Origin of the sequence: Pseudoxanthomonas gei (assembly GCF_010119615.1) — a bacterium.
Classification (GTDB): Bacteria; Pseudomonadota; Gammaproteobacteria; order Xanthomonadales; family Xanthomonadaceae; genus Pseudoxanthomonas_A; species Pseudoxanthomonas_A gei.
On the sequence record NZ_QOVG01000001.1, the window covers coordinates 57,672 to 114,846 of the forward strand.

Genomic DNA, 57,175 nt, shown 5'->3' on the forward strand with positions numbered 1-57,175 from the left:
AATTGCCCACGCTGCAGCCTGGCAGCTCCATCATGCCCGGCAAGGTCAACCCGGTGATTCCCGAAGCCACGGTAATGGTCTGCGCGCAGGTCATCGGCCACCACACGGCGATCACCGTGGCCGGGCAAACCGGCAACTTCCAGTTGAACGTGACCTTGCCGTTGATTGCAGCCAACTTGCTGGAATCGATCCACCTGCTGGCCAATGTGTCGCGCCTGCTGGCCGATTCGGCGATCGCGGGCCTCAGTGTCCGCCATGCGCATATACGCGAGGCGCTAGACCGCAATCCCATCCTGGTGACTGCCCTGAATCCAGTGATTGGCTACGAAAAGGGCGCGGCCATCGCCAAACAGGCCTACAAACAGGACCGGCCGGTGCTGGAAGTGGCAATGGAAGTCACCGGGCTACCGGAAAAGACCCTGAAGGCATTGCTGGACCCGGCGCTGCTGGCCAAGGGCGGGATCCACGGCAAGCCGGGTGGGGGCGCGGGCTAGGGTGCGCTCCGCCCGGTCTCTTTCCGCGCCGGCCATTCGCCGGGGAGTGCCGCGCCGGCCATCATCCCGAGCGCGCCTTCGCACATGCCCAGCTTCTCCTTGCGGGTTCCGGTTTCCAGGCGTGACAGGCGGGAAGCGATAACGTTTTCCCGATACGCCTTTACGGTTTGTCCTGGGGGAAACTCCGCCAGCGTCAGCAGCCGACCGCGTTCGATCTGGTCCTGGTGTGTGTTGACGTAGCGGAAATAGAGCGGGGCAGCTTTTTGCAGGTAGCCAGCATCAAGGCCCGCGCATTTCTCTATGAGCAGGGGAAGCGCGAAGGTCGCGACGTAGGCAATGTGGTCCTGGTAGGCAAGGTTGAGCTGAGGATCGTCGCCTGCCGACGCATGGCTGGAACCCATCACGAGTGCAATCGCAAGCAAGGCTGGTGCGGATTTCATGGTGGGCTCCGGTGCGGAAGATTGACTCTCCACCTCTGCGTGCAGGTGGAACTGGCTTTTTGCGAGGGCGACTGTCAGCGGTTGCTGGCGTCGCTCTTGGCGGCGGCATCGGCCTGGGCGGCAGCATCGCCTGACTCTGCGGCCTCGTTCCTGTCTGCCTTGACGGCCTTTGCCAGGGAACCACCGACCTCCTTGCCGGCGGCGTAGCTGTCGCTCTGGCTGGATCCGCAATCATCCACGTCGGAAGTCTCTATGGTGGCGTAGGGCTTGAAGGCGGGAAGCTGCGTCGCCAGCGCATCCTGCGATGCCTTGATCGTCACCAGGCGTTTGCACAGTTGCATGGCCTGCTGTTCGATTTTCTTGGCCTCGGCTTCTATCTTTGCATCGACCTGGTCGCCGTCGCCTTTCATTGCGCCCTTGATGGCTTCCTTGATCGCGGTACCAGCCAGCGCCGCTCCCTGCTTGCCGATCTCGATGCCGTCGCTCGTCATTGCATTCAACTGCGTGTGGTAGCTCTGCAACAAGACGCGTTGTGCAGCGCTCACTGGTACCGCCTTGCCGTCTATGGTCAGCTCGCCAGCCGTGGAGATCTTCGCGTCGGGGTGGCCGTCTGCATGCAGCACGATGTTCTTGCCGTCGCTGGAGACGTTGCCCTTGTCAGTAGAGACATGCGTGCCGGGATTGCAGCCTGCGAGCAAGGCGGAACAGGCGATTGCCAGCAGGGGATAGTGCAGGCTTTTCATTGGGAACCTCGGTAGCTGCAGCGGTATGGGGTCAATGGCCGGGCGGCAAACAGGCGCGGCGGTGGATGCAGTTGGGGTGATCACTGGGCGACGTGGGCCTCAATGGGTGAAACGGAGGCCGGTCGACAACCGGCCTCCCACCCTCTACTCAGTCGGCCAGCTCGCGCCAGCGGCGCAGGTAGATGGCCAGTGCTATGAAGGCCGCGCCGATGGCGGCGCCAATCCACAAGTCTGCCGATCCCAGCACGTCCAGGTTGCTGACGTTCATCAGGCGCATCAGGTCGGCCGGGCCCTGGATGTCCGAGTTCTGCGCATGTTGCATGTTGTTCTCGAAGGCACTGCTTGCTGGCGCCCAGCTGCCTGGCACTACGCTCATCAGACCGCGGTAGACCAGGGTGTACCAGATCCTGCCGTAGTTGATATCGGTGCCGGGCAGGATACCCACCATGCTGACCATCACACATGCCAGCACCGGGAGCAGTACGGCCCACAGGAACGGCTTGCTCCGCGCCCAGGCGGAACACAGCATCAGCCAGCCTACGGCGGGCAGGGCCCAGAGCAGGTAAACCGGCACGATGGTCAGCGTGTTGCCGATGACGCTGAAGGGATTGGCATGGGTGAAGATGGCCGATGCATTCGGCATCCCGGCCAACGCCGCGGCTGCGCCGATGATCACCCAGAGGACGATTCCGATCGCCACGCCCACCACGATCGAGATGATGGGTGCCAGCAGCAGCGCCCAGCTCGCCTTCGAAAGCACCATCTGCAGGTCCGATGCCGGCAGCGATTTCCAGAACAGCACACTGCGGTCGCGGCGGTCGTCGTACAGGCAGCCAAGCGCGTAGAAGAACACGACGAACGCCAGCACCAGGGTGGTCAGGCTGATGCCCACCAGCAAGGCGGTGTCGCCAATGCCACCAATCTGGCGGGCATGCTCGGCCAGGCTGCCCTCAAACCGCATGCTGTCGCCGGCGTGACTCTGGTTGAAGCGCACCAGTCCGATAACAGCCAGCACCAGGGTCAGCAGGCTGACGATAGCGCCGGTGATCACTGGCGCCCACAGGAACCCACCGCGGTTCTCCCAGAATTCCCGTTTCAGCAGCCACTTGAAGGTGTTGGTCTTGTGGTTGTGGGTGGTGACGGCATTCATGCGTAGGTTCCTTTCATGATGGCAACGAACAGATCAGCCAGGCCGGGATTGCGGGTTTCGCCAAAGGCGGCAAGCTGCTCGCGTGGGGCGCCGTCGAACAGCATCACCGTCTTGCCGAACGGAAGGGAGCGCTCATCGATGGGCTTGAGTGCGCGCGCGGCTTCGACGCTGTCGGCCGAAGCCAGTACTTCGGTATAGCGGTCGGCGACTTCGTCCATGGCGGCGGTCAGCACGATCTTGCCGTCGCGGATGAACATCACGTCGGTGAGGATGTGCTCGATCTCCTCGACCTGGTGGGTGGTGATGATGATGGTCTTCTGCTCGTCGAAGTAGTCCTCGAGCAGGCGCTGGTAGAACTGCTTGCGGTACAGGATGTCCAGGCCCAGGGTCGGCTCGTCCAGCACCAGCAGCTTGGCGTCGATGGCCATTACCAGTGCCAGGTGCAGCTGCACGATCATGCCCTTGGACATTTCACGCACGCGCAGGTTGGGGTTGAGCTGGGTATTGGCGATGAAGCGCTCGCACTTGGCGCGATCGAAGCGCGGATGGATGCCGTCGACGAAATCGATGGCCTCCTTGACCTTTATCCAGCGGGGCAAAACCGCCACGTCGGCGATGAAGCAGACATCGTTCATCAGCTCGTCGCGCTGCTTGCGCGGGTCCATGCCCAGCACTTTCAGGTCTCCCTCGAAAGGCACCAGCCCCAGGATCGCCTTCAGTGCGGTCGTCTTGCCCGCGCCGTTGGGGCCGATCAGGCCGATGATCCTGCCGGCTTCGATATCGAAGCTGGTGTCGTTCAGGGCCAGCTTGCTGCGGTAGGCCTTGCGCAGGTTTCGCGCGGTAATAACGGTATTGCTTGCGACAGCGCTCACTTTGCACCCCCTTGGCGCAACAGTTCTTCGGTGGACAGGCCCAGGCGATTGATGCGCTCGGCGACTGCCGGCCATTCGTCCTGGAGAAATCTTTCACGCTCGCTGGTGAGCAGTTTTTTTGCCGCTTCCTCGGTCACGAACATCCCCAGGCCCCGGCGTTTCTCGACGAGTGCCTCGTCCGCAAGTTCCTGGTAGGCGCGCGAGACGGTGATCGGGTTCAGCTGGTACTCGGCCGCCACCTGGCGCACCGAGGGCAGTGCATCGCCCGGCTTGAGTACACCGTCCAGCATCATCGCGATGACGCGATCCTTCAGCTGGCGGTAGATGGGAGCGCCATCGCTCCACTGGATTGAGGTCAGAGTCATCATGGTTCAGCCCTGCGGGCGCAGTGATTGCGCGAAGGAGAAGTAAGGCATCGACAACGACGCGCGGCCGCGGCGATGTCTGCGCGGGGCAGGGGCCATGTCGTCGGCTGCCTCAAGGGCCCCGGCTTCGATGGTTTCGACCACGCCACCTTGTGGACCGGCCGCCTGGCCGGCTGCATGACCACCTGGCATCAGGCCGACGACCAGCAGCGCGCTGCTGATGGAGAGGCTGGACAAGGTGGTGAACAGTTTGTGGTTCATGAGGTTCCCCGCTGCGTTGGGTGAGTGGTGTTGTATTGAACTATAACACCTAATCAAAACCCGTCAAGCGTTGATGGCAAATTTGTTACCCAACTAAAGGCATACTGCCCGCCGATACCCCACCAGAGCCCTGCCTGTCATGAGTAAATCATTGAAAATAATGGCGTTTGTAATGTTGGTCGCCCTTTCAGGCGCGGCTTTGGCAGGCGGCTTGCTGGATCATTCGTATAGACCGTTGGCAGGCAAGGCCCCGATCAACCTGAATAAAACCTATGCCGGGCAGGTCGTGCTGGTGGTCAACACGGCGAGTAAGTGCGGTTTCACTCCGCAATACGAAGGCCTGGAAAGTCTGCAGAAGAAGTACGCGTCACGGGGTTTGGTGGTGCTGGGATTCCCCTCCAACGACTTCATGGGCCAGGAACCGGGCAGCGAAGCGCAGATCAAGGAGTTCTGCACGCTGACCTACGGGGTGAAGTTCCCGATGTTCGAGAAGGTGCACGTCAAGGGCCCAAACGCCACGCCGCTCTATCGTGAACTCGCCAAGGAAACGGGCGTGGAACCGGGCTGGAATTTCCATAAGTACCTGATCGGGCGCGATGGGCGCGTGGTCGCCAATTTTTCCAGCAAGGTCAAGCCCGGTGATCCCGCACTGGTGACGGCGATCGAACGCGAACTGAAGGCGGCCCGTCCTGCCAGGTAGCAGTAGGCAGCGTACGCGGGGCGCGTGCGACAATGTCGACCTCGCGCCAAGCCGGTGCGGATTGATCAATCCAATTTTCCCCGGGAGTTTCTGATGAAGCGGGCAATGCGCGGCGTAGCCGCATTGATGGCGGCCAGCCTGGCCATGATGGGAAGCAATGTGTCTGCACAGACGACGCAAGGCGACAAGACGGCGCTGGTTTCGGAGAAGGAAAAAATCAGCTACGCCATTGGCATGGACGTGGGCCGCTCGTTCCAGCCGGTGGCCGAGTACATCGATCTGGGCGCGTTCGAGCGCGCGGTGAAGAATGCATTCGCCGGTGCCCAGCCTTTGCAGTCGGAAGAGGAAGCCAAGGCCACCGACCAGGCATTGCGCCTGAACATGGCCGTCAAGCAGGGCGCGCCTGTGCCGGGCATGCCGCCGGGTTCGGCTCCGCCGGCGGTGGCGAAGGACAAGGTGGGTCTGATGCTGGGCGATCGTGCGGTAGGCCCGTCGTTGGCGCCTTTGAAGGACGAACTGGACCTGCCGGTGCTCATGCAGGCGATTCGAACCTCGTTCGCGAAGGCTCCGCTGCTGCTTACCGAGCAGGACGCCACGGCGACCCTGCAGGCCTACATGACCAAGAAGCAGAGCATGGCCGGCCAGAAAAACCGCGAGGAAGGCGCCGCCTTTCTCAGCAAGAACAAGGCAGTTCCGGGAGTCATCACCACGCCGTCCGGCTTGCAATACATGGTATTGCGGGCCGCCAACGGCCAGCGTCCGACGCCTTCCAGCCGCGTCCGTGTCAACTACGAAGGCAAGTTGCTCAACGGCAAGGTATTCGACAGTTCCTACGTGCGCGGGCAGCCGGCGGAGTTTGGCCTCAACCAGGTCATCGCAGGCTGGACAGAGGGTGTCTCGCTGATGCCCAGTGGTGCCAAGTACCGTTTCTGGATTCCGTCCAGCCTGGCCTACGGTCCGGCTGGCAGCCAGAACGGACCGGTCGCCATCGGCCCGGATTCCACGCTGGTGTTCGATGTCGAACTGATGAGCATCCTGCAATAACTGCAAGGCGGGACGAGTCCAATGCGGGTAGCAATCTTTGGAACCGGTTATGTCGGTCTGGTGACCGGCACATGCCTGGCTGAAGTGGGCCATGACGTGGTCTGCGTCGACATTGACGAGGGCAAGGTCGAAGGGCTCAAGCAGGGCGTGATACCTATTTACGAGCCTGGGCTGGCGCCCATGGTCAAGCACAATTTCGCCGCGGGCCGCCTTGCATTCACTACCGACGCCGCCCAGGCTGTTGCGCATGGGGAACTGGTATTCATCGCCGTCGGCACGCCGCCTGATGAAGACGGCAGCGCTGACCTGCAGTATGTGCTGGCCGTGGCCCGGACCATTGGCCAACATGCGAGCCAACCGATCGTGGTGGTCAACAAATCAACGGTGCCGGTGGGTACCGCCGACAAGGTCAACGCCACGATTGCCGCTGAACTTGCAAGCCGCGGCGTGCAGGTTGCCTACGACGTGGTGTCCAATCCGGAATTCCTCAAGGAAGGCGATGCGGTAGCCGACTGCATGCGTCCCGATCGCATCATCATCGGCGCCGACAGCAACGCCGCGATCGACAAGGTCAAGCGCCTGTACGCGCCCTTCAACCGCAACCATGAACGCTTCGTGGTGATGGACGTGCGTTCCGCGGAACTGACCAAATACGCTGCCAACGCGATGCTGGCCACGAAGATCAGCTTCATGAACGAGATCGCGAACATCGCCGAGCGCGTCGGTGCCGACATCGAGCAGGTTCGCCAAGGCATTGGCTCGGATCCGCGCATCGGCTGGCACTTCATCTACCCGGGCGCAGGCTACGGCGGCTCGTGCTTTCCCAAGGACGTGCAGGCGCTGGCCCACACGGCCCGGCAGCACGATTACCAGGCGCGCCTGCTCGACGCGGTCGAGGCGGTGAACGAGTCGCAGAAGGGCCATCTGTTCGAGCTCATCCAGCGTCACTACGGCGTGGGCAGGGACGAAGGCGTGCGCGGCAAGACCTTTGCGATATGGGGGCTTGCCTTCAAACCCAACACCGACGACATGCGTGCAGCCTCCAGCCGCCGCCTGCTGGAACAGTTGTGGGAAGCCGGCGCCAAGGTTCGCGCCTACGACCCCGAAGCCTCCCACGAAGCGGCCCGCATCTTTGGACAGCGCGACGACCTGGTGCTGTGCGATTCGGCGGCCTCTGCGTTGCAGGGCGCCCATGCGCTGGCCGTGGTGACGGAGTGGAAGCAGTTCCGCAGCCCCGATTTCGCCCGGCTCAAGTCGGCCCTGGGCGATGCGGTGGTGTTCGATGGTCGCAATCTCTACGAGCCGCGGGAGGTCGAAGCCGCCGGCATTGCGTACTACGGGATCGGACGCGGGAGATCGTTGCATGCAGACTGATCCAGGCAAAATGGATCCCGTGCTCGAAGAGCGCCTGATCGAGCTGGAGACGCGGCTGGCTTTCCAGGAACACGCATTGATGGAATTGAGCGAAGCCCTGGCCGATGCACGGGCCGAAGGCAACCGCACTGCCGAATTGATGCGCGGCATGCTGTCGGACCTGCGCAAGGTGCGCACCGAGTTGTACCCCGACGCGGCCGACGAGCCGCCTCCACCGCACTATTGATACGCTGAGTGCTCCCGGGAGTGGCGACACGCCCGCATCCATTTCCTACCGCAAACGACCATGACCGATTCCTTACGCGACCAACTCCTGGGGCTGGGCTTCAAGCCGGCGCCGAAGCCTGAGCGCAAGCCCGAGGCCAGGCCGGAACGCCGGCCCGATCCGCGCCCGGGTGCGCGGCATGCCGAGGGCAGGCCCACGGGCAAACCCGGTGGCAGGCCAGGGCAGGGTGGCCGACCGGGCAACAGCGCGCCGCGTCCCTCCCAACCCAAGCCTGCGCAAGCCGGACCCGCACAGGCCAGGCCCGCTCGCTCTCGCGAGGAGATGGACCTGGGCAAGGCCTACGCGATCAGGGCCCAGAAGGAGAAGGAAGAACGCATCGAGGCCGAACGCGTCAAGCAGGAAGAAGCGCGCCTGCGTCGCGAGGCCAAGGCCAAGGTCGATGAATTGCTGAAGGACAAGTCGCTCAACGACCCGGCGGCGGACATCGCGCGTCATTTTCCCTATGGCGGCAAGATCAAGCGCATCCACGTCAATGCCCAGCAACTGAAGGCCCTCAATGCCGGCGAGCTGGGCGTTCTGCAGCAGAATGGCCGCTACCTGCTGGTGACTGCCGCGTTGCTGGCCGAAGCCGAGGCGCTGTTCCCGGCTTGCGTTGCGTTGAAGGTCGACCCTGACGCACCCGCGGGCGAAGATCCTTACGCCGACCCGCAGTACCAGGTACCGGACGACCTGGTCTGGTAAGACACCAGTCCTGTGTGAGCGACGCCCCCCAAGGGGACTTCCTTCGGGGCGCAAGTCGCGAAGCAGTGGAATCCTGATCGCCCGCGAGCTTCGCGACTTGCGTCGCTCCTACAGCGATGGCGCGCCACTGACGGAAGGCTGCCTGACCAGCCAGTACCAGGCGATTGCCGCTGCGAGCAGCGCGACGCAACCCGAGGCCAAAAACGCCACATTGCCGCCGAAGTGCCAAAGCTGTCCGGCGGCCAATGCTCCGATCACGCCACCGACCCCTGAAGACAGGCCGTAGAAGACGCCCTGGCCATGGCCGTTCATGCGGCCGGGGAAGAACCGCACCAGCAATTGCATGACCGCCGCGAAGAACGCGCCGAAGTTCAATGCATGGGTCAGCTGGGCCAGCAGCATCAGCGGAATGCTGTCTGGCCACAGGGCCGTGGCCCACCAGCGCAACGCGGCGCTCAGCAGGGCGAACACCAGCACCTTGCCTGCGTCCCAGCGCCGGAATATGCGGCTGGACAGGAAGAACACGCCGATTTCCGCCAGCACGCCGACCGTCCAGAACACACCCAGCATGGTGGCCGAGTAATGATGCTCGGTCAGGTAGATCGAGAAGAACGTGTAGTACGGCCCGAACGAGACCTGGGCCAGGAATGCCGCCACGAAGAAGGCAATGACCCGGGGTTGTTTCAGTCGCGCGCGGAATCCCACGTGGTTCTCGTCGCGCAGCTCGTCTACCGGATGCGCGTAGGCATTGGCGAACGACGAGGCAAGCAGGCCCGCCAGTAACGGCAGCATCAGCCAGGGCAGCGTCTGCACGCCGAAACGGTCAAGCAGCACGCCAAACGACGACACCACGGCGATGAAGCCGATCGAGCCCCATACCCGGATGCGCCCGTAGAGGTCGCTGCGCGTGCCCAGGTGCGACATGGTGATCGATTCGAACTGCGGCATCACCGCGTTGTAGGCGAAGCAGAAGGCGCACATCACCGCGAACAGTCCGGCGAATCGCAGCGGCAGCAGGAAGGCGGCGAAACTCGCCAGTGTCAGCAGGCAACCCAGCTGCAACCAGCGGATCGGGTGTGGCGAACGGGCCGCCAGCGTGGTCCAGGTGCTGGGCGCCACGATGCGCGTGGCATACCAGAGGCTCATCAGTATGCTGATCGCGGCCACGTCCATGCCACGCGATTTCAGGTACAGGCTCCAGTACGGGGTGAACGCGCCCAGCGCCGCGTAGTAGGCGAAGTAGAAGCTTGAAAGCCGTGCTCCCGGGATGCGGGCCACCGTGCCAGCGCGATCGGCATTGCGGCCCGTCCTATCCATGGCGTTTCACGATCAGAACAACTCCCCGATGGGGGTATTCAGCAGTTCGCCGGCGTCGTGGGCTAAAACGCGCAGGCTGGAAATGCCGAGGTCGCGTATCAGCGAGTGGGTCTTGTGTGGCAGCGCCGAGTCGTAAAGGTCCTGCGGCGCGATGTTCTTTCCATGCACGCCCGGCGTGAACTCCACGCCTGCGGCGGCATAGCAATGCTGGACCATGGCCGAGCAGTACAGCGCGCCCTCTTTGGCCAGCAGGTTGTCGCGCTTGCGCAGGCGGGTGCTGTGCATGGCAAACAGGGTGCCAACCAGCTCACTCAATGAATAGCTGGACAGTCCCGCCAGCAGGTCCAGGCCGGCGACCTGCACCTGGCGCGTCGTGGTGTCATCCAGCCCGAAGTCCAGGATGGCCAGGTTGGGAAACGCCTCGTCATTGAAATAGCGGTCGGCACGGTTTTCCTGCACGCCGAGGCGGATCTGCCGGTAGCGCAGGTCCAGGTCCGATTCCAGCACCCACCAATGCCCGTCGAGGCGCTGTTCGCTGAAGAGGAACGCATGCGACCAGAGGCTGCGATGGCCGTCGTTGGTCAGCGGTGCCTGCGCCTTGCGGATGACCTTGTTGATCCAGTCGGTCCCGCCGCACAGGCCGATACGGCCGGGGCCGGCGTGCTTGCGGATGAAAGCTGCATTGGCGGAGTGGGGAGGGTCAGCGATCACATCCATGTGCAAATTCCTGGTTCTCGGGATCGGGTAAGCGCCCCATGCAGGCAGGCGTCGATTGAACGAGCACCCCGCCATGAACCCGGGTGTGGCCGCATGCGGACAACTACATCATTCGGGATCGTAGTCGAGGTTCGAAGCCAGCCATCGCTCTGCCTGCACAAGCGTCGCTCCTTTGCGCCTGCCGTAATCCTCAGCCTGTTCCTTCGAGACCCGCCCAACCACGAAGTACTGGCTTTGCGGGTGGCTGAAATAGTATCCGGACACCGCCGCGGTCGGCAGCATGGCAAAACTCTCGGTGAGTGTCATGCCGGCATTGCTCCCCGCGTCGAGCAACTCGAACAGCGTGCCTTTCTCGCTGTGTTCGGGACAGGCCGGGTAGCCCGGGGCAGGGCGGATGCCGACGTATTTCTCGGCGATGAGTGCCTCGTTGTCCAGCGCCTCGTCGACCTGGTAGCCCCAGAACTCCTTGCGCACCCGCTGGTGCAGGCGCTCGGCCAGGGCTTCGGCGAGGCGATCGGCGAGTGCCTTGAGCAGGATCGAGTTGTAATCGTCATGGTCGGCCTCGAAGCGGGCCACGTGTCCGTCGATGCCGATCCCGGCGGTCACGGCGAACGCGCCAATCCAGTCCGGCTTGCCACTGTCGCGTGGCGCGATGAAGTCGGCGAGGCAGAAGTCGGGGCGGTCTACCGGCTTGTCGACCTGCTGGCGAAGGAAGTGCAACGTGCGCGCTTCACCGTCAACGTCCAGGACCACGTCATCGCCCACGCTGTTCGCTGGCCACAGGCCGAAGACCGCCCTTGCGGTCAGCCACTTCTCCGCGACGATCTTCTTAAGCATCGTGCGGGCATCGGCGAACAGTTCGGTGGCCTGCTTGCCCACCACTTCGTCAGTGAGGATGGCCGGGTACCGGCCCGCCAGTTCCCAGGCCTGGAAAAAGGGAGTCCAGTCGATCAGCTCCACCAGCTCGGCCAGCGGGTAGTCCTCGAACGCGGTGATGCCGGGCTTGTTCGGGGCCGGTGGCGTGTAGGCATCCCAACCCCCGTCGAACTTCTGTCCCCGCGCCTTGGCCAGTGAGACCAGCCGCTTGGCATCGCCGCGGTTCCGGTGGCGCGCGCGGATCTCGGCGTAGTCCGCATCGTTGGCGGCCATGAACGGCCCGCGCAGGTCTTTCGATATCAGCGACTGGGCCACGCCGACCGCACGCGAGGCATCCTTCACCCAGACCGTTGGCGATTTGTAATGCGGGTCGATCTTCAGGGCGGTATGAGCGCGAGACGTCGTGGCGCCGCCGATCAGCAGCGGCAAGGTCATGCCCTGGCGCTGCATCTCGCGCGCCACGTGGGTCATCTCTTCAAGCGAAGGTGTAATCAGTCCCGAAAGGCCGATCAGGTCGGCATTGTGTTCGCGGGCGCTGTCCAGGATCTTCTGGGTGGGCACCATCACGCCCAGATCGACCACATCGAAGTTGTTGCAGGCCAGGACCACGCCGACGATATTCTTGCCGATGTCATGGACGTCGCCCTTGACCGTGGCCATGATGATCTTGCCGTTGGACTTGCCGACTTCGCCGGTGCGCAGCTTCTCGGCCTCGATGAAGGGCAGCAGGTAGGCCACCGCCTTCTTCATCACCCGTGCGGACTTCACCACTTGCGGCAGGAACATCTTGCCGGCGCCGAACAGGTCGCCCACCACGTTCATGCCATCCATCAGCGGCCCTTCGATCACATCCAGCGGACGGGTCGACATCTGCCGGGCTTCCTCGGTGTCGGTTTCGACATACTGGTCGATGCCATGCACGAGTGCGTGGCTCAGGCGTTCGCGCACCGGCTTGTCGCGCCAGGCCAGGTCGGCGACCTGGACCTCGCCTTTCCTGCCGCGGTATTTTTCGGCGATTTCCAGCAGGCGTTCGGTGGAATCCTTTCGCCGGTTGAGGATCACGTCCTCGACGCGCTCGCGCAGGTCGGGGTCCAGGTCATCGTAGATGGGCATGCCGCCGGCATTGACGATGCCCATGTCCATGCCGGCGCGGATGGCGTGGTACAGGAACACCGAATGGATGGCCTGGCGCACCGGCTCGTTGCCGCGGAACGAGAACGACACGTTGGAGACACCGCCGGACACGTGCACGCCCGGCAGCGTCTGCCTGATGATGCGCGTGGCCTCGATGAAGTCGACCGCGTAGTTGTCGTGCTCCTCGATGCCGGTCGCCACGGCGAAGATGTTGGGGTCGAAGATGATGTCTTCCGGCGGGAAGCCGACCTGTTCGGTCAACACCTTGTAGGCGCGGGTGCAGATTTCGACCTTGCGCGCGCAGGTGTCGGCCTGCCCGTCCTCGTCGAAGGCCATGACCACCGCGGCGGCGCCATAGCGCATTACCTTGCGGGCGTGATCGATGAAGGCCGCTTCGCCTTCCTTGAGCGAGATCGAGTTGACCACGCTCTTGCCCTGCAGGCACTTCAGGCCCGCCTCGATGACGCTCCATTTGGATGAATCCACCATCACCGGGATGCGGGCGATGTCGGGCTCGGACATGATCAGGTTGAGGAAACGCACCATTGCCGCTTCCGAATCGATCAGGCCTTCGTCCATGTTGACGTCGAGGATCTGTGCGCCGCTGGCCACCTGCTGGCGGGCGACTTCCACGGCGTCTTCGAAGCGACCTTCCTTGATCAGCTTCTTGAACTGGGCGCTGCCGGTGACATTGGTGCGCTCGCCGACGTTGATGAACAACAGGTCGGGAGTGATGACCAGCGGCTCGAGGCCGGAGAGGCGGGTGTGGCGTGGTTGCATGCTCATGCGGCGTCCGCAAGCTCCAGGTCGGCGGGCAGGCGTCGCGGCGCAATGCCCGCAACGGCTTCGGCAATGGCCTTGATGTGCGCGGGCGTGGTGCCGCAGCAGCCGCCCACCAGGTTGAGCAAGCCGGACTCGGCGAACTCCTTCAGCGTGGCGGCCATTTCCTCTGGTGTCTCGTCGTATTCGCCGAATGCATTGGGAAGGCCGGCGTTGGGATGCGCGCTGACATAGCCATCGGCGACGCGCGCCAGTGTCTCCACATGCTCGCGCAGGTCCTTCGCGCCCAGGGCGCAATTCAAACCCACCGACAGCGGCTTGCCATGGGCGACCGAGGCATAGAAGGCCTCGGCGGTCTGGCCGGACAGGGTGCGGCCCGAGGCATCGGTGATGGTCCCGGAAATCATCACCGGCAGCCGGCCGCCACGCGCCTCGAACACTTCCTCGATCGCATACAGCGCCGCCTTGGCATTGAGCGTATCGAAGATGGTTTCCACCATGAGGGTATCGGCGCCGCCGTCGATCAGCCCCTCGATGGCCTCGCGGTAGGTGCCGCGCAGTTCGTCGAAGTTGGTATTGCGGTAGCCCGGATCATTCACGTCGGGACTGATCGAAGCGGTACGGCTGGTCGGACCGAGCACGCCGATCACGAAACGCGGCTTGTCCGGCGTGGTGGCTTCGACTGCGTCGCAGCAGGCACGGGCGACGCGCGCGCCTTCCTTGTTGAGCTCGTAGACCAGGTGTTGCAGGTGGTAGTCGGCCTGGCTGATAGAGGTCGCGTTGAAGGTGTTGGTCTCCACCAGGTCGGCGCCGGCCAGCAGGTATTCGGTATGCACGCCGGCGATCACTTCAGGCTTGCTCAGGAGCAGCAGGTCGTTGTTGCCCTTGAGGTCATGCCCTGCAGTAGCATGGCCGCAGGCGCCGTCATGGGAATGCCGGCTGTCGAAGCCGTCGGCGAAACGTTCGCCGCGATAGTCGGCTTCTTCCAGGCGATGGCGCTGGATCATGGTGCCCATGGCGCCGTCGATGATGAGGATGCGTTCGGCAAGCGCCTTCTGCAGCGCTTCGGCGCGCGACGGATTCAACCAGGGCAGGGTCTTCATGGCTTGATTCCAATCAGCGAGATCACTTCGAAATGGGGAGGCCGGCGTTCGCGGGTCACCGTGCCCAGGTTGGACACCTGCAGACCGGCTTTCTCGGCGAACTTGCGCAGCTCCTTGTCGCTGAAGCCCAGGTTGAGGTGCCCGTAGGCGTGCACCGCGGCCTGGTGTTCATGCCGGGCCAGGCTGCTCAGCAACAGGCGGCCGCCACGCTTGAGCACGCGCGCGGCTTCGGAAACCGCCTGCGCGGGCTTCGACGAATAGGTGAGTGCATGCATCAGCACCACCAGGTCGAAACTGTTGTCCTTGAAGGGCAGGGCGTGCATGTCGCCTTCGCGCACCTCCACGTTGGGGAAGCGCCGCAGGCGCTCGCCGGCCGCGGCAACCACGCGGGCGCTTGTGTCCACGCATACGTAGCGCTGCGCATGGGGCGACAGCAGTTCAGCCAGCACGCCATCTCCGGAGGCGATATCCAGCACGTCGCCGGTTTCCAGCAGCGGCAGCGCGGTACGCGCCATCGCTTCCCAGGTGCGGCCGGGCGAATAATGGCGCTCCATGTCGCCGGCCACGCTGTCGGCCCAGTTCTGTTCGGCCGCACGTGAAGCCAGTACCGAGGCCACGCGCTCGGCGTCCTGGCGCAGCAGCGGATCGTCGCTGCCGTCGCGCAGGCTGCGCCAGAGCTCCCGCTGCGCAGTGTCCAGGTTGTCTTCGTCGAAACGGTAATAGGCCGAAACGCCGGCGCGGCGGTCGCGCACCAGGCCGGCTTCCTTGAGCTTGGCAAGGTGGGTGGACACGCGCGGCTGGGCCAGCTGGGTGATGGCCGAGAGCTCGGCCACCGTCAGTTCCTCGCGGGCCAGCAACAGCAGCAGGCGCACGCGGGTCGCGTCGGCGAACACCTTGAGCCGGGTCGACCAGGCTTCCAGATCCATCAATATCTTCCTATCGCGATATAAAGATATTGTCTCCCCGCCGGTGCCCGCGGTCAACCCACGTACGTCTGCGTAGGGTGGCCCGGTACAATATGCGGACATGCTGACAGGAAGGGGTTTGCCGTGGATTTCGGATTCACCGAAGAACAGTTGATGCTGCAGGACGTTGCGCGTCGCATCGCGCAGGAAAAGATCGCCCCGAGCGCCGAACATTTCGACCGGCTGGGTGAGTTCCCCGTCGACAACATGCGCATGCTCGGCGAGAACGGGCTCATGGGCATCGAAGTGCCCGAGGAATACGGCGGCGCCGGCATGGACCCGATCGCCTACGTGCTGGCCATGATCGAGATCGCCGCCGGCGATGCCGCGCACTCGACCATCATGTCGGTCAACAACTCGCTGTTCTGCAACGGCATCCTGCTCAATGGCACCGAAGCGCAGAAGCAGAAGTACGTGCGTGCGATCGCCGAGGGCCGCGAGATCGGCGCCTTCGCCCTGACCGAGCCGCAGTCCGGTTCCGACGCCACCGCCATGCGTTGCCGCGCGGTCAAGCAGGCCGATGGCAGCTACGTGGTCAACGGCAAGAAGAGCTGGATCACCTCCGGCCCGGTCTGCAAGTACATCGTGCTGTTCGCGATGAGTACGCCCGAACTGGGTGCGCGCGGCATCACCGCCTTCCTGATCGACACCGCCAATCCCGGTTTCCACCGCGGCAAGACCGAACCCAAGCTGGGCATCCGCGCCTCGGCCACCTGCGAGATCGAATTCCAGGACTACGTGGTCGCCGCCGAGGACGTGCTGGGCGCCGAAGGACAGGGCTTCAAGATCGCCATGGGCGTGCTGGACGCAGGCCGCATCGGCATTGCCTCGCAGGCGATCGGCATCGCCCGCGCCGCGTACGAGGCGACCCTGGAATACGTGAAGGAACGCAAGGCCTTCGGCGCCGCCATCGGCACCTTCCAGATGACCCAGGCCAAGATCGCCGACATGAAGTGCAAGCTGGATGCGGCATTGCTGCTGACCTTGCGCGCCGCGTGGGTGAAAGGGCAGGGCCAGCGTTTCAGCAACGAGGCTGCCATCGCCAAGCTCACCGCTTCCGAAGCGGCCATGTGGATCACCCACCAGGCGGTGCAGATCCACGGCGGCATGGGCTACTCGAAGGAAATGCCGCTGGAGCGTTACTTCCGCGACGCCAAGATCACCGAGATCTACGAAGGCACCAGCGAGATCCAGCGCCTGGTGATCGCGCGCAACGAGACCGGGTTGCGCTGATACCGCTGATGCATGCAGCGGCGCCACGCTGCTGCATGCATAGTCGGTGTTGCGGATCACCTGGGCTGTGCGCCTGACCTGGCAGTTGCTGTCCGGCTCGATGTTCACTGCAATCGGACGGCCCGCATGGGTTCAGTTAGAGTCTCCAGGTGCGGGGGGTTGTCTCCAGCACTTCCATGGAGAACCCGATGCGCAAGACCCTGATCTTCTGTGCCCTGGCCCTCGCGACCAGCGCCCATGCCGCTGCACCCGTGGCAGGCGATGTCGCCACGCCAGTGGCGTCCGTGTCGTCGGCCGATGTCATCGCCGAAACCGGACGGCTCAACCAGTGGTTCGAGAAGAAGTATGAGGAGCAGTTGCGATTCAGTCCGATCCAGCTGACTTTCCAGGGCCGCAAGGAGCTCTACGACCAGTTTGACGACCTGTCCGACGAGGCGGTGCTGAAGCAGGTCGCCTGGCAGAAGGCCAGCGTCGAGGAAATGGAAAAGACCTTCGCCTACGCCGCGCTCAGCGACGAGGGCAGGATCTCCTACGACCTGTGGAAGCTGCAGTACGAGAACGCACGCGACGGCGTCCCCTTCCTGGGCGACGCTTATGCATTCGAACAGATGAATGGTGCGCAGGGTTTCCTGCCGACTTTGCTGATCAACTTCCACAAGGTGGAAGAGGAGTCGGATTACACCGCCTACATTTCACGCCTGAAAGCGGTGGGGCCGGCTTTCGACCAGTTGCTTGAACGGGCGCGCAGGTCGGCCGGGCAGGGCGTGCGTCCGCCGAAGTTCGCCTACGAAGGCGTCATCGACCAGTCACGCAAGGTCATCGCGGGTGCGCCGTTCTCGGCGGGCAAGGATTCGGCCATCTGGGCCGACGCGCAGGCCAAGGCCGATGCGCTGGTGACAGCTGGAAGGATCAATGCAAAGCGTGCGGCCGTGTTGAAGGAACAAGCGCGCAGGGCGCTGCAGGATCAGTTCAAGCCTGCGTATGAGCGGGTGATCGCGTGGTCGACCGAAGAACTGCCGAAAGCGGCAGTGAACGCCGCGGGTGTCGGGACCACCCATGCCAATGGCAAGGCGTACTACGAGTACCAGTTGCGGCAGATGACCACCACCGACATGAGCGCCGAGCAGATCCACACGCTCGGCTTGAACGAGGTGGCTCGGATCCAGGGCGAGATGACCACGTTGAAGGACGCGGTGGGCTTCAAGGGCGACTTGAAGGCATTCTTCTCATTCATCGATTCGGACCCGCGTTTCGTGTTTCCCGATACCGACGCCGGGCGCCAGGCCTACATCGACCAGGCTTCGCAGGCCATCGCCAACATCAAGAAGCAATTGCCGGATTACTTCGGCCTGCTGCCGAAAGCCGACCTGGTGGTAAAGCGGGTGGAAGCCTTCCGGGAACAGGATGGCGCCGCCCAGCATTACTACCCGGGCACCCCGGATGGCTCGCGACCCGGCGTTTACTACGCGCATCTTTCCGACATGAAGGCGATGCCGAAAATCGAGCTCGAGGTGATCGCCTACCACGAAGGGCTGCCCGGCCATCACATGCAGATCTCGATCGCGCAGGAGTTGAGTGGCGTGCCCAAGTTCCGCACCCAGGCCAGCGTCAATGCCTATGCCGAAGGCTGGGGCCTGTATTCCGAATGGCTGGCCAGGGAAATGCCCGGCACCTACCAGGACCCGTACTCCCGGTATGGCCAGCTGAGTTCGGAGATATGGCGTGCGATCCGCCTGGTGGTCGACACCGGGCTGCATGCGAAGGGCTGGACCGAGCAGCAGGCGGTGGACTATTTCGATGCCAACAGCGCCATACCGCTGGCTGCGATCAGATCGGAAGTGCAGCGCTACCTGGTCATGCCGGGGCAAGCCACCGGATACAAGATCGGCATGATCCGTATCCAGGAAATGCGCAGGAAGGCCGAAACCGCGCTTGGCAAGGACTTTGACATCAGGGGTTTCCACGATGCCGTGCTGGGGGGTGGCGCACTGCCGCTGACCCTGCTGGAGCGTCGCGTCGACCAGTGGATCGCCAGCCGCAAGGCGACAGCCAAGGTGGCCACCAGGTAAACCTCCCTGGATCAGTGATTGCCGTTCCCGAAAAAAACCCCGGTCTTGCCGGGGTTTTTTTTCATGGTGGGTGGTGGTCCTGGTTAGGGAGATTTCACTGCAGGCGCGAAGCGGTCGCCGAAGAAATCACCCTGGTTCCACTGTGGCCTTGCCGAGGCATTTCCCGCCAGCGTGCCAATGCGTGCATTGAGGCGCGCCAACCGCGCCGCGTCTTCATACTGGATCGGCTGCGAGGCATCGTCGCAGGGCCGGTGGTAGCAGTTGCGCAGGAAGGCGTCCAAGGCGTCCCTGGGGCTCGCACCGCCGGCAGACGCGGGTTCCACGCCACCATCCAGGTAGACCGCCGGTATGCCTTCCCGCACGAACGAATACTGGTCGCTGCGCACGAACACCACTTCTTCCGGGAACGGGTCGGCTGACAGTTCCAGGCCGATCTCGCTGGCGGCGGTGTCCAACGCGCTCTTCAACGTGGAATGCTCCACGCCTATCGGCACCACGTCCCTGGCTGGCGCCAGCAGCACCGGCATGTCCATGTTGATGTTGGCGACCAGATCCGTCTTGGGCACGGTGGGATGTTGCGCAAACCAGGTCGAGCCCAGCAGGCCCTTTTCCTCGGCGGTCAGTGCGATGAAAAGCAGCGAGCGCCCGGGCTTCTTCGATGCCCCGGCAAGCTCGCGTGCGGCTTCCAGCATGATCGAAACTCCCAGTGCATTGTCCAGCGCACCGTTGTAGATGCGGTCTCCGTTGACCGCGGCGCCTATCCCGATGTGGTCAAGGTGCGCCGTGTAGGCAATGAACTGGCGCGCCAGTGCAGCGTCGCTGCCATCCAGGCGGGCGACCACGTTGCGCGATTCGGCTGGTTCAATGCGGGTGCGCCCGGCCAGTGTCAGCGTGCCAGGCAGGTCGAAGGCCTTCAGCTTGCCGTCCTCGGCCTGCCGGAACAGCGCCTCGGCCTCGTGTGCGCTACCGGCGAACAGGGTCTTGGCCGCCGCTGCGCTGATCGACGCAGTGGCCTTGAGCTGGGGGAAGGTGTCGACGCCGGTGCCGTCCTCGTTGCGCAGGCGCATCCCAGGCATGCTCCATTTTTCGGCCGCACTGGCCCAGGAGCCACGCTTTTCGTTTTCGGGCGTGCCGACGTAGACGACGCCGACTGCGCCGCGTTCGGCCAGCGTGCGCAGCTTCTGCGTGCGGTTTGCATAGTAGGCGCGGCGATCATTGTCGAAACGCGACGGTGCGCCACCGAACAGCACCGCGATCTTGCCACGCACTTCCACGCCGGCCAGGTCGTCCTGGCCCAGCTCGGGGGCGATAACCGCCTGGCCGACGAAGACCGCGGGGGCGGTCAGGGAATGCGAGGGCGTGTTGTAGTTGACCCCGGGGACGAACTGTTCGACAAACTCAAGCGCGGTCCGTGCACCGTTGCGCTCGATGATGAAAGATGCCCCCTCCGGCACCAGTGTGCCTTTGAGCAGGGGCACGCGCTGGAAAAATCCGCCATCGTCGCCAGCGGGTTTGAGCCCGATCTCGGCATAGCGCCTGGCCACGTATTCGGCGGCCAGGTCATAGCCACGCGTGCCGGTGTCGCGGCCTTCCATGCGGTCGTCGGCCAGGGTGCGGACGTCGGCCTGGATGCGTGCTGCCGCAGTGGAGACCGCCTTGTCGGCGACGGGTGCAGAAGACGGTGGAGCCGTGGCTTCCTGTGGCTTGCAGGCGGCCAGCAGGATCAGCAACGAGACCAGCGGGACAGTTCGGCGCATCGGGAATCGCTCGGCTACAAAGAGCGGGAACCCTAGCATGCAGTGCTGGCGCAGGCCGAGTGCCGGAACGCACGTGCCAGCCGCGACCGTTCCGGAGATCTATCCACCCGGCTTGGCGAATGGTCCTTTCACTGGGCTGGCGCCACCGGTGATTGCATGCCGCCCGACAGGCCGTGCTCGGCCACCGGCTGCGCGTGGTCGCGTGCCAGATACAGGTAGAACGCAGGCAGCACGAACAGGGTGAACGCGGTGCCGATGGCCATGCCGGAAGCGATCACCACCCCCATCGAGAAGCGCGAGGCGGCACCGGGACCGCTGGCGATCAACAGCGGGATCATCGCGAACACCAGCGCCGCCGTGGTCATCAGGACCGGGCGCAGGCGGATCGAGGTGGCTTGTTCGATGGCCTCGCGCTTGCCCAGGCCTTGTTCGGTCTGCAGCTTGTTGGCGAACTCCACGATCAGGATGCCGTGCTTGGAGATCACGCCCACCAGGGTGACCAGGCCGACCTGGGTGTAGATGTTGATGCTCATGCCGGGGAAGGCCTCGATGCCGGCGAATTGGAGCATCCCGGCCGCCAGCGCCAGCACGTTCAAGGTGAGCAGGGCACCGCAGATCGCCATCGGCACGGTCAGCAACATGATCAGGGCGTCGCGGAAGCTCTCGAACTGCGCCGACAGCACCAGGAAGATCACAATCAGCGCCAGTCCCAGGGTCAGCAGCATCGCCGAGCCCTCGGCCCTGAACTGTCGCGATTCACCGGCGTAGTCGACGCTGTAGCCCTCGGGCAAGACTTCCCTGGCTGCCTGGTCCAGGATCTCCAGCGCCTCGCCCTTGCTCACGCCCGGCCGCGGCGCAAAGCTGATCGAGACGGCATTGAGCTGCTGGAAGCGTTTCAGCGATTGCGGTTGCGCGCTCTCCTTCAGGGTGACCAGGGTCGACAGTGGGATCAGCTCGCCGTCGCGGGTGCGCGTGTAGTAGTTCTGCAGCGCGCTGGCGTTGAGGCGGTCGCTGCGCTGCACCTGCGGGATCACCAGGTAGGAGCGGTTCTGCATGGCGAAGCGGTTGGTATAGCCACCCGACAGCATGGCCGCCATGTCGGCCGACAGCGTGCGCATGTCGATACCCAGGGAAGCGGCCTTGTCGCGGTCGATCTGCACTTCGATCCGCGGCTTGTCGATCTTCAGGTCCTTGTCCAGGAAAATGAAGCGCTTGCTGGCCATCGCCTTCTGCAGGATCGCGTCAGCCAACTCGCTGAGCTGGCTCAAGTCGCCGACGCCGCCGACGATGAACTCCCCGCCGCCGTCGCCGCCGGCGCTCGGAAGCGAGGGCGGCACCAGCGCGAACACGTTCAGCCCGGTCACCTGCGACATCTTCGGCTGCAGCTCCTGCTCCAGGACCGCCTTGGTGGACTTGTCGCGCTCGCCCCAGGGCTTGAGCACGAAGCCCGCCATGGCCATGGGGCTGGCGCCGCCGCCACTGCCACCGAAGCCGCCGTTGAACAGGAAATAGTCCTGTACCTCCGGAATACCCTTGGCGATGGAGGTGATTTCCTCGGTGTAGCGTTCCACGTAGTCCAGCGTGGCGTAAGGATCGGCATTGGCGATGGAAAATATGAAGCCTTCGTCCTCGAGCGGAGCCGGTTCCTTGGGCGCGGTCAGGTACAGGAAAGCACACGAGACCAGCACGATGGCGCCAAAGGTGGCGATCACCGCCCGCGTCTCCAGCGCGCCGTGCAGCCTGCGCTGGTAGCCCTGCCGCAGCCAGTCGAAGCGCCGGTCCAGCCAGGCCTCGAGCCGGCCCTTGCCACCTTCGACATGCGGTTTCAGGATCAGCGAGCACATCATCGGCGTCAGGGTCAGGGCGATCACCCCGGACAACAGCACCGCGCCCGCCAGGGTGAAGGCGAATTCGGTGAACAGCACGCCGGTCAGGCCGCCCTGGAAGCCGATCGGAAGATAGACCGCGACCAGGGTGGTGGTCATGGCCACCACCGGCCAGGCCAGCTCGCGCGCGCCCTTGATCGACGCATCGAAGGGCGACATGCCTTCTTCGATGTGGCGATGGATGTTTTCCAGCACGATGATGGCGTCGTCGACCACGATGCCGATGGCCAGCACCATCGCCAGCAGGGTCAGCAGGTTGATGGTGAAGCCCAGCAGCAGCATCAGGAACAGCGAGCCGATCAGCGACAGCGGCACGGTCACCGCCGGGATCAGCACGCTGCGCAGCGAACCCAGGAACAGGAAGATCACCACGATCACGATGATCACCGCCTCGACGATAGTGGTGACCACTTCGTTGATCGCGTCCTGGATGGATTCGGTGCTGTCGTAGGGAATCGTCGCCTTGATGCCTTGCGGCAGCTGCGGCACGATCTGCCCATCCCACAGCTTGCGCACGTCCTTGATCACGTCCAGCGAGTTGGCATCGGGCGACACGAAGATGCCCATGAAGGTGGCTGCCTCACCGTTGATGCGCACCGAGGTGCCGTAGTTTTCCGAACCCAGCAGTACGTCGGCCACGTCGCCCAGGCGCACGATGGCGCCGTCCTGTTCGCGTATCACCAGCCGGCGGAATTCATCGGCGTTGCGCAGGTCGGTACGCGCCGTCATGTCGATGGCGACCATCTGGCCCTTGGTCGAGCCCACGGCGGACAGCACGTTGTTGGACTCCAGCGCGTTGGCCACGTCGCTGGCGGTGACCTTCAGCGCGGTCATGCGGTCGGGCTTGAGCCAGATGCGCATGGCGAAGGTGCCGGCGCCCAGGATGTCGGCGCGCTGCACGCCACGGATGGTGACCAGCTTGGGCTGGATCACGCGGGTCAGGTAGTCGGTGATCTGGTTGTTGTCCAGGGTGTCGCTGGCGAAGGACACATACATGGCGGCGATCTGCTGGCCCTGCTGCAGGTCGATCACCGGGTCCTCGGATTCGGGTGGCAGCTGGCCACGCATCTTGTTGACCTTGGCCGCGATCTGGGTGAGTGCCTCGTTGGGGTCCTGGTCCAGGCGGATGTAGGCCTGGATGCTGCTGACCCCGGCCGAGCTGGTCGAACTCATGTACTCGATGCCCTCGGCGCTGGCGACCTCGCGCTCCAGCGGAGTGGTGATGAAGCCCTGGATCAGGTCCGCGTCGGCGCCGAAGTAGGTGGTGCTGATATTGACGACCGCATTGCGCAGCTCTGGATACTGGCGCACGTTCAACTCGCTGAAGGCACGCATGCCGAACAGCAGGATGAACAGGCTTACGACGATGGCCAGCACCGGTTTTGTCACGAAGATGTCGGTGAACTTCATCGCAGGTCCTCAGCAGTTGCGATGCGCCTAGCAACGGGCGATACGCAAGATCAGCGGTTGACGGCCTCCGGCCTGGCGTCGGCCGTGGGCAACACCTTGTTGTTGATGACCACCTCGGCGTCGTTGCGCAGTTTCAGCAGGCCGCTGGTGGCGACCTGTTCACCCGGCTTCAGGCCGCCGGTCACCGCGATCAGGTCACCCCGAGTGGCGCCGGTCTTGACGAAGCGCTGGGTGACGACGAGCTTGTCGCCGGCCAGCGGCTTGCCCTGCATGTCCTTCTCGCCCGCACCACGTTTCACTTTGGAGATCACGTAGACGGCGTTGCCGTAGGGATTGAAGCTGATGGCCGTCTGCGGCACCACGATCACCTTGCTGGCGCCGCCGGTATCGAAGCCGACGTGGGCGAAGGTGCCCGGACTCAATCTGTAATCCCGGTTGGGCACGGTGGCCTGCACCTTGAAGTTCCTGGTGTTGACGTCGACCTGTGGCTCCACCGCGGTGACCGTGCCCTCGAAGTCCTGGCCGGGCAGGGCATCGACGCTGGCGCGGATCCGGGTGCCCTTGGCCACCGCGCCCATCTGCTGCTCGGGCAGCGAGAAATCCAGGTAGATCGGATCCAGCGACTGCAGGCTGACTATCGGATCGCCGGGGTTCACGAACTGGCCCAGGTTGACCTTGCGCAAGCCAAGCACACCGTCGAAGGGGGCGCGAATGGTCTTCTGGGCGATCAATGCGCGCTGCGCGTCGGCCTGCGCACGGGTGCTGGCGGCATTGGTGGCCCGCTGTTCCACCTCGTCCTGCGACACCAGTTTGTCCTTGCCCAGTTGCCGCCAGCGCCTGCTCTGGACCTCGGCCAGGCGTGCCGAGGCATCCAGCGATTTGAGCACCGCCAGTTCATTGGCCGAATTGAGTTGAACCAGCACGGTTCCCGCCTTGACCGGCTGGCCGGCGTTGAACATGAGCTGCTTGACGACTCCCGCCGACTCGGTGGTGACGTCGGTTCCATTGATCGCCACGAAAGTGCCCACCGACTCCTGCGCATCCGTCCATTCCTCCTGCCGGGCGGTATAGGCAGTGATGGCCGAGGCCGGCTGCGGCATGTTGTCGAAGAATTCGTTCATGCCCTTGCTCATGACCGCCTTCAGCCCGAACACGCCGCCAAAGATCAGCAGGGTGGCCAGCAGCATCCAGATCATGCGCTTGCGGAATGAAGCGGGTTTCCTTTTTGCCTTTTCGGTCATGGATGGACCTCGGATCAACGGGAATCTTGGCGCAAGGGCCGGAGCAAATGGACCGCCGGTTGCCCAGCCATGTGCAACCTCCTGGCCTCGTGGCTGGAGGAGAGTCTGGTCTGGTTTTTCCCGCGGCCTTGGCACTACAACGTGCCGGGGGGTCCGGAATCGACAGCGTGGCGCACTTGCCGACACGCGGCCCCGCGAGTTTGCGAGGGTAAGGTCCAGCCCGCGTAACGGTCATTACTACGCACAATCCTCGTCATTGCGGACAATCCAGGCAAAAAAAACCCCGGCCAAGCCGGGGTTTTCCTGTCCAGTCGCGCGCAGCGGTCAGCGCGGCGCAGGCTGGCTCTTGTGCTCCAGGTATTCCCTGGAGGACTCATCCAGCTTGTCCCCCAGCATGCGTCGCACCACCACGAAGAACACCGGGATCAGCAGCAGGCCGATGAAGGTGGCGAACACCATGCCCCCGATCACGCTGGTGCCGATGGCATGGCGCGCGTTGGCGCCGGCGCCGGTGGAGATGGCCATCGGCATCACGCCCATGATGAAGGCGAACGAGGTCATCAGGATCGGACGGAAACGCAGGCGGCAGGCTTCGATCACCGCCTCCCGCAGGGTCTTGCCCTCGCGACGCTGCTCCACCGCGAACTCGATGATCAGGATGGCGTTCTTGGCCGCCAGTCCGATCACCGTGGTCATGCCGATCTTGAAGTAGAGATCGTTGGGCAGGCCGCGCAGCATGGAGAAGCTGAGCGTGCCCAGCAGGCCCACCGGCACCACCATCAACACCGCCAACGGGATGGACCAGCTTTCATACAGGGCCGCCAGGCACAGGAATACCACCACGATCGACAGCACCAGCAGGAGCGTGGCCGTGTTGCCTGCCAGGATCTCCTGGTAGGACATGCCCGCCCAGTCGTAGCCGAACCCCGGGGGCAGGTCGTTGGTGACGATGTTTTCCATCGTGGTCATGGCTTCGCCGGAGCTGCGTCCCGCGGCCTGCGAGCCCACCACGTTGACGGCCGCATAGCCGTTGTAGCGGGTCAACGAAGGCGGGTTGGTGACCCACTCGCTGCTGACTACGTTGCTCAGCGGGATCATGCCGTTGTCGGTAGACGAGGTGCCGGCCGCCGCCAGGTTGCTGGGGGTGTAGAACCGCGACAGCGATTCGGGGCCCATGCGATACGCCGCGTCGGCCTGCATGCTGACCCGCTTGATGCGGCCTTCATAGAAGAAGTCGTTGACGTACACCGGCGCCAGCATCAGCTGGATGGCGCTGTAGATGTCGTTCACCGACATGCCCATGGCCTGGGCCTGAACCCGGTCGACGTGCAGCTGCAGTTGCGGTGCGTTTTCCAGGCCGTTGGGACGCACCCCCATCAGCGCGGGATTCTGCGCGGCCGCCCCCAGCAACTGGTTGCGGGCCTGGGTCAGGGCCTCACGACCCGCGCCCGAACGGTCCTGCAGCCACATGTCGAAGCCGCCGAACTGGCCCAGCCCCTGCACCGTGGGCAGGTTGACAACGAAGATCTGCGCTTCCTTGATGCCGAAGAAGGCGCCATTGGCGTTCTGGATGAACTCGGTCACCGCCACGTCGCGTTCTTCCCAGGGTTTCAGCCTGATGAAGCCCATGCCGACGTTCTCGCCGGCACCGACGAAGCTGAAGCCGGCGATCTGCAGCAGGCCTTCGAACCCGGGCATCTTTTCAAGCTGGCCGCGCATTTGCGTGAACACCTTGTTGGTGCGCTGGATGGTGGCGCCGGGTGGCAGCTGCACGATCGCCAGTGCATAGCCCTGGTCTTCCTCGGGCAGGAAGCTGCCCGGAATGCGGGTGAACAGGAAGCCGGTCAGGATGGCCAGCACCGCGAACAGGATCATCCATCGCGGCGCATGCTTGACCGCGCCGGTGATGTGGCCCACGTAGGTGCGCTGGACCTTGTCGTAGTACTTGTTGAAGAACCGGAAGAAGCGGTTCGGCTGCTTGTCGTGGTGCTCGGATTTCAGCATGGTCACGCACAGTGCCGGGGTGAAACCCAGCGCCAGGAATGCCGAGAACCCCATGGCAATGGCGATGGTCAGTGCGAACTGCTTGTAGATCTCGCCTGAAGCGCCGCCCTGCATGGCGCTGGGAATGAACACCGCCGCCAGCACCACGGTAATGGCGATCACCGCGCCGGTGATCTGATCCATCGCCTTGCGGGTAGCTTCGCGTGCGGGAAGCTTCTCCTCGGACATGATGCGTTCCACGTTCTCGATCACCACGATGGCGTCATCGACCACGATGCCGATCGCCAGGACCATGGCGAACAGGGTCAGCTGGTTGATGGTGAAGCCGATCAGGCTCATGCCCAGGAACGTGCCGAGCAGCGCGACCGGGATGACCAGGGTGGGGATCAGCGTGGCGCGCAGGTTCTGCAGGAACACCAGCATCACCAGGAACACCAGCACCATCGCCTCGATCAGCGTCTTGATCACTTCCTGGATGGAAATCTTGACGAAGGTGGTGCTGTCGTAAGGCGAGAACCATTCCACGCCCGGGGGGAAGCTCGGCGCCAGCTCGTCCATCTTGGCGCGTACGGCCTTGGCCACGTTCAGTGCATTGGCGCCGGGCAGAAGCTGGATGGCGAACGCGCCGGTCGGCGCACCGTTGTACTGGGTGTCCACGCCGTAGTTCTGCGCACCGAATTCAACCCGTGCGACGTCTTTCAGGCGCACGGTCGAACCATTGCTGTCCGCACGCAGGATGATCTCCTCGAACTGCTGCGGCGAGCTGAAGCGGCCTTCAGCCGATACCGTGGCGGTGAAGGCCTGGCCGTCAGGGGAGGGCGAAGCACCCACCGAGCCGGCGGCGAACTGCACGTTCTGGCTGCGTACCGCGGTCAGCACCTGGCTGGCGGACAGGCCATAGCCCTGCAACTTGTCGGGGTTGAGCCAGATCTTCATCGCGTATTCGGCGCCGAACTGCTGGGTGCTGCCCACGCCCGGAATACGCGAGATCTGCTCCAGCACGCGCGAGCCGATGATGTCGTTCAGGCGATTGCGGTCGATGCTGGCGCTGGTCGAGCGCAGGCCCACCACCATCAGGAAGCCGGCGTTGGCTTTGGCCACGACCACGCCCTGCTGGGTCACTTCGGTGGGCAGGCGCGGGGTGGCCAGGGCTACCTTGTTCTGCACCTGCACCTGGGCGATGTCGGCATCGGTGCCGGTCTCGAAGGTCAGGGTCACGCTGACGCTGCCGCTGGAGCTGGACGAGGAGGTGAAATAGAGCAGGTGGTCGATGCCGGTGAGTTGCTGCTCGATCACCTGGGTGACCGACTTTTCAGCGGTATCGGCACTGGCACCGGGATAGGTGGCGTTGACGGTGACCTGGGGTGGAGCGATGGACGGATACGACTCGACGCCGAGCCCCAGGATCGCGATCACGCCGGAAAGCGAGATCAGGATCGCCACTACCCACGCGAAGATGGGATGGTCGATGAAAAACTTGGACATTGTCTGGCGCCTCTATCAGTTCTGCTGCGCGCCGGGCTGTTCGCCCTGCGGCTTGGCGGCAGGCGCCGGGTTGGTTTTGGTGCCGGCTTCAGTGCCGGTTGCAGGCGCAGGAGCAGCGGCTGGTTTGGCGGCTGCGCCCGGTGCGCCCGGCTGGGCCGCATTGGCAACCCAGGGCACGGCCTTGGCCGGCGCGCCTTCCTTGACCTTCTGCAGGCCGGCCACGATCACCTGGTCGCCACTGGCCAGCCCCGAGGTCACCAGCCACTTGCCGTCACGCGCACTGGCAGTGTCCACGTTCTTGCGCGCCACCATCCCGTCCTTGCCAACGGTCATGACGTAGGCGCCCACGGTGTCGCGCTGCACGGCGTCCTGCGGAATCAGGAAGACGTTGTTCTGTTCGCCCAGGGTCGCCTGCAGGGTCACGAAACTGCCCGGCAACAGCGTGTTGCCTGGATTCGGCAGCTTTGCCCGCAGGGAAACGGCGCCGGTCTGCGGATCCACCACCACGCCCGAGAAATCCAGCGTGCCGGGTTCGCCGTACACGGTGCCGTCGCCCAGCAGCACCTGCACGCTGGCCTGGCCGTCGCCCTGCAACGCCACCCCGCCATTGCCCTGCGCCTTGCGCAGGGCTTCGAGCTCGGCCACGCTCATCGAGAAGTTCACGTACAGCGGGTCGAGCTGGTCCACGGTGGTCAACAGGGTCACATCGCCCTGGCCAACCAGCGCACCTTCGGTGACCTGCTGCTTGCCGGCACGGCCCGAGATGGGCGCGCGCACGCTGGCGTAGTCCAGGTTGATACGCGAGCTGGTCACGCCGGCCTTGGCCTGCTGCACGGCGGCGGCGGCGCTGCGCTCGGCGGCCTCGGCATTGTCCAGGTCCGAGCGGGACACGTACTTCTGTGCGATCAGCTGGCGGGCACGCTGGGCGGCCACGTGCGCATTGGCATAACTGGCCTGGGCCGAAGCCAGCTGCGCCTGGCTGGCACTCAGCGAGGCCTGCAGCGGGGCCGGGTCGATCAGGAACAGCACCTGGCCCTCCTTCACGTCGCTGCCTTCCTGGTACACGCGCTTGGTGAGCACGCCGGGCACGCGCGCGCGGACGTCCGCACTGCGGAAGGGGGCCAGCCGGCCCACCAGGTCACGCTGCAGGGGCACGGTCTGCGGCGTGGCGCTGATTACGCCCACCTCGGGCGGCGGCGGTGCGGCCTGCTCCTCTTTCTTGCAGGCGGCCAGCACCAGCAACAGGGCGGCGCCAAGGGCGAACGGGCGAAGGGTCGGGTTCATGGGGTGGAGCTCCAGGTGGGGGCTTGGAAATGGAATGGGGTACAAGCGGGTTATGCGTGGCCGCTGGCGGCCAGCGGCTGGAATGAATGCAGGAAAGCATCGACGGCGTATTCGGCCCAACGCCGTCGCAACGCATCGGTATCACGATGCGGAAAGGCGAATCGCTGCCGCTCGAAATCCAGTCCCACGATCATGCCCAGCAACAGCTCGGCTGCCCAGGAGGCGTCGTCAAGCCGCAGCTGGCCCCGGCGCATGGCCAGGGCCAGCCACCCGGCAAGGCGTTGTTGCAGGGTGTCGCAGCCGTCGCGGTAAAGCGTGCGGGCCTCTTCCGGGAACTGCGCAGCCTCTGCACTGAGCAACTGGCAGGTAGTGACCACGTGCGGATCGGACAGGCGTTGCAGGTGTTCCACCGCGAAGGCCAGCAGGACCGTGCGGATGTCACCCTGGCCGTCATCGAGCTGCGCCGTGGCCATGTCCAGGTGTTCCTGCATGACGCTGCGCATCAGCTCCTGCTTGCTGCCGAAATGCGAGTACAGGGTCTGCTTGGAACAGCCTGCACGGGCAGCGACCGCATCCATGCTGATCCGGAACCCCTGTTCTGCCATCAGCTCGCGCACTGCTTCATGCACGCGCAAGCGTCGCTGAAGGGCGGGAGAGGGAGTAGGGGCGGGCTGCATCGGTCGGTACTATACCGTCCAGTACACAATTTGAACAGCATTTTTGTCCAATGGAAATCGCCTGATACGCGAGATCGCGTGCGCGCCACCGCCTTGACTGCGCCGTGCTTCCGTGCACCGCACGGCATTTCACTGCGTGATATTCCACTACCAGTCCCGCACTGATCGTTGCATGAAGATGCGCGCTGTTTTGCGGCCGCGCAACAAGGTTGTTGTGACGGTCGAGGCTACAATTGCGTACTGCCAACAAAACAGAGCCATGTACTGCATGAACGCTGTTCGAAAACCAAAGAAGAACGCCGCAAAGTCCCCGTCCAAGACAGTCGTCGGTAAGACGGTCTTGAACAAGGAAGCAACCGCGACCACGAAGAAAGTGCCGGCAAAGAGCACGCTTGCGAAGAGCGGGGCCGCGAAGATCGCACCGGACAAGGCCGTGGCGGGCTTCTCGCTGGAACCTATCTTCACTGCCATCCGCAAGCGCGCGTCCGGCGCCCGCCAGGCCGAGGCCACGAGCTTCGCCGAGGCCTTCTACAAGCGCATGGAAGATGACGAATACCCGCACCACAGCCCCGACGCGTGGGCGGCGCTGGCCTGCGACATGCTGGAATTCGCACGCGTGCGCAAGCCCGGTACCGCCAACGTCCGCGTGTTCAATGCATCCAGCAAGATCCATGGCTGGGATTCTCCGCACACCGTGTTGCAGATAGCCAACGACGACATGCCGTTCCTGGTCGATTCGGTGAGCATGGCCCTGGCCGAGGCCGGGATCGGCGTGCACGTGCTGGGTCACCCGTTGCTGCGTTTCACGCGCGACAAGGCCGGCAAGCTGACTGCAGTAGGCGAAGGCAAGCCGGAATCGCTGATGTTGCTGGAGATCGACCGCCAGCCCGCCGAGCAGATGCCGGTGATCGAAGCGCGCATACGCAAGGTGCTGGGGGAAGTGCGTTCCATAGTCCAGGACTGGAGCGCGATGCGCGGGAAGATGCTGGCGCTGGCCGACGAACTGGCCACCCGGCGCATGCCGGTCGGCGATGCCGGCCGCCGCGAGGCGCAGGAATTCCTGCGCTGGGCCGCGGGCGATCACTTCACCTTCTTCGGCTATCGCGAATACCGCATCGAACAGAAGGGCGGCGAAGACCTGCTGGTTGCGGACGAAGGCGGCCTTGGTCTGTTGCGGGGCAAGCAGCAGTCCACCACGCGCAACGTCAAGTCGCTGGCTGCCCACTACATCCCGCAGTCCGGTTCGGTCGACACCCTGATCCTGACCAAGACCAATGCCCGTTCCAGCGTCCACCGCCCGGGCAACATGGATTACATCGGCGTGCTGGAGTTCGATGCCAAGGGCAATCCGGTAGCCGAACAGCGTTTCATCGGCCTGTACACGTCGAGTGCCTACAACCGCCGTCCCTGGGAAATCCCCGTGGTGCGCGAGCGCCACCAGCACGTCATGCGGCAGTCGGGATTGTCCCCTGACAGCCACAGCGGCAAGGCGCTGCGCCATATCCTGGAAACATTGCCGCGCGAAGAGCTGTTCCAGTCCAACGAGGACGAACTCAGCCGCACCAGCCTGGGCATCCTCGGGTTGCAGGAGCGCGTGCGCAGCAAGCTGTTCCTGCGTCGCGACCGCTATGGCCGCTTCTTCTCGGCGCTGGTCTACATCCCCCGCGAACGCTTCAACACCGACGTGCGCCTGCGCATCGAAGCCCTGTTGAAGGAAGCACTGCACGGCGAGTTCGTCGATACCAACGTCCAGCTGGGAGAATCGCCGCTGGCGCAGTTGCACGTGGTCGTGCGGCCCCGCGCCGGCGAGCAGGTCGACGTGGACACCAGCGAACTGGAAGCACGCCTGGCCCACCTGCTGCGCAACTGGCAGGACGACCTTCGTGAAGCGCTGATCACCCGGCATGGCGAAGCCAGGGGGCTCAAGCTCTCGGGCATGTACGCACGCGCACTGCCTGCCGGTTACATCGAAACCGTATCGCCGGAGATCGCAGCGAGCGACGTCGAGCATCTGGCCGAGCTGAAAGGCCCTGACGACCTGCGCCTCAGCCTGCACCTGTCCCGTCGCCAGCGTGAAGGCGAGGGCAGGCTGCGTCTCAACCTGTACCGGCAGAACAAGGACCTGCCGCTTTCCGACGCTTTGCCGCTGATGGAAAACATGGGCTTGCGCGTCATCTCGGAGCATCCGTTCCGGCTGGACGTGGGCGACAGCCCGGCCTACATCCAGGAGTTCGAAGTCGAGTCGACCTTCGGGGAGATCGATATTGAAGCCCGCAGCCGTGCCTTCGAGGAGGCCTTCGCCCGCATCTGGCGTGGCGATGCCGAGAACGACGGCTTCAACCGCCTGGTGCTGGGCGCCGGCCTGGAGTGGCGCCAGGTGGCATTGCTGCGCGGGTACTGCAAGTACCTGCTGCAGACCGGCGTGCCGTTCTCGCAGAGCTATGTCGAGGAAACCCTCAATCGCTACCCGCTGCTCGCCCGCCTGCTGGTCGAGCTGTTCGAGGCCCGGTTCGATCCCTGTACCGGCAAGGAGAGCAAGGCCGAGATCAAGCAGGGCCAGGAGCGCTTCTCGCAGCAGTTGCGTGCATTGGCCGGTGCCGACGAGGCCACGCTGAAGTCGCTGCAGTACGTGATCGACACGCGGGGCGACGCGCGCGACCGCCAGGTCGAGGCTACCCACAAGACCCTGCTCAAGCTGATGGATCGCGTGTCCAGCCTGGACGAGGACCGCATCCTGCGCAGCTTCATGGGCGTTATCGAAGCGACCCTGCGCACCAGCTATTACCAGAAGGGTGCCGACGGGTTACACACCCACACCATCAGCTTCAAGCTGGACTCGGCCAACGTGCCGGACCTGCCCAAGCCGCGCCCGTATCGCGAGATCTTCGTCTACGGTCCGCGCGTTGAAGGCGTGCACCTGCGCTTCGGCCCGGTCGCACGCGGCGGCCTGCGCTGGTCCGACCGGCGCGAGGATTTCCGTACCGAAGTGCTGGGCCTGGTCAAGGCGCAGATGGTGAAGAACACGGTGATCGTTCCGGTCGGTGCCAAGGGTGGTTTCTTCGTCAAGCAGCCACCGGCAGGCGGCGACCGCGACGCGGTGCTGGCCGAGGGCATCGCCTGCTACAAGATGTTCATCCAGGGCCTGCTGGACATCACCGACAACATCGTCGGCAACAAGATCGTGGCTCCGCTCGACGTCGTGCGCCATGACAACGATGACCCGTACCTGGTGGTCGCCGCTGACAAGGGAACCGCAACGTTCTCCGATATCGCCAACGGCCTGGCCATCGCCCATGGTTTCTGGATGGGCGACGCCTTCGCGTCCGGCGGGTCGGTCGGCTATGACCACAAGGGCATGGGCATCACCGCGAAGGGCGCATGGGAATCGGTCAAGCGCCACTTCCGTGCCCTGGGCCACGACTCCCAGACGCAGGACTTCACCTGCGTCGGCATCGGCGACATGTCCGGCGACGTGTTCGGCAACGGCATGCTGTTGTCCAAGCATATCCGCCTGGTCGCGGCGTTCGACCACCGCCACATCTTCCTGGATCCGAACCCCGACGCAGCCCGCACCTTCGTCGAACGCCAGCGCCTGTTCCAGGTCCCGCGTTCCAGCTGGGCCGACTACGACATCAACCTGGTCTCCAAGGGCGGCGGCGTGTATCCGCGCTCGCTCAAGGCCATCGCGATCACGCCGGAAGTGCGTGCGGCGCTGGACCTGGCAGAAGACGTCAAGTCGCTGTCTCCCAACGAGCTCATGAGCGCTATCCTCAAATCACCGGTCGACCTGCTGTGGAACGGCGGCATTGGCGTCTACGTCAAGGCCAGCACCGAACAGCACTCCGATGCCGGTGACCGGGCCAACAACGCCTTGCGCGTCAACGGCGGCGAGCTGCGCTGCAGGATCGTGGGCGAGGGCGGCAATCTGGGCATGACCCAGCTGGGCCGCATCGAGGCGGCACAGCATGGCGTGCTGCTCAATACCGACTTCATCGACAACTCGGCCGGCGTCGACACCTCCGACCACGAAGTCAATATCAAGATCCTGCTCAACGGCGCGGTGCAGGCAAAGAAGCTCAGCCTGCCGGACCGCAACAAGCTGCTGGCGTCCATGACCAACGAGGTCGCCGGGCTGGTGCTGTTCGACAACTACCGGCAGAACCAGGCGATCAGCCTGATGGAGCGAATGAGCGTGTCGCGCCTGGGTTCCAAGCAGCACTTCATCCAGACCCTGGAGGCGCAGGGACTGCTGGACCGGCAGATCGAATTCCTGCCCTCCGATGCTGAACTCGCCGAGCGCAAGGCGCGTGGCCAGGGGCTGACCCGTCCGGAGCTCGCGGTGTTGCTCTCGTACTCGAAACTGGTGGCGTTCCAGCAGCTGCTGGATTCGGACATCCCCGAAGATGCCTACCTGTCCAAGGAACTGCAGCGCTATTTCCCGGAGCCGCTGCAGAAGAAGTACGCCGGCGAGATGGAGAAGCATCGCCTTAAGCGGGAGATCATCGCCACTGCGGTGACCAATTCCACCATCAACCGCATGGGTGCGACGTTCCTGCTGCGTATGCAGGAAGACACCGGGCGCAGTCCCGCCGAAGTGGCCAAGGCGTTCACCATCACCCGCGAGACCCTGGACGCGCGCGCCTTGTGGACGCAGATCGACGCGCTGGACGGCAAGGTGCCCGAGTCCGTGCAGATCGATGCGCTGCAGGTGATCTGGTCGCTGCAACGCTCGTTCACCCGTTGGCTGCTCAGCCGGCCGGGTGCGATTCCCGACATCGCCACGGCCGTGGCGCGATACCACGACGGTTACAACGAGATCAGGGCCGCCGATGGCGTGCTGCCGGCTTCGCTGCGGCCGGCCTACGAAGCGAGCCTTCGGGACTGGAAGGCCAAGGGCCTTCCGCCCGCACTGGCCGGCCAACTGGCCGCGCTACCTTATCTGGAGCCGTCCAGCGACATCATCGAGCTGGCGCGAGCGCGCAAGCTCAAGCCGGTGGAAGTGTCGAAGGTACATTTCCGGCTGGGCGAAGCGCTGCACCTGCCATGGCTGTTCGAACAGGTCGAGGGACTGCAGGTCGATGGCCGCTGGCACGCGGTGGCGCGCGGCGTGTTGCGGGATGAGCTGGTCACCCAGCAGCGCCTGCTCACCGACCAGGTGCTGTCGATGCCGGGCGCCAATGCCGAGGCCAAGGTGCGCCACTGGATGGAACGCGACGATCCGGTCCTGCGCTTCACGCTGTCCATGCTGGATGAGCTGTCCGCGCAGAAGACCCTCGACTACCCGACCGCATCGGTCGCGGTGCAGCGCCTGTCGCAGTTGACGGCCAAGCGCTGACAGGCAAGCGTGGCTGGAAGAGCCGGGCTTGCCCGGCTCGCTCTCCGCCTTCAATCATGAGCAGCCGGGCAAGCCCGGCTCTGCGCCCAGGCAGCTCACGCCGCCGGCGTTGCTTGAGGTTATGCTGCGGCCATGACGACGCCACGCATCGCCTTCCTGGCAAGCCCCACCGATGAAGCCCAGGCTGCACTGAAGCAGTTGACCGCGCGCCATGGCCCTTGCGAACCCGGAGAAGCCGACGTGCTGTGCGCGCTCGGCGGCGATGGCTTCATGCTGCAGACCCTGCATCGCCACGGCGGGCTTGGCAAACCCGTGTTCGGCATGAAACTGGGTACGGTCGGCTTCCTGATGAACCACTACCGTGACGACGACCTGTTCGACCGCATCGCCAACGCCGAGCCGGCCAAGCTGCGGCCGCTGGAAATGCTGGCGCAGACCGAGTCGGGAGCCACGCAGGCTTCACTGGCCTACAACGAAGTGTCGCTGCTGCGACAGACACGCCAGGCCGCGCACCTGGGCATCGATCTCAACGGCCAGACCCGCGTCGAGGAACTGGTTTGCGACGGCGTGCTGGTGGCCACCCCGGCCGGCAGCACGGCCTACAATTTCTCGGCGCATGGGCCGATCCTGCCACTGGGCTCGCACACCATCGCACTCACGCCCATCGCCCCTTATCGCCCGCGCCGCTGGCGTGGCGCCATCCTCAAGGCCGATACCGAAGTGCGTTTCCACGTACTCGATCCGTACAAGCGACCGGTCAGTGCCACCGCCGACTCGCATGAAGTGCGGGACGTGGTGCAGGTCACCATCCGCGAATCACGCGAGCGCACGGTGACCCTGTTGTTCGATCCCGAGCACAACCTGGAAGAACGCATCCTCAGCGAGCAGTTCGTGGTCTAGCAGCACGCTTCCGTAAAAGGGGTATGCTGCCGACAGCCGCGTTAACTGGCGGCCGTGAAACACATCTGATTAGGGGAGGGGTCTCCTGATGAAGAGCAAGTGGGTGGTCGTGCTGTGCGCGATGTTTGCCGTGCAGGACGTTGTTGCGTGTGGAATGACCAGCAAGCTGGTTCCGTTTTCCATGGCAGAAGGCAGTCCGCCTGTCGACGTTGCGGGCGGTGAAATACCTGCGCCGACAGCGGTGGTCACCGAGCTGGTCCGTGGCATCGGGCCCAACCATTCTTCCTGCGATGACACCGGTCTGCTGACGGTGGTGGTCGAGTGGCCGCGTGGTGGCTACAAGCTGCGGGAGCTGGGTTTCGAGTTCAAGGTAGTGGCGGGGTCCACGCCGTACGCGATCTTCCCCGAAGGCGTGGTGCAGGCGCCGATCAGCGGGCGCAGCAGCGATTTCCTTTTCATGTGGCGCGAAGGCGCGCCAGCCCAGCAACAGCCCATCGACCTGCAGGTGGAGGTGCGGGCGGTCACCCGGGACAACCAGCGCGGGCCGCCTGCACGGATCCTGGTCAGGTCCGCTCCTGGCGCATGACCCCCGGGCCCGGCGCTCGCGACCTGCATGCCTGATAATGGCGCATGTCTTCCGATAACACGCCACGCCTGCTCACTGTCGCCGTCACCTCAAGGGCGCTGTTCGACCTGGAAGAAAGCCATGCGCTTTACGAAAGCGACGGCGTCGAGGCCTACAGCAGTTTCCAGCGCACCCATGAGGATGACGCGCTTGCACCGGGCATGGCGTTCTCGGTGGTGCGCAAGCTGCTCGCCCTCAACGAGGGGGCGCCGCTGGATGCACCCCGGGTCGAGGTGATCCTGCTGTCGCGCAATTCAGCCGATACCGGGCTGCGCATCTTCAATTCCATCCAGCACCACAAGTTGGGCATCACCCGTGCAACCTTCACCTCCGGCGAGCCCACCTGGCCGTATGCGAAGCCTTTCGGCGCGGACCTGTTCCTGTCCGCCAACCCGGAGTCGGTGCGGCGCTCGCTCGAACATGGCATCGCGGCCGCCACCATCCTGCCGGCCAAGGCCTTGCAGCAGCGCTCGGATCAGCTGCGCATCGCCTTCGATGGCGACGCGGTGATCTTCGGCGACGAAAGCGAGCGGGTGTCCCGGGAACAGGGGGTGGAGGCATTCGGCCGGCACGAGCGCGACCGCGCGCGCGAGGCCCTGTCGGGCGGTCCGTTCAAGGGCTTCCTGTCCGCGCTGCACGACCTGCAGGCCGCCTTCCCTGCGGGCAAGGAAGCACCCATCCGCACCGCGCTGGTCACCGCCCGTTCGGCCCCTGCACACGAGCGGGTGATCCGCACCCTGCGCGAGTGGGGCGTGCGCCTGGACGAGGCGCTGTTCCTGGGCGGCCGCCACAAGGGCCCGTTCCTGGAAGCGTTTGGCGCCGACATCTTCTTCGATGATTCCCAGCACAACATCGACAGCGCGCGCATGCATGTGGCCACCGGCCATGTACCGCACGGCGTGGCCAATTCCTGACGCTCCTACATCGGCAGGCGGACGTCCGCCAGTTTCCAGTCCAGGCCCTTGCGCTTGAATACGAACACCACCGGTTTGCCGTTTTCATCCTGGATGGTGGCCGTGAATCTTGATGGTGATTCGTAGTGATGGGTCGCCGTTTTCAATGGGTCGGCCGGCACCGGCTTGCCGTAGGCGTCGCCATCCACGGTCTCCCGGATCGCCTGTTTCCACATGCTGCGGCCCTGCAGCAGGGCGCCAATGCCCAGCGGCGTGACCATGGCGTCGACGCCGGTGCCCACCACGCTGTTGGCCAGCGACAGCGCAATGGCGCCGAAGAAGTTCGACTGCAAATCGCTGCCGGCTTTTCGTGCCAGTGAGTCTTCGACCTGTGCCCTGATGCTGACGCGCAGGGCAGGGAAATCGACGTGCCGTTCGAGCTTGCCGGTGTCCTGTTCGGCGAGTGCGGTGCGTATGCCGTTGATGGCCAGGTACGGGCCGGCGGCAACATAGGCGCCCAGGGCAACCAGCAGCAGGACAACGGCCGCGATCCACTTCTTCATCTCAGAACTCCAGGTCCAGGGCAGCGCAAAGGTAGTCCACGAACGGCGCCAGGGCGGCGAGATCCGTCGCCAGCACCTGTCGCAGTCTGGGACCGGTGACGGTTTCATCGTCCAGCGAGCGCCAGAAGACGAAGTTCTTGTGCTTCAGGTCGTCGATGAACTCGAAATCGGCGGGGAAGCCGCGCGGAGGCCGCGACAGCAGCTCGCCTTCCTCGAACTCGAAGCGCCTGCGGAAGGGGGGCGCATGCGCGGCCGCTTTCCAGCCGCCCGGGTTGTCAACGATGAACTGGCGGATGCGGCGCTGGGTGGGCGGCTCCGGATGCCACAGCCCGGCGCCCACGAAACACTCTCCGGGCTGCAGGTGCAGGTAGAAGGAAGGAGCGGGCACCTGCTTGCGACGTTCGTGGTACAGCCGCGCACCCTGCCAGGGCTTGTATGGGGACTTGTCGTTGGAAAAGCGCGCGTCGCGATAGATGCGGAACAGCGAGCCGCCCACGGTCTTTGGATCGGAGCGGTAATGGGTGCTGACCGTCGCCAGATCCGGCTGCAGGTCGGTCAGCAGGCGCAGGAAGGGCTGCCGCACATGTTCTTCGTACTTGGGCTTGTTGGCGGTGAACCAGGTCTTGTCGTTGTGCCTAGCCAGCGCGCGGAGGAACTTGAAGCTGGCGTCTGAAAAATAAGTGCTCATAGTGCCGCTGGGTCGAAGTCTGGGCAGGAAGGGAACTACGAGAGTTCGGCCTTGAGGTCCTGGCCCCATACCTGCAGGTGGTCCAGGAGCGCCTGTTTCGCACCGTCGTCGGGAAACTGCTGGCGCAGGTTCGAGATTTCCGCCTCGTAACTTTCGAATGTATATTCGGACAGGCCGCCGTCCACCGTAAGGCGCTGCCTGCGATAACCATCCCATAGCCGCTGTTCGGCCTGCGTCAAGGTGCCCGGCCAGTTGCGGGCCCTGTACCGGAACAGCAATTCAGGCAGTCGCTGATCAGTGAAGCCGAATTGGCGTGTTGCAAGATGCTCGGGCGGGGTGCCGCGCACCTCGTCCATGCGACGCTTGTCGCCATCGCCGATGAAACCGTTGTACAGCGAGGCATCGGCGTCCGGCTTGTCGTGGGCGCGCTCGCTGCCGAACACGTTGCGCATCTTCTCCGCCAGCTGCGCCGCATGCGGGCGCAACGCGTCGGCATTTGCCTCGACGCCGGCCCTGTCGATCTGCAGCCGCAGGAAATCTTCCTCGCGCAGGTGCGACCAGGCCACCAGCGCGGGCGAACGGTTGAGATGGACTTCCTTCAGCGGGATGCGTTTCTCCCCCGGCGGCAGGTCGGCCGCGGGGACGTACAGGCGGTCCGTGATCTCTTCCGGAGAAAGGTCCAGCAGCGATTGTGGATCGCCATCCAGGTCGAACACGATGATGCGGTTGTCGAAACGCGGATGGCGCGCCAGCGGCAACACCGGCGCGGCGCACATGCGGCTGGCCGGGTATCGCTGCGACACGTGCAGTGCCGGGGTCAATGCGACGGTGTCCAGCAGGCTGGCGGCGAAACGCTTGTTGCGCAGCTTCAACGCGTAGTCCCACAACTTCGGTTGCGCGTCGCGGAACGTGCGGGCCATCCCCAGGGTTGCATACACGTCGGAGAGGGCCTCGTGCGCGTCGCCCTGGCGCACCCCGTTGGCCAGTGCCAGGTGCTCCAGCTTGAACGAGGTCGCGCCGTCCTCGCGTTTCGGCCAGACGATGCCGTCAGGACGCAGGGCGTGCGCCAGCCGCATCACGTCCAGCAGGTCCCAGCGGCAGTTGCCACCACGCCATTCGCGTTCGTAGGGATCGTGGAAATTGCGGAACAGGCCATGGCGCACGAACTCATCGTCGAAGCGCAATGAATTCCAGCCCAGCGTGCAGGTCTCGGGGCGTGACATCTCGTCGGCAATGCGGCCGAAAGCCTCGGCCTCGCCGACGCCTTCGCGCCAGGCATGCTGCGGGGTGATGCCGGTTATCAGCGTGGCCACGGGCGAGGGCAGCAGGTCGTTGGCCGGTTGCACGAAGAAACTGACCGGTTCCTCTACGAGCTTCAGTTGTTCATCCGTGCGCACGGCGGCGAACTGGGCGATACGGGTGCGGCGCGGGTCGCTGCCAAAGGTTTCCAGGTCGTAGAACAGGAAACTGGCGGCCATCAGGCGGCGTCCACGAGCACGTCAAGACGCGCCAGCACCTGCGCATCGACCGCTTGCCAGTCGACGTTCGCCAGCGAATCCAGGCCGCGCGTCGCCTCGACCAGGATCTCGCGCTGGATATCGCTGCGCAGCAGCGCCGTGGCATACGGAATCAGCATGAAGGTGACCATGGTGTAGTGGGGCACGAAGCGGCCGGGATGGCGTTCCTGCAGCTGCTGCTCCAGGTCGCGCTGCAGCAGGAAGTCAGGGTCGTCCACGCGGTCGCGCATCTCCAGGTAGTTCTCGAGTGCCATCTGCTGGATCGCCGAGGCATTGGGCTTGCGCTCGGCCTCGAAGGCGGCGAAGGCCTCCGTTAGGTCCGTGTGGGCCTCGAGCTTGCGTGCCAGCACGACGCAATCCTCGAACGCGCAGTTCATGCCCTGGCCATGGAACGGCACCATGGCATGCGCGCCGTCGCCGAGCAGTACCGCGCGGCCCTGCAGGTGCCAGCGGTCGAGGGTGAGGGTAGCCAGCAATCCAGGCGGATTGCGCTCCCAGTCCTGCTCCAGCTCCGGTATCAAGGCGATCGCATCGGGAAAGTCCCGTTCGAACAGGGCCCTGGCCTCGGTGCCCGTTTTTACCGAGGCGAAGCTGGGCTCGCCCAGGTTGGGCAGGAAGGCGGTGAAAGTGAAGGTCTTCTCGTCGTTGGGCAGCGCGATGCACATGTAGCGGCCACGCGGCCAGATGTGCAGCGCATTGGGTTCGATCTGGAAACCGCCGTCGGCTGCCGGCGGAATCTCCAGCTCCTTGTAGGAATGATCGAGGAAATCGGTGCGCTCGCCCAGGTCGTGCTGGCGCATCATCGCGGCGCGCAGCGAGGAACCGGCACCGTCGGCGCCGACCAGTGCGGTGAAATCGACGCTGTGCGAGGAACCATCGCGGTCGTCGACGAATCGCGCGTTGCGGGCTTCGAATTCCACCGCGTCCAGGCGCTGGTGGAAGTGCAGGTGCGCGCCGGCCTGCTGGGCCAGGTCCAGCAGCACGATGTTCAGGTCGCCGCGATGGATCGACCAGATCACTTCCGAATCGTCCCGCCCGTAGCGCTGCAGCTGCTGGCGGCCATCCAGGCTGTGGACCATGCGGCCGCGCATCATCACCGCCTGCTTCATCACCTCATCGTCGGCATCGGCATGGCGCAACGCATTGCGTCCGCGCTCGGCCAGCGCCAGGTTGATGGAGCGGCCACCCTCGTAACCCTTGACGCGAGGATCGCCGCGCTTTTCGTACACGTCCACGCGCCAGCCGCGGCGAGCCAGCAGGATCGCCAGCAGCGCGCCGGCCAGGCCCGCGCCTATTATCGTGATGGATTTTCCGGTTTCTATGCGCAAGATAATTATTCCGTCATTCCCGCGAAGGCGGGAACCCAGTGACTTTGCTCCGCCCCTGCCATACCAGGGTAATTCCAGTATCGATGCAGTCCTCGATCCTCTGCTCCGCGGGCCTTGTTCCCGGGGTGCAAGTCGCTGGATTCCCGCCTCCGCGGGAATGGCGATCCTGAAAAAATCTTTACACCCCTCTCCAGGATTCGACCTCCTCCACGAACCGGTAGACATCCATGAACCGGTTGTACATCGGCGCCGGCGAAATGCGGATCACGTCCGGTTCGCGCCAGTCGCCGATGGTGCCGATGGAGGCCAGGTACTCGAACAATTCACGCCCGCGTTCGCGTCCGCCGGTAACCCGCAGCGAGAGCTGGCTGCCACGGCGCGATGGATCGGCCGGGGTGATGATCTCCAGCGTGTCCGATACGCGCGCACGGATCAGCGCTTCCAGGAAACCGGTGAGTTTCTCCGACTTGGCGCGCAGGGCCGGCATGCCGCCGGCCTTGTCGAACAGCTCCAGCGAAGCCAGCAGGGGCGCCAGCGCCAGGATCGGCGGATTGCTCAGCTGCCAGCCGTCGGCGCCGGGCGTGGGCCTGAATTGCGGACCCATCTGGAAACGCGTGTCCTTTTCGTGTCCCCACCAGCCAGCGAAGCGCGGACGATCGCTGTGGGCGTGGCGTTCGTGCACGAAGCAGCCCGCCACTGCGCCCGGACCGGCATTCATGTACTTGTAATGGCACCAAACCGCGAAGTCGACCTGGCTGTCGTGCAGCGAAAGCGGGACGTTGCCGGCGGCATGGGCCAGGTCGAATCCGACCGTGGCGCCTGCGGCATGGCCCAGACGCGCGATTTCCGCCAGATCGAAGGCCTGGCCGGTGCGGTACTGGATGCCTGGCCACAACACCAGGGCGACCCGGGAACCATGCATGGCAATCGCGCGTTCGATCGCACCCATCGAAAAGGTCCCTTCGGCCTCGTCGGGTTCCACCTCGATGAGGTCGGTCGCCGGATCGAAGCCATGGAAGCGGATCTGGGATTCGATCGCGTAACGATCGGAGGGAAATGCACCCGCCTCCATGAGGATCGCGGGACGCTCGCCGGTAGGGCGGTAGAAGCTGACCATCATCAGGTGCAGGTTGGCGGTGAGCGAATTCATCGCCACCACTTCCGCGGGCTGCGCGCCGACCACCCGCGCCAGTGGCTCGCGCACCTGCTCGTGGTAGGTCATCCACTGTGCCTCGCCGGTGAAATGGCCTTCCACCGCTTCGTGGCTCCATTTCTCCAGGACCTGCAGCACGTGGCTGCGCGCACCGCGCGGTTGCAGTCCCAGGGAATTGCCGCAGAAATAGACCTGCTCGTTGTGCTTGTGTTTCGGAATCAGGAAGTCGCCGCGCAGCGGACGCAACAGGTCCGCGGCGTCAAGGGCGATGGCGTGGGTGCGGGAAAGCAGGTCGGTCATTGGTATCCAGTTGCGAAAAAGGGAAAAACACAGGAGCGACTCACCTCGTTCCTGCGTCGATGAAATCGGAAGTCATGCAAAACGCGACGCCGGCAGGCCCAGCCATTCCAGCGCCGTGCCGTGGTACAGGCGCGCCTGGCCCGCCGCGTCGAGGCCAAGTGCGGCGATGCCGGCGCCCGGCTCCTGTTCGCCCAGCGGGAAGGGATAGTCGGTGCCCAGCATCACCCGGCTGGTGCCCACCGTATCCAGCAGGTACTGCAGGGCGCGCGGATCGGCGACCCAGGAGTCGAAATACAGCTGCTTGATGTAGTCGCGCGGATTGCCCGGGTTGTCGGTAGCTACCAGGTCCGGACGCATGTTGAAGCCGTGCTCGATGCGGCCGATGGTGTACGGGAAACTTCCGCCGCCATGGGCCAGGCAGATCTTCAGCTTCGGCAGGCGTTCCAGCACGCCGCCGAAGATCAGGCAGCAGGCCGCGCGCGATTGCTCGGCAGGCATGCCGACCAGCCAGGGCAACCAGTACTTGGGCATGCTTTCGCTTCCCATCATGTCCCACGGATGGACCAGGATCGCGGCGCCCAGGTCGGCCGCCGCCTCGAAGAACGGGAACAATTCCGGCGCATCCAGGTTCCAGTGCTGGCCGTCGGCAAGCTGGATGTGCGAACCGATCTGCACGCCTTGCAGCCCCAACTGGTCGGTGCAGCGTTCCAGTTCCTGCACGGCCAGCCTGGGCGACTGCAGCGGAACGGTGCCGATGCCGGCGTAATGGCGTGGATACTGGCGACAGGCTTCGGCGGTGTGGTCGTTGAGGGACTGGTGCAGGTCCAGCGCCTGGTTGGCCTTGGCCCAGTAGCTGAACATCACCGGCACCGTGCTCAGCACCTGCACCTGCACGTCGAAGCGCGCGTAATCGTCGATGCGCACTTGCGGGTCCCAGGTCTTGGGCCAGATTTCGCGGAAGAACTTGCCGTCCTTGTAGATCCGCGCACGGCCATCGTCGCCGTGGTGGATCACCGGGAAACGGTCGTCGTTGTATTTCTTCGCCAGGTCCGGCCAGGTATGCGGCAGGTAGTGGGCGTGCGTGTCGATCTTGAGCATCCCCGGAGTTTAGCCGAGCGGGGCAAGGCGATGGCGCGTGGAATCCGGAACCACGCATGGCGGGTCATCGCCTTGACCCTGCATGGCCGGCTTGGGACTAGAATGACGCCGTTGCCTCCACCCTGGTACAGCTGGTGCCCAGCCTCGATGCCTTGCTGCTTGCGCGGATCCAGTTCGGCTTCACGATCTCGTTCCACATCATTTTCCCGGCCATCACCATCGGCCTGGCCAGTTACCTGGCGGTGCTCGAGGCGGCGTGGCTGCGCACGCGCCGGCAGGTTTACCTGGACCTTTACCAGTTCTGGATGAAGGTGTTCGCCGTGGCCTTCGGCATGGGCGTGGTCTCGGGCATCGTCATGGCCTACCAGTTCGGCACCAACTGGAGCGAGTTCTCGCGCTTCGCCGGCGGCATCACCGGACCGTTGCTGACCTACGAGGTGTTGACCGCGTTCTTCCTCGAAGCCGGCTTCCTCGGCGTGATGATGTTCGGCATGCAGCGGGTGGGGCCGGGCCTGCACTTCCTCTCGACGGTGGCGGTGGCGGTAGGCACGCTGATCTCGGCCACCTGGATCCTGGCCTCCAACAGCTGGATGCACACACCGCAGGGCTACGAGATCCTCGATGGCCGCGTGGTGCCGGTCGACTGGCTGGCGGTGATCTTCAATCCCTCGTTCCCTTACCGGCTGGCGCACATGGTGACGGCCGCGTTCCTGGCCACTGCGCTGATCGTCGGCGCCACCGGCGCCTGGCACCTGTTGCGCGGGCGCAGCGACCCGGCCGTGCGCACCATGTGGTCGATGGCGATGTGGATGCTGCTGTTCACTGCACCCGTGCAGGCGCTGATCGGCGATATGCACGGCCTCAATACGCTGCAGTACCAGCCGGCCAAGCTGGCGGCGATGGAAGGGCACTGGGAAAACAAGCCGGGCGAAGGCGTGCCGCTGATCCTGTTCGGCATCCCGGACATGGAGCAGGAGCGCACCCGCATGGCGGTGGAGATCCCCCGCCTGGGCAGCCTGATCCTGACCCGCAGCCTGGACGGCCAGTTCAAGGGCCTGAAGGAGTTCCCGCGCGAAGACCGACCCAACGCGCTGGTGGTGTTCTGGACCTTCCGGGTGATGGTCGGGCTGGGCCTGCTGATGATCGGCCTGGGCCTGCTGGCGGCACTGGCGCGCTGGCGCGGGCGACTTCACACCTCCAGGCCGTTGTGGCGCATGGCCGTGCTGATGGGCCCGGCAGGACTGGTGGCGATCCTGGCCGGCTGGTTCACCACCGAGATCGGCCGCCAGCCCTGGATCATCCACGGCCTGATGCGCACCGCCGATGCGGTGTCGCCGCACACGGGCGGCGCCGTCGGCCTGACCCTGGCGGTATTCGTGGTGGTCTATTTCACCGTGTTCGGCGCGGGCACGGTGTACGCACTGCGTATCATGGGCAAGGGGCCGTCGCTGCACGAAGGCGACTCGTCGCCGGAAGGCGGGCCCGGGCAGCCGCGCCAGCCGGCAAGGCCGCTGTCGGCGGCGACCGATGTGGAAACCGCAGATGGCCGGCTGCGCGAAGGCGAGGTGGACTGATGGGCATCGACCTGCCGCTGGTCTGGGCGGTGATCATCGTCTTCGCGATCATGATGTACGTGGTCATGGATGGCTTCGACCTGGGCATCGGCATGCTGTTTCCGTTCTTCCAGGAAAAGGCCGATCGCGACGTGATGATGAACACCGTGGCCCCGGTCTGGGATGGCAACGAGACCTGGCTGGTGCTGGGTGGCGCCGGCTTGCTGGCGGCGTTCCCGCTGGCGTATTCGGTGGTGCTGACCGCGCTGTACCTGCCGCTGGCGGGGATGCTGATCGGCCTGATCTTCCGCGGCGTGGCCTTCGAATTCCGTTTCAAGACCGAAGCCGGCAAGCGCCGCCTGTGGGACCAGGCCTTCATCGCCGGCTCCTATATCGCGACGTTCTGCCAGGGGATGGTCCTGGGCGCCTTCGTCAACGGTTTCCGGATGCAGGGGCAGCGCTTCGTCGGCGGAGCATTGGACTGGATCACCCCGTTCTCGGTGTTCACCGGCGTGGGCCTGGTGGTGGCCTACATGCTGCTGGGCAGCACCTGGCTGCTATGGAAGACCGAGGGCAGGCTGCATGACGAAATGCGCCAGCAGACGCGCCGCTGGATCTGGGCGCTGCTGGCCGCGATCGTGGTGGTCAGCCTGTGGACCGCGCTGGCCCAGCCGGGCATCGCTTCGCGCTGGTTCAGCCTGCCCAACCTGCTGTTCTTCGCACCGGTGCCATTGCTGGTGGGGCTGGTGATGTGGGCGCTGTTGCGCGCCCTGGCCCGCGGCGCGGAACTGGCGCCGTTCCTGCTGACCCTGGCCCTGGTGTTCCTCGGCTACAGCGGGCTGTGCATCAGCGTGTGGCCCAACATCATTCCGCCCGGCATCTCGATCCACGAAGCCGCCGGCCCGCCGCAAAGCCTGGGTTTCACCCTGGTCGGCGCGCTGCTGATCATCCCGGTGATCCTGATGTACACCTCGCTGGCCTACTGGGTCTTCCGCGGCAAGGTGCGCGACGGCGACGGCTACCACTGATGGAAAGCGGGCCGAGGCCGCGATGGGGCAGGCGGATCGGCTGGCTGCTGCTGATCTGGGCGCTGAGCGTGGCGGGCCTGGGCTTGCTGGCCTGGCTGCTGCGGTTGCTGATGCGTGCCGCCGGAATGACCGCCTGAGCGACCGACGCCGACGCGCTCAGGTATCCGGCATCACGTAGCGGGCCGGCGCCGGGTTGAGGTGCCCGCACTGCTTGCAGGTGCGATGCTCCGTCGAGGAATAGAAGCGGTCGAACACCGGCGGGAAGTCCTTCTCGATGTCGTGCAGGTGGAAGTATTCCTCGTAGACCTTGTGGTTGCACTGTTCGCAGAACCACAGCAGGCCATCGTCCTCGTGGTCCAGGCGCCTGCGTTCGATCACCAGGCCGATCGAGTCCGGCATCCGTTGCGGCGAATGCGGCACCCGCGGCGGCAGCAGGAAGATCTCTCCCGCGCGGATCGGGATGTCGCGCACCGCGCTGGAGCCGTCGTCGGCCTGCTCCTGGATGCGCAGTACCATCTCGCCTTCCAGCTGGTAGAACCACTCGGCGCCTTCATCCCAGTGGTAGTCGGTGCGCGCGTTCGGGCCGCCGACCACCATGACGATGAAATCGCCGGCATGGATGACCTTGTTGCCGACCGGCGGCTTCAGCAGGTGGCGGTGTTCCTCGATCCAGGCGTGCAGGTTGAGCGGATTCGGCAGCATTGGCTCATTCCTCGAAGGCGGCGACGCACTTCAGTTCGATGGCGATGGGCGTCGGCAGGGCGTCGATGCCCAGCGTCGTGCGGCAGGGGGCGGCGGCCGCGTCGGGGAAATACTCGGCCCAGACGCGGTTGTAGGCCTGGAAGTCCCGTTCCATGTCGGTCAGGTACACGGTGACGTCGACCAGCTGTTCCCAGCGCGCGCCGCTGGCCTGCAGCACCGTGCGCACGTTGGCGAACACCGCCCGGCATTGGGCGTCGATGTCGTAACTGAGCAGGCGACCTTCGGCGTCGTGCACGTTGCCGACGATCGCATTGGTGGCCGGATCGCGCGGTCCGATCCCGGACAGGAACAGCAGCCCGCCGACCCGGCGCGCATGCGGGTAGTGGCCGACCGGCACCGGCGCGGAACCGGCCTGGATGGCTTCGCTCATGGCAACTCCCGCCGCCCCTTGCCGGAATGCGCCGGGACGCCGCACTCATTCATGGCGGTCGTCCTGGGGATGCACCGAGGCCACCGCCTGCAGGTAGGCCGGGGCCAGCGCCTCGGTCGATGAAACGTCCATGCCCAGCTGGCGCACGCGGCCGTCGAACAGGCTGTAGACCCAGCCATGCACCGAAAGCCGCTGCCCGCGTGCCCATGCGTCCTCGACCACAGTGGTCTGGCACACGTTGAACACCTGTTCGATCACGTTGAGTTCGCACAGCCGCGCATGGCGCAGCGACTCGGTGTCCACCCCGGCCAGCAGCGGGGCATGCTTCTGGGCCACGTCGCCGACGTGGCGCAGCCAGTTGTCGGCCAGCCCGAGGCGCGCGCCGGTCATCGCCGCGTGCACGCCGCCGCAGCCGTAGTGGCCGACCAGCAGGATGTGCTCGACCTTGAGGATGTCCACCGCGAACTGGATCACCGAGAGGCAGTTGAGGTCCCCATGCGACATCACGTTGGCGACGTTGCGATGCACGAACACCTCGCCCGGGTCGAGGCCCAGGATCTGGTTGGCCGGCACCCGCGAGTCCGAGCAGCCGATCCAGAGGTAGCGGGGCGACTGTTGCTGCGAAAGGCGCTTGAAGAACCCGGGGTCCTCGTGCTTGATCCGATCGGCCCATTCACGGTTGTTGCGCAGCAGTTGGTCGAGTTCACTCATGCTTTCATTATCCCCGATCAGGTTGGCAGGGCCAGGCAGACATTCTTGGCTTCGGTGAAGAAGCGCATCGCCTCGGCACCGCCTTCGCGGCCCAGGCCAGAAGCACCCACGCCGCCGAATGGCGTACGCAGGTCGCGCATCAGCCAGGTGTTTATCCACACGATGCCCGCATGCAGCTGGGCAGACAGCCGATGCGCGCGATCGAGGTCGCGGGTCCACAGCGACGCGGCCAGGCCGTATTCACTGGCATTGGCGAGGACCAGCGCATGCGCGTCGTCGTCGAAAGCTTGCAGCGTGACCACCGGCCCGAATATTTCCTCGCGATTGCTGGCGCAGTCGGGACCGAGTGATTCGATGACGGTCGGTTCGATGAACCAGCCCTCGCGTTCGACCCGGTTGCCGCCATGCAGGAAACGGCCGCCTTCCTCGCGCGCACGCGCTATGCAGGTCATCACCTTGTCGAAATGCGCCTGCGAAACCAGAGGACCGAGTTTGGTTTCCGGCGACATGGGGTCGCCGATGGCCAGCATGCGCACGCGGGCCACGAAGGCTTCACGGAATTCGTCGTAGATGCCGCGCTCCACCAGAAGCCGGGAACCGCACAGGCAGATCTGCCCGGAGTTCTGGAACGCCGAACGCACCAGCGTGTCCAGCTGCCCGCGCCAGTCGCTGTCGGCGAAGACCAGGGTGGGATTCTTGCCGCCGAGTTCCAGCGACAGCTTCTTCAGTGCCGGCGCCGCCAGCGAGGCGATGCGCTTGCCGACCGCGGTACTGCCGGTGAACGAGACGGCCCGCACTTGTGGGTGTGCCACCAGTGGCTCGCCGACTTCAGGGCCCAGTCCGTGCACGATGTTGAGCACGCCAGGCGGAAAGCCGATCCCGGCGGCAAGTTCGCCCAGCATGGTCGCGGTCAACGGGGTGACTTCCGACGGCTTGGCTACCACCGTGTTGCCGGCGGCCAGGGCAGGGGCGATCTTCCAGGTGAACAGGTACAGCGGCAGGTTCCACGGCGAGATGGTTGCCACCACCCCAAGCGGCGCACGCAGCGTGTAGTTCAGGCCCGCCTCGCCGTGGTGCGACTCACTGGCGAACTGCACCGCGGCCTGGGCGAAGAAGCGCAGGTTGGAAACCGCACGCGGGATTTCCGCATCACGCGCCAGGGCGAAAGGCTTGCCGCCGTCCAGGGACTCGGCGCGGGCAAAGGCATCAATGCGCGATTCAAGGGCCGAAGCGAGTTTTTCCAGCCATGCGGCACGTTCACTGTTGCGCAGGGCCGACCAGGAAGGAAGGGCGGCGGACGCTGCGGCGACTGCCGCTTCCACGTCACGCGCATCGCCACGCGCGACCTGTGCGTGCGGCTTCGCGGTTGCAGGATCGAACACCTCCAGCCAGCCACCTGAGTGCGGCGGATATGCCTGGCCATCGATCCGGTGGTGCAGCTTCTGCATCCGCCAAGCTTACCTGCGACGGCTGGGGACGTCATTGTTGGCAGTGGGGGCACCAGTACAACCGGCGGCTGGCGATCCGTTCCATCACGATCCCGCTGCCGCAGGAAGGGCACGGTTCGCCTTCGCGTTCGAATACCTTGAAGCGGAAGGTTTTCGCGGTCTGCGCCAGATAGTCCTTGCTGGAATCGGGTAGCGCGCCCTTGAACTTCGAACGGTAACTGCGGCGGGACACCGCCAGCAGTGCCTTGGCCAACGCGCGCGCTTCCCTGGGTTCAAGCGAGGCTCCGGTGCGCAAGGGCGCAAGCCTGGCCTCATACAGCACTTCCGAGCGCAGGTAATTGCCCATGCCGGCGGCGAACTCCTGCTGCAGGAGCAGCACCGCCAGCTTGCGACGGGCGAACGGAGGCGTGCCGACACGTTCTACAAACTCATCAGCCGTTACTTCGGATCCGAGGACGTCGGGGCCAAGCTTGGAAAGGAAGGGGTGGGACTCGATGGCGCTGGTCTTCCACATCTCCACCTTGGGCGCGATATGCAGGCTGGCTGCGCCTGATGCGGTGGCCAGCCACACGCGTGGCGAGCCGGTGGGCGGATCAGGCGGGGTCTTGGCCTGGAAATCCCAGTAGCCCAGCAACTGGCTGTGCGTGTAGAGCGTCAATCCGTTGTCGAAACGGGTGAGCAAGGCCTTTCCCCTTGCCTGCACGTCGACAACGCAACGACCCTTGAGTCGCTTTTCGTAGCGTTTCAGCTCCGGAAGCGAGAACCTGGCCGTGACCAGCGGCTTGCCGGCCAGCAGCTGGCGTGCGCGGTCGGCGATGTAGTGGGTTTCGGGACCTTCTGGCATGCCGCGATTGCAGCAAGGCCGGCGTTCGCATGTGGTGACGGGAATCGAGTGCGCCGGCAGCCGGTCAGATCGACTGCATGCGGCCGCCATCCACGGCAAGGCTCACACCATTTATGTAGCCGGCGGCCGGACTGGCGAGGAAGGCGATCGCCGCCGCGATCTCCCCCGCCCCGGCAAACCGGCCCACCGGCACTGTCGACAGCATGGTGGCGGCGATGGCATCGCGCGCCTTGCCGCTGGCTGCGGAGCGGTCATCGAGGATCTGTTCCAGCCGCTGCGTGCGCGTATAGCCCGGCAGGACGTTGTTGACGGTGACGCCGAGCGGGCCGAGCTCCCGCGACAGCGTCTTGGCCCAGCTGGCGACCGCGCCGCGGATGCTGTTGGAGACACCCAGGTTGGCGATGGGTTCCTTCACCGACGTCGAGATCACATTGACGATGCGGCCCCATTGCGCGTCCTGCATCGAGGGCAATACCGACTGCACGAGCATCTGGTTGGCCAGCAGGTGCCTGTGGAAAGCATCCAGGTAGGCTGCCGCATCGGCGTCGATCGCACGGCCGCCAGGCGGGCCGCCGGTGTTGTTGACCAGGATATGCACGGGGTGTGCCGCGGCGAGCGCCTGGACCTGGGCCGCAAGATTCTCGTGGAGGCTGACGTCTGCGGCTATCCAGCCATGCCACTGCCCGGCTGCCTGCCGCGGCAGCGCCGCGGCGGCCGATTCCAGTGCATCGGCGCGGCGCGCGAGCAGGGTGACGTTGGCACCCAGCAGCGCCAGCTCCTTCGCTGCTGCGCGGCCGATACCTTCCGAACCGCCGCAGACCAGGGCGTGCTTGCCATCGAGATTCAGGTCCATGTGATTCCTCAGTCGTGGGTGCGTCGGTGCAGGTGGTCAATCATCAGGCCGGCGACCTCATGGGCCTGCGGGTCATCCAGCCCCTGCAGTCCGGTCACGGCGCCCTGGACATTGGCGAGCGGATGGTTCTGGCTGAGCTTGAACGCAAGTTCGATTCGCTCCGGCACGAAACGGAAACCGGTGATGCCGCGCAGCTGGCTGCGATGGCTTTGCCGGTCATGCTCGTAGCGCCAGTCGCTTCCCAGCGCCGATTCATGTCGCGCACTCAGCCGGTCGACGATGCCGGCGAGGAACGCCTCGTCCTCCGAGCTTTCGAGCGAGCCACTCAGATGCGCCACCGCGTAGTTCCAGGTGGGCACCCGCGAGGCCTGTTCCTTGTCCGCATACCAGCCGGGCGAGATGTAGGCATGCGGGCCATGCACGATCATCAGTGCGGGGCCCGGGTGCCGGGTCTGCGGGTTGACCCTGGCCCAATGTCCTTCGACCAGCACGTTGTCGCCGTTGCGCGTGTAGATCACGGGCAGGTGGCTGGCGAACGGTGCGCCCGTGGGCGCGGTCACCAGGGTGACGAAGGAATCGCGTTCGAACAGCCGGTCCAGCGCTTCCAGGTCGGTCTCGACGAAGGCGCGTGGCGTGTACATCGGATCAGGCGCGGGCGCCGAGCGATTGCACCATCAGGTGACGCAGGTCGGCCTCGTTCTCCGCACGCGGTGGCGAGACTTCATCCAGCGAGAAACCACGCGCCAGCGCGTCTTCCTCGTCCAGCCCGTCGAAGGCGACGAACTCCGCGTCGAACAGCGCCGCCCGGGCGGTGTCGTCGCTGTCATAGGTCAGGGTATTGCCGTCGCTGTCGAACACTTCGGCCGTGCCGGCCTCGCGCACCCGCAGTCGTGCCCAAACCAGCATGCGGCCCAGGGAGGCCACATACCACTGGTACTGGATGGGCAGTTCGATCGGATCAGTCATGACATCACCGTGGACAGCAGCCAGAGCAGGCCCGCCCCAAGCACCCCGCCGAAGATCACCAGCAACGATACCTTGGCGGGGGTCGCCAGGCCGGTCAGCGCGCGATCGCCGGTCTGGCGATAGCGCCCGCTCAGCAGCCAGCCCAGCGCGACCGGTTTGAGGAAGGCGCCGGTTCCGAATTCATCGGTGATGGCCGGGTGGCGATCGCGCACATGCACCAGGGTCAGCGGCCAGAAGATCACGAAGGCACAGAAGCCGGCGATGGCGGTGGCGAAGAACAGCAGGGCGAAGAACAGGATCATCGATCAGAATTCCGCATTGCCGGGCGCGCGCGGGTAGGGGATCGAATCGCGGATGTTGGACAGGCCGCACACGTACACCACCAGGCGCTCGAAGCCCAGGCCGAAGCCCGCATGCGGCACCGTGCCGTAGCGGCGGAAATCGCGGTACCAGCCGTAATGCGCGGCATCCAGGCCGAACTGGGCCATGCGCGAATCCAGCACGTCCAGGCGTTCCTCGCGCTGCGAGCCACCGATGATCTCGCCGATGCCGGGCGCCAGCACATCCATCGCCGCGACGGTCCTGCCGTCGTCGTTGAGGCGCATGTAGAAGGCCTTGATGTGCTCGGGATAGTTGGTCACCACCACCGGCCGGCCCACGTGCTGCTCGGTCAGCCAGCGCTCGTGCTCGGTCTGCAGGTCCAGGCCCCATTCGACCGGGAAATCGAACTTCTGCTTCGAGTCCTGCAGCAGCCTGATCGCATCGGTGTATTCGATGCGTTCGAACGGCGCATTGATGAAATCCTCGAGCTTGCTGATCGCGGTCTTGTCCACGCGCTCGGCCAGGAAAGCCAGGTCATCCTGGCGTTCTTCCAGCACCGCGCGGAACAGGTACTTCAGGAACTCCTCGGCCACGCGCGCGTCCTCGGCCAGGTCGGCGAAGGCGATCTCCGGCTCGATCATCCAGAACTCGGCCAGGTGGCGGGTGGTATTGCTGTTCTCGGCGCGGAAGGTCGGGCCGAAGGTGTAGACCTTGCTCAGCGCCAGGCAGTAGGCCTCGACGTTCAACTGGCCCGATACGGTCAGGAAGGTTTCCTTGCCGAAGAAGTCGCGGCTGAAATCGACTTCGCCGCGCTCGTTGCGCGGCAGGTTGGCAGTGTCCAGGGTGGATACCCGGAACATCTGCCCGGCACCTTCGGCGTCGGAGGTGGTGATGATGGGGGTGCTGATCCAGTTGTAGCCGTTCTGGTGGAAGTAGCGGTGGACGGCCTGCGACAGGCAGTTGCGGATGCGGGTCACCGCGCCGAACAGGTTGGTGCGGGGACGCAGGTGGGCGACCTCGCGCAGGAACTCCAGCGAGTGTGCCTTGGGCTGGATGGGGTAGGTCTCGGGGTCTTCGACCCAGCCCACCACTTCCAGCGAGACCGCCTGGATTTCGAAGCTCTGGCCCTGGCCCTGCGACGCCACCAGGGTGCCGGTGGCGATGACCGCGCAGCCGGCCGTGAGGTGCTTCACTTCGGATTCGTAGTTGCCCAGCGTGTTCGGGACCACGACCTGGATGGGCGCGAAGCAGGAGCCGTCACTGACGTTGACGAAGGACAGGCCCGCCTTGGAATCGCGCCGCGTGCGCACCCAGCCACGTACGGTCACTTCTCCACCGGCCGGGATCTTTCCCGCCAGCGCATGTTCGACGCTAACCACCGTCATGACTTGAATCCTTATGGAACACAACCATTAATGGAACGCGGAGTTTACCGGAGCAACGCCGGGAACGCCCTTCCCCCGGGCCTATACTTGCCGCAACAGGAGATCCGATGTCCATTACCCTCACCCCCGTCGCCTTGCAGCGTGTGCAGCGTTTCGTCGCCGAAAGCGGTGCGCTGGGCCTGCGCTTCGGCGTGACCCGCACCGGCTGCTCGGGCTGGGGCCACGTGGCCGACCTGGCGCGCGAGCAGCGTCCTGACGACACCGTCTTCGAGCACGAGGGCGTCAAGGTCTACGTCGACGCCGACAGCCTCTCGCTGGTGGATGGCACCGAGATCGATTTCGGCAAGCAGGGCCTGGGCGAAACCTTCCTGTTCCGCAACCCCAACGCGACCGCCGAGTGCGGCTGCGGGGAAAGCTTCACCACCCAGGCCGACCTGGCCTGACCGGTCGGCGACGGCGCCGGAGTTCCTTGCGGCCGTCGTAAACAGCCGTCGTGTCGTATTAAGCTCGCGGGTCGCCGAACCCGGAGTTGCCCATGTTGCGTTTCCCCCTGCTGGCCGCCCTTGCGCTCGCCAGCGTCCTGCCTGCCCAGGCCCAGGCCCAGTCCAGCGCCCACCAGTCCAGCGCCCAGGATCCGGTCCTGCACCGCCTGTTTGACGAGGAATGGGAACGCGGGCTGCGCGAAAGCCCCGAGAACGCCAGCTACAACGGCGACCCGCGCTTCAACGACCGCTGGAGCGACTTCAGCCTCACCGCCATCGCCAGTCGCGAGGCGGCTGACCGCGAGGCACTGGCCAGGCTGCACGCGATCGACCGCAAGCGCCTGTCGGCTGCGGACCAGCTCGACTACGACACCTTCGAGTGGAACCTGCAGCGCAGCATCGAACGCCAGAAATTCCGTGAATACCTGCAACCCATCAGCCACCAGGGCGGACCGCAGACCGCCGATGGCATTGCCGAGGTGCTGCCCTTCGCCACGCTCAAGGACTACCAGGACTGGCTGAAGCGGCTGCAGGCACTGCCCACGGTTATCGAACAGATCACTGTGCTGATGCAGGAAGGGCTGAAGGCCGGGAACCTGCCGCCACGCGTGCTGATGCAGCGCGTGCCCGCGCAGATCGCAGGGCAGGTGGTCGATGACCCGGCGAAAAGCGCGTTCTACAAGCCGTTCCTGAAATTCCCCGAGGGCATTGCCCAGGCCGATCGCGACCGCTTGCAGGCAGAGGCCAGGCGCATCATCGCCGCCGACGTGGTGCCGGCATATCGCAGGTTCGGGAGTTATTTCAACGAACAGTACCTGCCCCGGACCCGCGCCTCGATCGCGGCGGTGGACCTGCCCGACGGCAAGGCCTATTACGACTTCCTGGCCCGCTACTACACGACCACCAGCCTCAGCGCCGACCAGATCCACGCCATCGGCCTGAAGGAAGTGGCGCGCATCCGCGGCCAGATGGAAAAGGTCAAGGCCCAGACCGGGTTCAAGGGCAGCCTCGCCGACTTCTTCACCTACCTGCGCACCGATCCCAGGTTCTTCCACAAGACGCCGGCGGAGCTGCTGACCGCGTACCGGGCGCTGTCCAAGCGCATCGATCCGGAGCTGGTGAAGGTGTTCAAGACCATCCCGCGGCTGCCGTATGGCGTGAGGCCGATTCCGGACAACATCGCACCCGACACCACCACCGCCTACTACCAGCCGGGCGCTTCGGATGGCACCCGGCCCGGCTATTACTACGTCAACCTGTACAAGCCCGAGATGCGGCCCACCTGGGAAATGCTGCCGCTTTCCCTGCACGAGGCCGTGCCTGGCCATCATTTCCAGTTCGCCCGGGGGCTCGAAATCCCGGATGCGCCGATGTTCCGCCGCACCGCCTACTTCGTGGCCTACGGAGAAGGCTGGGGGCTGTATGCGGAGCAGCTGGGCTTCGAAATGGGCCTCTACGACGACCCCTATGACCACTTCGGCCAGCTGGTCTACGAAATGTGGCGGGCCGTGCGCCTGGTCGTGGATACCGGCATGCACTCGAAGGGCTGGAGCCGCGAGCGCGCCATCGCCTATTTCAAGTACAACGCCGCCAAGACCGACCAGGACGTGGTCAACGAGATCGACCGCTACATCGGCACTCCCGGTCAGGCCCTGGCCTACAAGATCGGGCAGATGAAGATTTCCGAGCTGCGGGCCCGGGCCA

General features: G+C 64.8%; 50 protein-coding genes (2 of these 50 only partly in view). 17 read left to right on the forward strand and 33 right to left on the reverse strand.

What is annotated here, in order from left to right:
• A protein-coding gene (locus DT603_RS00195) for a class II fumarate hydratase (protein ID WP_162347841.1) crosses the window boundary here: on the forward strand, positions 1-494 show its 3' portion. The gene continues 913 nt to the left of window position 1, outside the view; only the last 494 of its 1,407 coding nucleotides appear in the window; its start codon lies off the left edge, out of view; its stop codon occupies positions 492-494.
• Here DT603_RS00195 and DT603_RS00200 read toward each other — a convergent pair.
• From DT603_RS00200 to DT603_RS00225, 6 genes are all read right to left on the reverse strand, one after another.
• Positions 491-934: a hypothetical protein gene (locus tag DT603_RS00200; protein ID WP_162347842.1), complete on the reverse strand. Its 444-nt coding sequence runs from the start codon at positions 932-934 to the stop codon at positions 491-493. The two genes, DT603_RS00195 and DT603_RS00200, sit on opposite strands and share 4 nt — an antisense overlap.
• Before the next feature lie 74 nt (positions 935-1,008).
• The gene (locus DT603_RS00205; protein ID WP_162347843.1) at positions 1,009-1,677 is read right to left on the reverse strand and encodes a DUF2884 family protein; all 669 of its coding nucleotides are present in this window, start codon (positions 1,675-1,677) and stop codon (positions 1,009-1,011) included.
• Positions 1,678-1,825: 148 nt separating this feature from the next.
• Positions 1,826-2,827 carry an ABC transporter permease gene (locus DT603_RS00210; RefSeq protein ID WP_162347844.1) on the reverse strand — a complete coding sequence of 334 codons (1,002 nt, stop codon included), beginning with the start codon at positions 2,825-2,827 and terminating at the stop codon, positions 1,826-1,828.
• Positions 2,824-3,699: an ATP-binding cassette domain-containing protein gene (locus DT603_RS00215; RefSeq protein ID WP_162347845.1), complete on the reverse strand. Its 876-nt coding sequence runs from the start codon at positions 3,697-3,699 to the stop codon at positions 2,824-2,826. Before DT603_RS00215 ends, DT603_RS00210 begins: the two co-directional genes overlap by 4 nt.
• Entirely contained in the window at positions 3,696-4,058 is a 363-nt protein-coding gene (locus DT603_RS00220; protein ID WP_162348323.1) for a GntR family transcriptional regulator, read from the reverse strand. Before DT603_RS00220 ends, DT603_RS00215 begins: the two co-directional genes overlap by 4 nt.
• Positions 4,059-4,070: 12 nt before the next feature.
• Positions 4,071-4,325 carry a hypothetical protein gene (locus DT603_RS00225; protein ID WP_162347846.1) on the reverse strand — a complete coding sequence of 85 codons (255 nt, stop codon included), beginning with the start codon at positions 4,323-4,325 and terminating at the stop codon, positions 4,071-4,073.
• Positions 4,326-4,497: 172 nt separating this feature from the next.
• Here DT603_RS00225 and DT603_RS00230 point away from each other — a divergent pair, with 172 nt between their 5' ends.
• The 5 genes from DT603_RS00230 to DT603_RS00250 all read left to right on the forward strand — a co-directional run bounded on the left by DT603_RS00230 (position 4,498) and on the right by DT603_RS00250 (position 8,410).
• Complete coding sequence (locus DT603_RS00230) at positions 4,498-5,025, forward strand: glutathione peroxidase (protein ID WP_425500911.1); 528 nt, start codon at positions 4,498-4,500, stop codon at positions 5,023-5,025.
• A gap of 93 nt (positions 5,026-5,118) precedes the next feature.
• Complete coding sequence (locus DT603_RS00235) at positions 5,119-6,069, forward strand: FKBP-type peptidyl-prolyl cis-trans isomerase N-terminal domain-containing protein (protein WP_162347848.1); 951 nt, start codon at positions 5,119-5,121, stop codon at positions 6,067-6,069.
• A 21-nt stretch (positions 6,070-6,090) separates the two neighbouring features.
• Positions 6,091-7,443, forward strand: coding sequence for a UDP-glucose dehydrogenase family protein (locus DT603_RS00240; protein WP_162347849.1), 1,353 nt, complete (start codon positions 6,091-6,093; stop codon positions 7,441-7,443).
• The gene (locus DT603_RS00245) at positions 7,433-7,669 is read left to right on the forward strand and encodes a SlyX family protein (RefSeq protein WP_162347850.1); all 237 of its coding nucleotides are present in this window, start codon (positions 7,433-7,435) and stop codon (positions 7,667-7,669) included. Before DT603_RS00240 ends, DT603_RS00245 begins: the two co-directional genes overlap by 11 nt.
• A gap of 60 nt (positions 7,670-7,729) precedes the next feature.
• Entirely contained in the window at positions 7,730-8,410 is a 681-nt protein-coding gene (locus DT603_RS00250; RefSeq protein ID WP_162347851.1) for a DUF2058 domain-containing protein, read from the forward strand.
• 108 nt (positions 8,411-8,518) lie between these two features.
• Here the strand turns inward: DT603_RS00250 and DT603_RS00255 are convergent, their stop codons facing one another.
• The 5 genes from DT603_RS00255 to DT603_RS00275 all read right to left on the reverse strand — a co-directional run bounded on the left by DT603_RS00255 (position 8,519) and on the right by DT603_RS00275 (position 15,263).
• Positions 8,519-9,727: an MFS transporter gene (locus tag DT603_RS00255; protein WP_162347852.1), complete on the reverse strand. Its 1,209-nt coding sequence runs from the start codon at positions 9,725-9,727 to the stop codon at positions 8,519-8,521.
• 12 nt (positions 9,728-9,739) lie between these two features.
• Positions 9,740-10,444, reverse strand: a complete 705-nt coding sequence (locus DT603_RS00260) for a hypothetical protein (RefSeq protein ID WP_162347853.1) — start codon at positions 10,442-10,444, stop codon at positions 9,740-9,742.
• Positions 10,445-10,552: 108 nt separating this feature from the next.
• The gene (gene metH / locus DT603_RS00265) at positions 10,553-13,342 is read right to left on the reverse strand and encodes a methionine synthase (protein WP_246191529.1); all 2,790 of its coding nucleotides are present in this window, start codon (positions 13,340-13,342) and stop codon (positions 10,553-10,555) included.
• Positions 13,237-14,337 (reverse strand): homocysteine S-methyltransferase family protein, encoded by a 1,101-nt coding sequence (locus DT603_RS00270; RefSeq protein ID WP_162347854.1) that lies wholly within the window; start codon positions 14,335-14,337, stop codon positions 13,237-13,239. Before DT603_RS00270 ends, metH begins: the two co-directional genes overlap by 106 nt.
• The gene (locus DT603_RS00275) at positions 14,334-15,263 is read right to left on the reverse strand and encodes an ArsR/SmtB family transcription factor (protein WP_162347855.1); all 930 of its coding nucleotides are present in this window, start codon (positions 15,261-15,263) and stop codon (positions 14,334-14,336) included. Before DT603_RS00275 ends, DT603_RS00270 begins: the two co-directional genes overlap by 4 nt.
• A 90-nt stretch (positions 15,264-15,353) precedes the next feature.
• On the opposite strand from DT603_RS00275, the gene DT603_RS00280 reads away from it, so the two are divergent.
• Positions 15,354-16,535, forward strand: coding sequence for an acyl-CoA dehydrogenase family protein (locus tag DT603_RS00280; protein WP_343037704.1), 1,182 nt, complete (start codon positions 15,354-15,356; stop codon positions 16,533-16,535).
• A 188-nt stretch (positions 16,536-16,723) separates the two neighbouring features.
• On the forward strand, positions 16,724-18,604 hold the full coding sequence (locus tag DT603_RS00285; protein WP_162347857.1) for a DUF885 domain-containing protein: 1,881 nt from the start codon (positions 16,724-16,726) through the stop codon (positions 18,602-18,604).
• A gap of 83 nt (positions 18,605-18,687) precedes the next feature.
• Here the strand turns inward: DT603_RS00285 and DT603_RS00290 are convergent, their stop codons facing one another.
• The 6 genes from DT603_RS00290 to DT603_RS00315 all read right to left on the reverse strand — a co-directional run bounded on the left by DT603_RS00290 (position 18,688) and on the right by DT603_RS00315 (position 30,348).
• Positions 18,688-20,361: a M28 family peptidase gene (locus DT603_RS00290; RefSeq protein ID WP_162347858.1), complete on the reverse strand. Its 1,674-nt coding sequence runs from the start codon at positions 20,359-20,361 to the stop codon at positions 18,688-18,690.
• A gap of 128 nt (positions 20,362-20,489) precedes the next feature.
• Positions 20,490-23,657, reverse strand: coding sequence for an efflux RND transporter permease subunit (locus DT603_RS00295; RefSeq protein WP_162347859.1), 3,168 nt, complete (start codon positions 23,655-23,657; stop codon positions 20,490-20,492).
• A 50-nt stretch (positions 23,658-23,707) separates the two neighbouring features.
• Positions 23,708-24,898, reverse strand: a complete 1,191-nt coding sequence (locus DT603_RS00300; protein ID WP_162347860.1) for an efflux RND transporter periplasmic adaptor subunit — start codon at positions 24,896-24,898, stop codon at positions 23,708-23,710.
• Positions 24,899-25,222: 324 nt separating this feature from the next.
• Positions 25,223-28,387, reverse strand: coding sequence for an efflux RND transporter permease subunit (locus DT603_RS00305; RefSeq protein ID WP_162347861.1), 3,165 nt, complete (start codon positions 28,385-28,387; stop codon positions 25,223-25,225).
• Between the two features lie 15 nt (positions 28,388-28,402).
• A complete protein-coding gene (locus DT603_RS00310; RefSeq protein ID WP_162347862.1) occupies positions 28,403-29,671 on the reverse strand; it encodes an efflux RND transporter periplasmic adaptor subunit in 1,269 nt (422 codons plus the stop codon).
• A 50-nt stretch (positions 29,672-29,721) separates the two neighbouring features.
• Positions 29,722-30,348 (reverse strand): TetR/AcrR family transcriptional regulator, encoded by a 627-nt coding sequence (locus tag DT603_RS00315; protein ID WP_162347863.1) that lies wholly within the window; start codon positions 30,346-30,348, stop codon positions 29,722-29,724.
• A 268-nt stretch (positions 30,349-30,616) separates the two neighbouring features.
• On the opposite strand from DT603_RS00315, the gene DT603_RS00320 reads away from it, so the two are divergent.
• The 4 genes from DT603_RS00320 (at position 30,617) to DT603_RS00335 (ending at position 38,122) form a co-directional block, all read left to right on the forward strand.
• Positions 30,617-35,683 (forward strand): NAD-glutamate dehydrogenase, encoded by a 5,067-nt coding sequence (locus DT603_RS00320; RefSeq protein WP_162347864.1) that lies wholly within the window; start codon positions 30,617-30,619, stop codon positions 35,681-35,683.
• 132 nt (positions 35,684-35,815) lie between these two features.
• Positions 35,816-36,583 carry an NAD kinase gene (locus DT603_RS00325; protein WP_162347865.1) on the forward strand — a complete coding sequence of 256 codons (768 nt, stop codon included), beginning with the start codon at positions 35,816-35,818 and terminating at the stop codon, positions 36,581-36,583.
• An 88-nt stretch (positions 36,584-36,671) separates the two neighbouring features.
• A complete protein-coding gene (locus DT603_RS00330) occupies positions 36,672-37,169 on the forward strand; it encodes a hypothetical protein (RefSeq protein ID WP_162347866.1) in 498 nt (165 codons plus the stop codon).
• 44 nt (positions 37,170-37,213) lie between these two features.
• Positions 37,214-38,122 carry a 5'-nucleotidase gene (locus DT603_RS00335; protein ID WP_162347867.1) on the forward strand — a complete coding sequence of 303 codons (909 nt, stop codon included), beginning with the start codon at positions 37,214-37,216 and terminating at the stop codon, positions 38,120-38,122.
• Positions 38,123-38,127: 5 nt separating this feature from the next.
• Here the strand turns inward: DT603_RS00335 and DT603_RS00340 are convergent, their stop codons facing one another.
• The 6 genes from DT603_RS00340 to DT603_RS00365 all read right to left on the reverse strand — a co-directional run bounded on the left by DT603_RS00340 (position 38,128) and on the right by DT603_RS00365 (position 44,748).
• Complete coding sequence (locus tag DT603_RS00340; protein WP_162347868.1) at positions 38,128-38,664, reverse strand: DUF2939 domain-containing protein; 537 nt, start codon at positions 38,662-38,664, stop codon at positions 38,128-38,130.
• Between the two features lies 1 nt (position 38,665).
• Positions 38,666-39,352, reverse strand: a complete 687-nt coding sequence (locus DT603_RS00345) for a DUF2461 domain-containing protein (RefSeq protein ID WP_162347869.1) — start codon at positions 39,350-39,352, stop codon at positions 38,666-38,668.
• A 35-nt stretch (positions 39,353-39,387) separates the two neighbouring features.
• A complete protein-coding gene (gene sbcB / locus DT603_RS00350; protein ID WP_162347870.1) occupies positions 39,388-40,830 on the reverse strand; it encodes an exodeoxyribonuclease I in 1,443 nt (480 codons plus the stop codon).
• Complete coding sequence (locus tag DT603_RS00355; protein ID WP_246191510.1) at positions 40,830-42,197, reverse strand: FAD-dependent oxidoreductase; 1,368 nt, start codon at positions 42,195-42,197, stop codon at positions 40,830-40,832. Before DT603_RS00355 ends, sbcB begins: the two co-directional genes overlap by 1 nt.
• Positions 42,198-42,375: 178 nt before the next feature.
• A complete protein-coding gene (kynU, locus tag DT603_RS00360) occupies positions 42,376-43,650 on the reverse strand; it encodes a kynureninase (protein WP_162347872.1) in 1,275 nt (424 codons plus the stop codon).
• A gap of 72 nt (positions 43,651-43,722) precedes the next feature.
• On the reverse strand, positions 43,723-44,748 hold the full coding sequence (locus tag DT603_RS00365; protein ID WP_162347873.1) for an amidohydrolase family protein: 1,026 nt from the start codon (positions 44,746-44,748) through the stop codon (positions 43,723-43,725).
• A gap of 134 nt (positions 44,749-44,882) precedes the next feature.
• Here DT603_RS00365 and DT603_RS00370 point away from each other — a divergent pair, with 134 nt between their 5' ends.
• From DT603_RS00370 to DT603_RS00380, 3 genes are read left to right on the forward strand one after another with little or no spacing between them, the layout of a single operon-like run.
• Complete coding sequence (locus tag DT603_RS00370; RefSeq protein ID WP_162347874.1) at positions 44,883-46,322, forward strand: cytochrome ubiquinol oxidase subunit I; 1,440 nt, start codon at positions 44,883-44,885, stop codon at positions 46,320-46,322.
• A complete protein-coding gene (gene cydB / locus DT603_RS00375) occupies positions 46,322-47,329 on the forward strand; it encodes a cytochrome d ubiquinol oxidase subunit II (RefSeq protein ID WP_162347875.1) in 1,008 nt (335 codons plus the stop codon). Before DT603_RS00370 ends, cydB begins: the two co-directional genes overlap by 1 nt.
• Positions 47,329-47,466 carry a DUF2474 family protein gene (locus DT603_RS00380; protein ID WP_162347876.1) on the forward strand — a complete coding sequence of 46 codons (138 nt, stop codon included), beginning with the start codon at positions 47,329-47,331 and terminating at the stop codon, positions 47,464-47,466. Before cydB ends, DT603_RS00380 begins: the two co-directional genes overlap by 1 nt.
• 19 nt (positions 47,467-47,485) lie before the next feature.
• On the opposite strand, the gene DT603_RS00385 is transcribed toward DT603_RS00380, so the two are convergent.
• The 10 genes from DT603_RS00385 to asnS form a co-directional block, all read right to left on the reverse strand.
• Positions 47,486-48,031 carry a 3-hydroxyanthranilate 3,4-dioxygenase gene (locus DT603_RS00385; protein WP_162347877.1) on the reverse strand — a complete coding sequence of 182 codons (546 nt, stop codon included), beginning with the start codon at positions 48,029-48,031 and terminating at the stop codon, positions 47,486-47,488.
• A 4-nt stretch (positions 48,032-48,035) separates the two neighbouring features.
• A complete protein-coding gene (locus DT603_RS00390; RefSeq protein WP_162347878.1) occupies positions 48,036-48,461 on the reverse strand; it encodes a RidA family protein in 426 nt (141 codons plus the stop codon).
• Between the two features lie 45 nt (positions 48,462-48,506).
• Positions 48,507-49,172: a carbonate dehydratase gene (can, locus tag DT603_RS00395; RefSeq protein WP_162347879.1), complete on the reverse strand. Its 666-nt coding sequence runs from the start codon at positions 49,170-49,172 to the stop codon at positions 48,507-48,509.
• 17 nt (positions 49,173-49,189) lie between these two features.
• Positions 49,190-50,620: an aldehyde dehydrogenase gene (locus DT603_RS00400; RefSeq protein ID WP_162347880.1), complete on the reverse strand. Its 1,431-nt coding sequence runs from the start codon at positions 50,618-50,620 to the stop codon at positions 49,190-49,192.
• 31 nt (positions 50,621-50,651) lie between these two features.
• On the reverse strand, positions 50,652-51,464 hold the full coding sequence (nei, locus tag DT603_RS00405) for an endonuclease VIII (RefSeq protein WP_162347881.1): 813 nt from the start codon (positions 51,462-51,464) through the stop codon (positions 50,652-50,654).
• Positions 51,465-51,528: 64 nt separating this feature from the next.
• Entirely contained in the window at positions 51,529-52,317 is a 789-nt protein-coding gene (locus DT603_RS00410) for an SDR family oxidoreductase (RefSeq protein ID WP_162347882.1), read from the reverse strand.
• Between the two features lie 8 nt (positions 52,318-52,325).
• Positions 52,326-52,958: an FMN-binding negative transcriptional regulator gene (locus DT603_RS00415; RefSeq protein WP_162347883.1), complete on the reverse strand. Its 633-nt coding sequence runs from the start codon at positions 52,956-52,958 to the stop codon at positions 52,326-52,328.
• 4 nt (positions 52,959-52,962) lie between these two features.
• Positions 52,963-53,283: a hypothetical protein gene (locus DT603_RS00420; RefSeq protein ID WP_162347884.1), complete on the reverse strand. Its 321-nt coding sequence runs from the start codon at positions 53,281-53,283 to the stop codon at positions 52,963-52,965.
• Positions 53,280-53,585 carry a hypothetical protein gene (locus tag DT603_RS00425; protein ID WP_162347885.1) on the reverse strand — a complete coding sequence of 102 codons (306 nt, stop codon included), beginning with the start codon at positions 53,583-53,585 and terminating at the stop codon, positions 53,280-53,282. The genes DT603_RS00420 and DT603_RS00425 overlap by 4 nt, the downstream gene beginning before the upstream one ends.
• 3 nt (positions 53,586-53,588) lie before the next feature.
• Positions 53,589-54,989, reverse strand: a complete 1,401-nt coding sequence (gene asnS / locus DT603_RS00430; protein WP_162347886.1) for an asparagine--tRNA ligase — start codon at positions 54,987-54,989, stop codon at positions 53,589-53,591.
• A gap of 107 nt (positions 54,990-55,096) precedes the next feature.
• Between asnS and DT603_RS00435 the strand changes: the two genes are divergently transcribed.
• Positions 55,097-55,432 carry a HesB/IscA family protein gene (locus tag DT603_RS00435; RefSeq protein ID WP_162347887.1) on the forward strand — a complete coding sequence of 112 codons (336 nt, stop codon included), beginning with the start codon at positions 55,097-55,099 and terminating at the stop codon, positions 55,430-55,432.
• Positions 55,433-55,524: 92 nt separating this feature from the next.
• On the forward strand, positions 55,525-57,175 hold the 5' portion of the coding sequence (locus tag DT603_RS00440; RefSeq protein WP_162347888.1) for a DUF885 domain-containing protein. 131 nt of this gene lie beyond the right edge of the window; the window shows 1,651 of its 1,782 coding nt (coding positions 1-1,651); its start codon is at positions 55,525-55,527; the stop codon falls past the right edge of the window.

What these genes read in the sequence shown, in the direction of transcription:
- DT603_RS00320 (WP_162347864.1), top strand. Translation starts at nt 30,617, where the DNA reads ATGAACGCTGTTCGAAAACCAAAGAAGAACGCCGCAAAGTCCCCGTCC.
- DT603_RS00290 (WP_162347858.1), bottom strand. Translation starts at nt 20,361, where the DNA reads ATGCGCCGAACTGTCCCGCTGGTCTCGTTGCTGATCCTGCTGGCCGCC.
- DT603_RS00415 (WP_162347883.1), bottom strand. Translation starts at nt 52,958, where the DNA reads ATGTACACGCCACGCGCCTTCGTCGAGACCGACCTGGAAGCGCTGGAC.
- DT603_RS00435 (WP_162347887.1), top strand. Translation starts at nt 55,097, where the DNA reads ATGTCCATTACCCTCACCCCCGTCGCCTTGCAGCGTGTGCAGCGTTTC.
- can (WP_162347879.1), bottom strand. Translation starts at nt 49,172, where the DNA reads ATGAGTGAACTCGACCAACTGCTGCGCAACAACCGTGAATGGGCCGAT.
- DT603_RS00200 (WP_162347842.1), bottom strand. Translation starts at nt 934, where the DNA reads ATGAAATCCGCACCAGCCTTGCTTGCGATTGCACTCGTGATGGGTTCC.
- DT603_RS00335 (WP_162347867.1), top strand. Translation starts at nt 37,214, where the DNA reads ATGTCTTCCGATAACACGCCACGCCTGCTCACTGTCGCCGTCACCTCA.
- DT603_RS00285 (WP_162347857.1), top strand. Translation starts at nt 16,724, where the DNA reads ATGCGCAAGACCCTGATCTTCTGTGCCCTGGCCCTCGCGACCAGCGCC.
- kynU (WP_162347872.1), bottom strand. Translation starts at nt 43,650, where the DNA reads ATGACCGACCTGCTTTCCCGCACCCACGCCATCGCCCTTGACGCCGCG.
- DT603_RS00365 (WP_162347873.1), bottom strand. Translation starts at nt 44,748, where the DNA reads ATGCTCAAGATCGACACGCACGCCCACTACCTGCCGCATACCTGGCCG.
- DT603_RS00240 (WP_162347849.1), top strand. Translation starts at nt 6,091, where the DNA reads ATGCGGGTAGCAATCTTTGGAACCGGTTATGTCGGTCTGGTGACCGGC.
- DT603_RS00330 (WP_162347866.1), top strand. Translation starts at nt 36,672, where the DNA reads ATGAAGAGCAAGTGGGTGGTCGTGCTGTGCGCGATGTTTGCCGTGCAG.
- sbcB (WP_162347870.1), bottom strand. Translation starts at nt 40,830, where the DNA reads ATGGCCGCCAGTTTCCTGTTCTACGACCTGGAAACCTTTGGCAGCGAC.
- DT603_RS00305 (WP_162347861.1), bottom strand. Translation starts at nt 28,387, where the DNA reads ATGTCCAAGTTTTTCATCGACCATCCCATCTTCGCGTGGGTAGTGGCG.
- DT603_RS00235 (WP_162347848.1), top strand. Translation starts at nt 5,119, where the DNA reads ATGAAGCGGGCAATGCGCGGCGTAGCCGCATTGATGGCGGCCAGCCTG.
- DT603_RS00400 (WP_162347880.1), bottom strand. Translation starts at nt 50,620, where the DNA reads ATGCAGAAGCTGCACCACCGGATCGATGGCCAGGCATATCCGCCGCAC.
- DT603_RS00295 (WP_162347859.1), bottom strand. Translation starts at nt 23,657, where the DNA reads ATGAAGTTCACCGACATCTTCGTGACAAAACCGGTGCTGGCCATCGTC.
- DT603_RS00300 (WP_162347860.1), bottom strand. Translation starts at nt 24,898, where the DNA reads ATGACCGAAAAGGCAAAAAGGAAACCCGCTTCATTCCGCAAGCGCATG.
- DT603_RS00225 (WP_162347846.1), bottom strand. Translation starts at nt 4,325, where the DNA reads ATGAACCACAAACTGTTCACCACCTTGTCCAGCCTCTCCATCAGCAGC.
- DT603_RS00340 (WP_162347868.1), bottom strand. Translation starts at nt 38,664, where the DNA reads ATGAAGAAGTGGATCGCGGCCGTTGTCCTGCTGCTGGTTGCCCTGGGC.
- DT603_RS00345 (WP_162347869.1), bottom strand. Translation starts at nt 39,352, where the DNA reads ATGAGCACTTATTTTTCAGACGCCAGCTTCAAGTTCCTCCGCGCGCTG.
- nei (WP_162347881.1), bottom strand. Translation starts at nt 51,464, where the DNA reads ATGCCAGAAGGTCCCGAAACCCACTACATCGCCGACCGCGCACGCCAG.
- DT603_RS00425 (WP_162347885.1), bottom strand. Translation starts at nt 53,585, where the DNA reads ATGATCCTGTTCTTCGCCCTGCTGTTCTTCGCCACCGCCATCGCCGGC.
- DT603_RS00420 (WP_162347884.1), bottom strand. Translation starts at nt 53,283, where the DNA reads ATGACTGATCCGATCGAACTGCCCATCCAGTACCAGTGGTATGTGGCC.
- DT603_RS00325 (WP_162347865.1), top strand. Translation starts at nt 35,816, where the DNA reads ATGACGACGCCACGCATCGCCTTCCTGGCAAGCCCCACCGATGAAGCC.
- DT603_RS00250 (WP_162347851.1), top strand. Translation starts at nt 7,730, where the DNA reads ATGACCGATTCCTTACGCGACCAACTCCTGGGGCTGGGCTTCAAGCCG.
- DT603_RS00205 (WP_162347843.1), bottom strand. Translation starts at nt 1,677, where the DNA reads ATGAAAAGCCTGCACTATCCCCTGCTGGCAATCGCCTGTTCCGCCTTG.
- DT603_RS00270 (WP_162347854.1), bottom strand. Translation starts at nt 14,337, where the DNA reads ATGAAGACCCTGCCCTGGTTGAATCCGTCGCGCGCCGAAGCGCTGCAG.
- DT603_RS00210 (WP_162347844.1), bottom strand. Translation starts at nt 2,827, where the DNA reads ATGAATGCCGTCACCACCCACAACCACAAGACCAACACCTTCAAGTGG.
- DT603_RS00315 (WP_162347863.1), bottom strand. Translation starts at nt 30,348, where the DNA reads ATGCAGCCCGCCCCTACTCCCTCTCCCGCCCTTCAGCGACGCTTGCGC.
- DT603_RS00255 (WP_162347852.1), bottom strand. Translation starts at nt 9,727, where the DNA reads ATGGATAGGACGGGCCGCAATGCCGATCGCGCTGGCACGGTGGCCCGC.
- cydB (WP_162347875.1), top strand. Translation starts at nt 46,322, where the DNA reads ATGGGCATCGACCTGCCGCTGGTCTGGGCGGTGATCATCGTCTTCGCG.
- DT603_RS00380 (WP_162347876.1), top strand. Translation starts at nt 47,329, where the DNA reads ATGGAAAGCGGGCCGAGGCCGCGATGGGGCAGGCGGATCGGCTGGCTG.
- DT603_RS00230 (WP_425500911.1), top strand. Translation starts at nt 4,498, where the DNA reads ATGTTGGTCGCCCTTTCAGGCGCGGCTTTGGCAGGCGGCTTGCTGGAT.
- DT603_RS00410 (WP_162347882.1), bottom strand. Translation starts at nt 52,317, where the DNA reads ATGGACCTGAATCTCGATGGCAAGCACGCCCTGGTCTGCGGCGGTTCG.
- DT603_RS00310 (WP_162347862.1), bottom strand. Translation starts at nt 29,671, where the DNA reads ATGAACCCGACCCTTCGCCCGTTCGCCCTTGGCGCCGCCCTGTTGCTG.
- DT603_RS00385 (WP_162347877.1), bottom strand. Translation starts at nt 48,031, where the DNA reads ATGCTGCCGAATCCGCTCAACCTGCACGCCTGGATCGAGGAACACCGC.
- DT603_RS00260 (WP_162347853.1), bottom strand. Translation starts at nt 10,444, where the DNA reads ATGGATGTGATCGCTGACCCTCCCCACTCCGCCAATGCAGCTTTCATC.
- DT603_RS00275 (WP_162347855.1), bottom strand. Translation starts at nt 15,263, where the DNA reads ATGGATCTGGAAGCCTGGTCGACCCGGCTCAAGGTGTTCGCCGACGCG.
- DT603_RS00390 (WP_162347878.1), bottom strand. Translation starts at nt 48,461, where the DNA reads ATGAGCGAAGCCATCCAGGCCGGTTCCGCGCCGGTGCCGGTCGGCCAC.
- asnS (WP_162347886.1), bottom strand. Translation starts at nt 54,989, where the DNA reads ATGACGGTGGTTAGCGTCGAACATGCGCTGGCGGGAAAGATCCCGGCC.
- DT603_RS00245 (WP_162347850.1), top strand. Translation starts at nt 7,433, where the DNA reads ATGCAGACTGATCCAGGCAAAATGGATCCCGTGCTCGAAGAGCGCCTG.